This window comes from Dietzia natronolimnaea (genome assembly GCF_002289575.1).
GTDB lineage: Bacteria > Actinomycetota > Actinomycetes > Mycobacteriales > Mycobacteriaceae > Dietzia > Dietzia natronolimnaea_A.
On record NZ_NTGA01000015.1, the window covers coordinates 1 to 57,671 of the forward strand.

Sequence of the window (57,671 nt, forward strand, 5' to 3'; positions counted from 1 at the left end):
TGTTCATCCTGTGTACCTTTCGGCCGGAACCGGCGGCCGGGATGGTCCCCGACCGCCGGGCTGGGTTCAGACCTGGCTACTGGTGCTCTGCTGTGCGCTGATGTTGCGGCGAGCGGTGGTGGACGCCTGACGCAGAGCTTGCTCCACATTGCGCAGCTGCGGGACGAGGGTGGACTCCCATTCGCCCTGGAACTGCTGGGCATCCGATCCCTTCCAGTTCGCCGGGATGTTGCTCGAGACCACGCTGTTCATCTGCGAGATGAGGTTCTGAATGTTCTGCGCCTCGGCATCGAACCTGGTCGCCATCTGGCCGACGAGTTCCGGGTCGAGTCCGAGGAAGCCTCCGCTGGTCATGTTCTTCTCCTTCTGTAATCGGGCACATCCTGCCCGCTTGATAAAGAAACTATTGCCTCTGCCGGGAGGAGGGAATGGGTAGCGGTACCCATCCCCTCCGGTCATGCCATGGGCATCGCCACCTGCAATTTCATCGCCACCCCGTAGCGGATGTAGAAGCCGCGTCCCGGTGGGAACTCCGCTCTTCTGACCCTCCCGAGCGGCGTACCCAGGAGACCCTCGCCGTCGGAGTCGCCCGGCGCGAGCAACAGCCCCACCCGGGCGGACTTGAACGGCTGGGCGAGCTGGTAGGCCTGGTTCCACGTGGAACTCTCAGACTCGCCCACCACGAAGTGACCGCACGCGGCGGCCTCCTTGATCAGCGCCAGGAGGTCTGCCTCCGCTGGCGCCATGGCGAAGTCGGCCGTTCCGTGAACGAACACGGCCAGTCCCTGCACGTCGGTCCTCCCTGAGCGGATGTCATCGACGAGTCCGCGACACAGTTCGGCCACCGCGTCACCTCCCACCGCCGTCGCGTCCCATTGCTCCGCGGCGAGTTGTGGCACAGGCCGCATCGACAGCAGGATCCGGATCCGACCGGGTCGCTCCCTGTGCACGGCCTGCGCGATGGCCAGCACCGCCGATGTCCTCCCCGAACCGGGTGTCCCGGCCACCATCAACGTGCCCCGGGTATCGATACCCGTCGGGCCGAGGCTCGTGTCAGCCACGCCGATCGACGCCAGGAACACCGGGCTTCCGTCGCGATCGGCCTGCTCGACTGACGGTGGCAGGGCGTCGAGCAGGATCCTCTCCTCGAGCCGGCGGATATCTGGAGCGGACACGACACCGAGGCCACGCAGATGGTCGGCGAGCCGCTCGATCTCCCGGGCCTGGCTGGAGACGTTGGCCTCCCCTCCCAGGATCGCGAACTGCATCTCGTCTTCCCCGAGCACGGCCCGGCCCGGGGGCGAGGTCTGATCCAGCACGTCTCTGGGAACACCGAGGTTCAGGTACTCCTCCTCCGAGGCCAGGCGGAGTACGAACCGCTTCTGTACGGACGACCCGAGCGAGGTCGGCACGGAATTGCTCCGGTCACCGGTCACCACCACGTGGACACCCACTCCGCGTCCGTCGCCGGCGATCTGGGTGAAGATGGAGAACCACGGCGCGATCGTGGAGTGTTCGTAGGCGTCGCGGAACGCCCCGATGCCGTCCACCAGCACGATGATTCTCGCCTCCCGCGTGCCACCGGCGGTCGCGCGGTACTCCTCGATCGTCGAGGCGCGCGCCGCCGCATAGCGCTCCGCGCGCTCCTCGACCGTCGCGGCGAGCTCACGCATCAGGCGTGCGATCCGCTCCTCGTCATCACCGGAGATGACGGCCCCGACGGTCGGCAACGGCTCCACCATCCGTAGACCGGACGAACCGAAGTCGAGGCCGTAGATGTGCACGGGCGCCGCGGTCGCGGCCAGTGAGGCGGCTACAGCGACCTGGCGCAGCGCCGCCGACTTGCCGGATCCACCGGTCCCGTAGATCGCCACGTTGCCTTCGCGGCTCGGCTCGTAGAACACCCTGGGTTGCATCTGTTCGGCCGGCGCGTCGCGGATTCCCAACAGCAGTCGGCTGTCGCTGTGCCGCCAACGGATCGCCGCGGTGTTGTACGTCGCCCGCAACTCCGGCAGCCAGGGCCTGCGGGGTGAGGGGATCCCCGCGATCTGTGCAGCCCCGCACACACTCTTGACCACACGCGTAATATCCGTGGGCCCCTCGTCGACAGTCGACGTGTCGGCGTCGAGAGGCGCCTCCCAGGCGACCGGTGAGCCGAAGTGGAGTTCCTCCACCTCTACGGGGGGTGCAGTCTGGACATCGCTGGTATGCCCACCGGAATAGGCGGACTGGAAGGTCGTTAATCTGCCGGGGCCCGTCTTGGCCGCGGCGCGCCCCGGGATGTTGGGCGGGAAGTCCGCCGCATCGGGCACTCCGAGTACATCGGTCGAGTCGTCGGCGTCGGCCATCCGCAGCGCGATCCGCAGGTTGGTGTTGGCGCGGAGGTTGTCCTTGATCACGCCCGCCGGGCGCTGGGTGGCCAGAACGAGGTGGATGCCGAGGGACCGGCCACGTTGGGCGACGTCCACCACCCCGTCGACGAACTCGGGGATTTCCTGGACCAGCGCGGCGAACTCGTCGACGACGATGACCAGACTGGGCGGACAGTCCGGGTCCCCGGTCTTCTCCAGGGTGATCAGGTCCTTGGCTTTCTTCGCGTTGAGCAGGTGCTCGCGATGTCGGATCTCGGCCCGAAGCGACGTGAGAGCGCGTCGCACGAGATGCTGACTGAGGTCGGTGACCAGGCCGACGCAGTGCGGCAGGTCCACGCAGTCCGCGAACGCCGCCCCACCCTTGTAGTCGATGAAGAGAAACGTGACCCTCTTCGGGCTGTGGGCGGCGGCCATCCCGAGGACCCAGGACTGGAGGAACTCGGACTTGCCCGAACCCGTGGTGCCGCCGACCAGGGCGTGCGGGCCGTCTGCGCGCAGGTCGAGGGACATGGGCGTCACACCCGTCGACCCGACCAGCGCGCGCAGATCGCCCGCGCGGCGGCGCCGCCGACCGTCCGGCGCCCCGGCGTCCTCACCGCCGAGCGTTCCGTTCTCCCGCCAGCGCTCCAGAACCACCTCCGGATCGTCACCGAAGCGATGGCCCACCAGATCGAGCATGGCCACCGACTGCGGTACGTCAGAGGCGTCCTCCACCGAGACCCCGGCATCGACGACGGGGGCCAGCAGCAGCGCCGCGGCGGCCGCGGCCGGGGCGTCAAGGGTCTCGCACGTGACGGGACTCGACACCATGCCGTGACGTACGACGCCCGTCACCGCACCGTCGTGGCCCGCGCCCACCTCGACGAAGGTGCGGCAGACCGACGGCAGGTTCTCCACGCGAGTAGCGGACCAGATGACGTAGACACCGACGTCCGGCCCGGTCTCGGCCAATCGGATCAGCCGCGAACGATCGACCGGGGTGTCGTCATCGACCACCACGACCACCGCGGGCAGCGGCGGGACCCCGTGGTCCTCAGCGCGAGGGATCCCCTTCTCGACCTGCACCTCGCCTCGGGGTGCGCCGCGAAGCGGCAGCTCGGAATCCAACCGCGAGGCGACGAGGTCCTCCAATTCGGCCACCAGGACCCGCCCGCTTCCCTGGTTGTCCGCGAGATGGCCACCGGCCAGCGGGCTGTGAACGGAGCCGGCGTGCGGAAGCCACTCCACCCACTCCCATGTGGTTCGGGACACCGGCGAGGCGAACACGGTCACCACGAGTTCGGCCGGGGAGTGCAACGCCACCAACTGGAAGACCAGGCCACGGGCGATGCCCTCGACCGAACCACGGGGGCCCGCGGCCCCCACCGCTCCCGCCGAGCGGAGGTCGCCGACAACTGGCACCCCGCTGATGTCCTCGAAGGTCCTGGCGAAGTCGCGGGCACGTTGCAGGTATGAGGGGAGGGCTGTCGCGCTGAAGTCCGGATGGTCGACCGAGCAGGACGAGCGGGTCGACCCCACCCCCAACCGCACCGTGAGGAAGCCGGACGTCTCGGGCCTGCGGCTCCACAACATCGGGCCCAGGAGGTCGACCGTCCGGCGCAGATCCATCAGCGACGGTGTGCGCTCCAACCGGACCGCCCTCTCGCGCTCCTGGGCCTCCGTCAGCTCACCGGCCACCACTCGCAGGGTGGTGTCGAAGTCCTCCTTCTGTTGCCTGAGCTGCTTGGCGGCGCCCAATCGCTGGTCGAGGTACATGCCCAGCATCAGCAGCGGGCTCAAACCGATGAAGACGATCGAGAGCAGGTTGCGCGTGACGGCGTACAGCACCAGGCCCATGATCAATGGCGCCACCATCGCCACCACCGGAAACCGCATGGGGTTGGGGCGGGTCGGGGCGACGGGGGTACGGAAGGTCTCCGGTTCGAACCGGGGCTCGACACGCGGCGAACGGTTGAACTCGATGCTGGGACTCGACGGTTCGACAGTCCCTGCCAGTCGCGTACCCGCCACGCTGATCAGTGTGTCGCCCAGTCGAAGCAGGTCAGACGGGCCGACCAGGGTCTTGGTGACCCGCACCCCGCCGGCCTCGATGCCGTTGGCGGACCCTTCGTCCACGATCCCGATGGACTCCCCTACGACGATCCGCGCATGGCGCTTCGACACCAGGGGGTCAGAAAGGGTGACCTCGCACGTCGGCAGACGGCCGACGTGGCTGACCCCGGCCGGCAGCTCGAACTCGCGGCCTTTGTCCGGACCCGCCAGAACGCGCAGACGCGCGACCGCCGTACCGCGGTCACCGCCCATCGACGCCGCGGGGCGCTCCCGCGACAACCTGATGAGCGACCCCGACCGCAGCCCGGCCTCGATGAGATTGCGTTCCGGGTCCAGAACCGACGTCGTGCCCTGGGCGGTCCGACGCTCCACGCTCAGGGTGAGCCCGCTCGGCGCCTCGGCGCCGTCGTGCGCGGGATCCTGCCGGTACAGCGCCCGGGCCAGGTCTCCGACGAGCGCGGTCGCATCGACCGTCACCCCGAGATTGGTGGTACGCCCCTCAGGCCGGACATAGCTGAGCTTGAGATGCACGGATCACCCCTCCCGCCCGGCTGAGCGGGCGCTTTCCTCGTCCAACACGGGCAGATCGGCCACAGTGACCACTCCTGCCGCCACCGCGTACTCCACCAACCTGGCCCGCCGGTTCGAGGCCACGGCCCCCTCGATGCCGCGCAGGCCACGAACGCCGACGCGGGCGAACTTCTCACAGACGTTGTCCAACTTGCGGTTGAATTTGGTGACCGGCCATCCCAGGCGGGCGGCCGCGGCGGCGCTCGGGGGAACCGCACTGGAGCCTGTCCCCTCTCTCCGCAACACCGGTTCGGCCAACGCCACGATGAGCGCACGCTGGCTCGCGGTCAGCGGGGTCTCGCCGATGGTTGACTCCCCGCGCTCGTCGACGCGTTCGTAGCGCGAGGTGAAGGTCGGTTCCTCGGTCCGCAGCCCGATCTCGTATGTGGTCGGCCCGGCGGTGAACACGACCGTGGTGACGCCGAACACCAACGGGACCCGCGCACCGGGGGGCAGCCAGGCCTGCAGTCCGTCGGCCGCCGAGGAGATGGTGGCCGAGAGCCGTTCCCCCTGGTTGACCAGCCACCACAGGCCGGCGTCGTACACCAGCACGAGGAATCGTCGGTGCAGATAGGGGTTGTCGTCGACATCGAGATCCGCGTCCCGTCCGATCACGAACTCCGTGCCCGGCGGTGCCGAGATCGTCTCGCCACAGAACTCCACGTGGACGGAACTCATCCGGCACACACCTCCACCCCGTCGGCGCTCGTCCGCCCCGACTCGCGCACCAGTGAGATCTCGATGCACGTGCCCGGGCCCCCCGGGATCGTCACCGTCGTCTCGTCGGTCTGGGTGGGTGAGTCGACGCCACCCGTGCCGGTCCGGACCCACAGGTAACTGTCACCCGCCTGGGGGTCGGGGTTGCTCCACCGGAAGACTGCGTCCGACCCGATGATCTCGCCCGTGGCGTCGACCACCGCGGGCACTCGCTCCCGCGACGGCGGATCGGAGCGAGGGGCCTCCGCGGTCGCCTCCGCCGGGCGCGTGACCTCGTCGTCACCACCCACGGCCGCCCACACGACCAGCCCCACCAGTACCGCAGCCACCACCACGGCGGCGGCCACCACACCGCCACGCCGACCCCCACCGGTCGCCGTCGCGGCCTCCGGCGACGGGAACTGAGCGTGGGGTGGCCCGGACCGGTGCGCGGGAGCCGAGCCGGCGTCGCGGGCGACCGTGGACGAGGTGTGGTCACCCGAGCGAGGGATATACACCTGCCCGCCGGGGATGAACTTGCCACCGGACTCGGGTGAGCGCGGTTCGGACGCGAACTCGGGAGCGATGCTCTGCTCCCGTAGGACGGTTCCGTCCGCCGGTTCCGCAGATGCCTCGGGGGGGACCGTCGATGGTTCGGTCGGCGCGACGGGCCGAGGGGCACGCACCAGAAGCGGCGATTCGGGAAGCCTCAGAGACGCCTGGACGCGGCGCAGGGCGTTGCCGAACTCGAGGGCGGAACCGAAGCGGGCTGCCGGGTCCTTCGCCATCGCCACGGCAACTGTGTGTTCGAGCACCGCGGGCACGCCGGGCGCGTGCATCGGAGGCAGCGGTTCGTGCATGATCCGCTGCATCTGCGCGCCTGCGGAGCGGTCCTGGCCCGGGATCTCGAAGGGCGCCCGCCCTTCGAGTAGGGAGTACAGGGTGGCGGCCAGACTCCACACGTCCGATTCGCGACCTCCGGGCTCACCCTCCACGAACTCCGGGGGCGCCCAGGGCACCGACAGGCCGCCGATGCCGCTCTCGCCGCCGAGCGCGGCGGCGATCCCGAAGTCGGTGAGCATCGCCTTGCCGTAATCGGATACGAGGATGTTGGCGGGCTTGATGTCCCTGTGCAGTATCCCGGCGCGGTGCGCGGTCTCCACGGCGCCGCAGATCTCCACGATGATGTCGAGGGCCCGCGGCAGATCCAGCGGGGCGGTGCGGAAGCGGTCGCCCAGGTTGGGTTCCGAGCAGTACTCCATCACCAGATAGGGGCGGCCGTCGGGGGCGATGCCAGTGTTGTACACGGTGACGATCGAGGGGTGAGTGGAAAGCTGCCCCATGAGGCGGGCCTCGGACTCGAACTGGTCACGCACGCCCGGGCTCAGCGAGTCCGACAGCAGCACCTTGACCGCCACCTCCCGACTGGTCCGGCCGTCCTCGTAGAGGTAGACGTCGGCGAAACCGCCCGACCCCAGATGCCGGATGAAGACGTACCCGGACAGGCGTGGCTCCCTGGCCGGTGCGCGCCGGCTCACGGTAGGTCCTCGAACCGGATCTGCACGTCGTCCACTACGAGCACGTCACCCGACATGAGCATCCTCGGCTCGTCAGGCATGAGGCGGACCTCTTCGCCCGCGCCCCGGCGCAGGTAGGTGCCGTTGGTGCTACCCAGGTCGACCGCGTGCACCGACCACCCGTCGATGTCCACGCGGAGATGAGACCGCGAAATGGCCTTGTCCGGACTGGGAAGCACGATGAGCCGGGGCGCGGAGTCCGCGTCGACACCGTCGATCCGAGGTTCACGGCCGAAGACCAGCGCCCGGTCCAGATCGAAGAACATTCCGGTGGACAGACGGACCACCCCGAGTGAGGGCCGAGTGATGCGTGCGGCCGGACCGTCCAGCGGGGCCGAGCACACGCGGCAGGTGGACATCTGTGGTGGATTGGCGTGGTTCTGGGGGCACAGGCGGGCGGCCGTCGACCCGGGCTTCCTCGCGGAGACCTCCTCCGGGGACATCGTGTCCCCGCCGAGGTCGGGAGTCAGGGGCGCGGACGCGGTCGCGGTCCCAGGTCCCGGTGCGTGGGCAAGCACCGGCGTGTGGACCGGAGCGGCGTCAGCTGTTGGTGGGGCGGGCGTCGGGGTCCGGATCGGACCGGGTGCCTCGGGGGGTGCGGGTGCCGGGGGCCGGGGCTGGACCAATGGTCCCGGGTGGAGCACGCGGTCGTAGTCGATGCCGCCGCCGATCGTGTACTCCACGTCGTCGACCACGCCCTCCTCCCAGTCACCGTCCTCCCAGTCGTCCTCCGCCACGGGACGCGCCGGAACGGCGGGCGCCGCGGGTGCGGGCGCGGTGGGCGGAGCGGCGGGCGCCGCGGTCGCGGGGACCGGTGTGGGTGCGGGAGTCTGTTCGGGCTTCGGAGCGGGGATGTCGGTGATCTCGGGTAGAAGCGTCGCATCGGGCGAGGGTGCGACGACGGGGGCGACCGGAGCCTGAACCGGGGCCCGAACCGCCTGCGACGCGCGTTCCCCCTGCTCGCGGGGGGCTCCGCCCGGTTCCCAGCTCACCCGGTCGGCGAGCACCACTCCCTCGACGAGGGGCCAGGTCGGCTCGGCCGCGGCGGCATCGTGGACCAGCAGTTCGACCGTCGCGCCGGTGGAGAACCCCCATTCACCCAGCAGTGCGACGTCGGCGCCGTCCAGCCGGGTCTCCACACCGCCGTCGACGACGGTGCCCCGGGTTCGCCCGCTCAGGAGCACCCGCACCCCGGCGGGCCCGCGGTAGGCCAGTGCCAGATCGGGCAGCGCGTCGAGGTCCAGCACTCGGCCGCCGGCTGCCGCCGCCAGGACGGCCCGCGCGTCCCCCGCACGCGCGACCACGTCATGCAACCGGGCCACGTCGTCGTCGCCCCGGGACACCAACAGGACGCAGTCCGCGGTGACCACCACCACGGCCCCCCCGGGCAGGTAGCGGGCGGGCCGGGAGGTCGCGGCGCCGGGATGCGGTGTGCTGTGAGAGCTCATCGTCGGTACTCCTGGTCGGGTCGGGGCAGATCCTCGGTGACGTCACACTCCGCGGGCGGGGTCCCGGACACCGCCACCACCACCGCGCTGGCGTTGTCGCGCCCGCCCGCGCCCACGGCCATCGCGACCAGGGCCAGCGCGAGCGCACCGGGATCCGGGGTCCGGCGGACGAGGTCGGACACCGAGTGGTCGTCGAGTTCCCCGGTCACCCCGTCGGTGCACACCACCAGGACGTCGCCGGGGTGACGGGGCACCATCCACACGTCCGCACGCGGTTCCAGTCCGCTGCCCACCGCGCGGGTGATCACGTTGCGTTCGGGGTGGGTGCGAGCCTCGGCGGCGGTGATCTCGCCCGCGTCGATCAGCTCGCGTACCGCTGAATGGTCCACGGTGATCTGCTCGAGACGGCCGCTGCGCCACAGATAGGTGCGGGAGTCCCCGATGTTGACCACCAGCCAGTACGGAGCGTCACCACTACACGTGACGAGGGCCCCGGACAGGGTGGTGCCGGCCGGCCGCCGGTCCCCGGCCCCCAGATCGGCGATGGCGGTCGCCGCGGTGCGCACGACCTCCACGCAGTCCTGCACTGTCGCGTCGGTCCGACCGGCGAGCGCGGCCATCGCGGTCAGCACGGTGCGCGACGCGACGTCACCGCGGGAGTGCCCACCCATCCCGTCGGCCACCAGGAACACGGTCCGGTCGGCGAGCACCGCGTCCTCGTTCCGTTCACGACGCCGACCGGTGTCGGTAGCCCAGCCCCAGGTCAGATCCGCCGGCGCGCCTTCGACGACCGCCGTCCTCCCCACTCCCACGGACTCGGGCACCGGCCGGCCCCCTCCCGCCGCCCCGGTCACGGCTCCTCCACCACGAGGGTGTGACCGCCCAGGCGCAGGGTGGTGCCGAACGGGACGCCCATCGCCACCCCGGCCTCGAGCGGGTGGTCGACTCCACCGATCCGCGCCGAGGTGCCGTTGCTCGACCCCCGGTCCGCCACCGTGACCCCGCGATCGGACACGTCGATCCGCAGGTGGGTCTTGGACACGGTCCGGTCGGGGTCGTCGATCGCGAACAGGTGCTCGACCTCCTCGCCCGCGGCGCAGGCGGGATCCCGTCCGACCAGAGCGGATCTCGCAAGCGAGATGCTGCGGCCGGTGTCATCGACGAGCCGGGCCGCGATCCGCTCCGGCGCGGCGTCCACCACGACCACGGGCACGGACTCCGGGGAGGTCTCGCCGGCGGCGCGCTCGGCGGCGTCGATCACCGCGACCGGCCCCCGTTGCGGCGGCGTCTGGGACTCCGCGTCGACGCCGGGGGTCATGTCGAGGCCGTTGGGCAGCACACCGGGCCTGGTCCGTCGGCGTGGGATGTCGACGACGACGAGGCCGGCCACCTCACCCGTGTCGGTCTCCGGGTGGGGCGCGGGAGCCTTCGCGAGCGGGTCGGCGCCCCAGCGGGTGTCGATCACCCGGGTGTCCGCGGCGATGTCCTGCCAGGTACGGCGGCGACCGGTCGGGTCGCGGAAGGCGGACCAGATACTCGCACCGGCCGCGAGGAAGGCCCCCGTGGACATCAGATGTCTGCGGAGCATGGCCCGCACTCCCGGGGCATGCCCCGGCTCGCCGGACACCGTGCGGAGACCTAACAGGCCGGAGAACAATGAGCGGCCCGACCGTGCCCGCAGGACGGTGATGAGCACTGTGGTGAGCACACCGACTACCAGCATCAGCGGGGGCCACCACGAGCCGTCCAGGTTATAGACCCGCCAGAACGGGGTGAGGAGAAGCACCGCGCACAGCAGGGTGTCCAGACCTGTGGAGGCGACCCTACGGAGCATGGGCGCCGGGACCTCGGACTCGGACCTCGTCCGGGCCGGGGTACCGGCCCCAGGGGCCCGGTCGGCTCGCCCCGGCCGCAGTCCGGTTCGCGCCATGGCTGCGGCGGTGTCGAAGCGGCCGGGCGCGGGACCGTCCGAGGGCCGCTCGCCAGTGGGGACCCACTGCCCGGGCGGTCGCACGCGCGGTTGCGGCCCCGTGTGAGGCCGAGGCCGGCTCGCCTGCGGGGGCGCGGGGGGCGGACCGGACCGACGCGGCGGGGCGGGATGTGCAGGTGCACCCGGCCACCCCGGCGGCGGGCCCTGGGAACCCGGTGGTGGACCCTGCGCTCCCGCGGGCGCGACATGCCGGCCGGACGGTGGCCCCGGCCTCCCGGACTGTGGCGGCCGCGGCCGCCGCTCCAGGCCACATCGCACACAGCGCTGCGTGGACCTCGGATTGGGCTGGCCACACCGAGGGCACCTGATCGTGTCGGTGCTCACCGGATCCACTCCCTGTCGTGGGCGCGGCGGGGTCCTCGGATCCTGCCGATCACCCGGCCAAGCAGGCCGCGCCCACCGGAGCGGAGCGACCGGACACGGTCCTCGGAGATCAGGGACCGCAGGCTCACCCGAGAGCGCCACCAGGCGACGGCGGGGTGGGTGTCCCGGACCTCGGACCGCACGCGATCGATCTCCTCCCAGTAACCGGCGGCCTGCTCGTCCGCCAGGTCGCCGGGGGCGAAGGCGCCGGCGTCGGCACCTCCCGCCAGTGCGCGCACCGCCAGATCGGGATAGGCCTCGGCCACGCGGTCGGCCACCTCGCGTCTGGTGGCCCCGTCCCGCCGTGCCGCCCCCAGGTCCACGAAGGTGTCCACCAGGTCGTCCCATCCGCCCGCGACCCTCTCGCGAGGGTCCGCGGCGTCGCGACGGGACCGCGTCCGACGCATCTTGACCAGCACGATCGCGGCCGGCGCCAGGGCCAGCAGGAGGCCGAGCAGCAACGCCCGCCCAAGCAGGATCAGCACGTCCAGAAGGAACGCCCACAGCCAGGCCCACCGGTCCAGCTGTTCGTCGGCGCCGCCGGGTGAGCTCGCGGAGACGAGTTCCACCGTCTCCTGTGGGGGTGGGGGTGGCTGGATGCTCTTGGGCTGTGGGCTCGTCTTGGGTTCGGGCGCCAGCTGCTGCGGCACCTTGTCCCGCTCCGGGGTGGGGGCGAAGACCATCCACCCGACATCGGAGAACGGGATCTCCACCCACACCGACGCCATGTCGCCGGTGACCGAGATCTGCCCGTCGCCGTCGGGCGACGGGACGTCGAAGCCGACGACCACACGCGCGGGCAGACCCACGGACCGGGCCATGAGTGCCATCGCCACCGCGTACTGTTCCTCGTCGCCGATCATCTGCTCGGAATCCAGGAGGACGTCGATGCGATCGGCACTGTGTCCCGCCCGGCTGCGCACCTCACCGCTCTGGCCACTGCTGTAGAAGCCCGCCGAGCGCAAGTAGGACTCCAGGGCGCGGGCACGTCCGAGCGGGGTGGGCTCGTCACCCACCACCTCTGAGGCCCTTGCCGCCACCACCTCCGGGACGTTCTCCGCGGGCGGCAGGACGATGTCCGCGACGGGAGCATCTGCCACCTCACCGTCGGAGGGGTTGACCCCGGACCGGCCAGACACCTCGTAGGCCATCCCCGGTTCCAGGCCGGTGGTGGTGACCAGGGTCCCCGACGCCGGGTTCGCGTACAGGGTGGCCAGCGGCAGAGTCCGATCCCCGTCGCCTCCCGAGTCGGTGACCGGGGTGACCTGCTCGACCGTGGCGATCCCCGGTGTCCAGACGCCGGTGTGGTCGCCCACCGTCAGCGTGATCCTCTCCTCGGGACCGCGCGGCAGGTCGGCCCAGGCGCCGCCACGCGCGCGCGCACGCGACAGCCTCTCGTACACCCCGCTGTCGCCGGAACGGCCGCCCGCACTGCCGAACACCACGCCGTCGTACTTCTCGAGGGCGGCGAGCCTCACCTTGCCGTCAGCGGGCCGGTGATCCACGGTGAACAGCTCGGCACTGCGCAGGGGGCCGCGATAGTTGCGGTACCCGACCAGGGGGCTGACGAACTGCCGCACATCCAGTGGCGGCTCCACCCGGTCGCGCAGCAACGCGCGGTCCTGCGTGCCCACAGCGAGGGGGGCCACCGCCACCGCGGTCGCGGCCGCCACGGCCACCATGCCCACCCCGGCCAGTGCGCGCACCGGCCGTACGCGGCGCGTCACGGTCACCGCGGTGCCCGCACGTCCGGTCAGGCCGAACCGCGCGCGCACGGCCGACCACGCCAGAAGCACGACGAGCAGCGTGACACCGACAGCCGCCGGCATGACCACCTCGAACGACCCCAACCACACCGCGGCGCCGAGCCCGACCAGTGCGCACCCGGCCGCGGCTGCCGAGCGTCCGAAGCGGGCGGAGGCGAGCGTCGTGGCCAGTGCGCTGAGGACCACCGTGTAGTAGACGGCGTAGAGGGCGTGGGGGTCACCGTCGACCGGAGGTGTGGTGGTGAGCAGGTCCTTCCACGAGGTGACGACGCCGCGCGTGGCCCCGATCAGTGCGTCCGGGGAGGGGAGGAGGCCCACGGCCAGGGGCCCGACGACGACGGCGAGGAGGACGGTTCCCACCGGCAACCACAGCAGGGAGCTACGTCTCGCCCAGACCAGGCCGAGTCCCACGCCGACCAGCGACCCCACGACGGCGATTCGAGCCAGGGTCCCCGGCCCGGCAGTGGCGGCGAAACCCGCCGCCATGACCAGCGTCGCCAGCAGCGCGCCCACGCCGTCGATAGCGAGTCCTCGCATTTCGGAGACCTGCTCCGGGTGGCGCGGGGCCTTCCTGCGGGCTCTCTCCTCGCTCATCCGAGGGCTCCTCTCAGGGCCCGCGGCAGGTCGGCGAGGTTCTCCACGGACACCACCAGCAGGTCGCCCAGTCGACCGCGGTTGGGGGTCTCACCTGGTCGCACTCGCACTGCGATGCAACTCGTCCCCGGGGGGACCCGGTTGTGCGCCGACTTCAGTCGTGCCACGTCGACGGTGGAGCCCACCACCAGGACGGCCAGGGACACGCCCGGCGCCTCCATCGCGAGGTCCGCGGACAGCGCCACCACATCGCGTCGGGTGGATTCGGTCTCCACGCCGGCGAGCTGGTCGAGCAGCAGCCGCGGCGAACCGATGCGCAGGCCCCGGCTCTGCGTGAGCACGGTGAGGGACCGCGAATCGGTCAGGGCGGTGATACCGAGCGACCCGGCCACCGACACGGCGGTCTCGAACTCGTCCACGGTCGCGTAGTCACCTGCCGCAGTCGACAGCCCGATCCCGACATGCCAGCGGCGGGATTCCTCGTACTGCCGCACCATGAGGGTGCCGGTGCGGGCGGTCGACCGCCAGTGCACGGCCCGTCGGTCATCGCCGCGCACGTAGGTCCTCAGGGCGTGGAACGCCACGTCGTCGGCGGCCAGTTGATCGGAGGACACGCCGTCGAGGTCACGGAGTAGACCGGTGGTGACCCTGTCCAACGGGGCCGTACGCGGGTGCACGTACAGGGTCTCGCGCTCGCCCCACTCCCGCGTTCGGCGAAGGAGCCCCACCGGGTCTCCGCGCACCGTACGGGCCGGCCCCAACACGTGGACCGACCGCCGCTGGGTGGGGATCACGAGTATCTCCTCAATGCTCGCCCCTCCGGGCAGCCGCGGCACGTCGAACGCGGCGACGTTGCGCCCGACGGGCATCTCCACCACCGCACCCGCCAGCGATCGCCCGGTGGGATTGGAGACGATGATCCGCGCTCGAGCGGGATCACCCACCACCACGCGGTTCCCGGACAGGTCCACGGACACCTCGTGAGCTCCGCGGCCCAGCGTGAAGGGGACGGCCAACAGCAACAGGAGTAGCGCCGCCACTCCGAGAGCCATGAACTCGGTCCAGGACATGAGCAGTCCCCCGACGGTCCCGAGGATCGCGAACAGCGCGACCACCGCGCCACGACCGGTCACCGTCTCGTCGATGAACCGCCACGCCGCCACGACCACCGCGCGCGCCTGCCGCGACCGCTTCTGAACCCGGTCGCGGACGCCGATGGTCGCCGAGTCGTCTCCGGGTGGCGTGGTCGATGCCGCTGTCGTCCCTCCGGTCCGCGCCTCACCGCTCTGGGTCAGGGTCATGGTTCACCTCCTCGTAGTGTCGTTCTGTCTCGGTACCGCCGTCAGGCCCCGATCGGGGAGGAGGCGCGCTCCCTCGGGGCCGGAACCTCGCTCAGTGCCCGACCGAGTACCGCCTGTGGCGTGGTTCCCGTGAACTCGGCCTCGGGCTCGAGGACCAACCGGTGGGCCCACAGCGGCCCGATGAGGTCCTTGACGTCGTCGGGGACGAGATAGTGGCGGCCCTGCGAGGCGGCCCACACCCGTGCAGCGCGGACCATGGCGATGGCGCCGCGCACCGACACACCGACTCTCGTCTCCGGGGCGTCGCGGGTGGCCTCGGCCAGCCGTGCGATGTATTCGAGAACCGTGGGGGCGGCGTCGACGGTGGAGGCGATTCTCCCCATCGCCAGTACGTCGTCACCGGACATGACGTGCTCGATGTTCTCGGACCGGTCCCGGATCGCCGATCCGCCGAGGATGTCCATCGTGGAGGCGATGTCCGGGTAACCCATGGTGGTCTTGAGCAGGAACCTGTCGAGCTGCGCTTCGGGGAGCCGGTAGGTGCCGGCCTGCTCGATGGGGTTCTGCGTGGCGATCACCAGGAACGGGCTGCCCACGTCGTAGGCCGTCCCGTCGATCGTGACGCGAGATTCCTCCATGACCTCCAGCAGTGCCGACTGGGTCTTGGGCGAGGCTCGGTTGATCTCGTCCGCGAGCAGGATGTTGGAGAACACGGGGCCGGGATGGAACTCGAACCGACCCTTGGACTGCTCGTAGATTGTCACGCCGGTGACGTCTGACGGCAGGAGGTCAGGGGTGAACTGGATCCGGCTGTGCTTGACCGAGATCGCGGCCGCCAACGACCGTGCGAGCATCGTCTTGCCTGTGCCCGGGGCGTCCTCGAGCAGCACGTGACCCCCCGCGAGCATCGCGGTGGTGACCAACCGGATGGTGTCCGGCTTGCCGAGGATGGCGGTGCCGAGCGTGCGCACCAGTCTGTCGAAGGTCGAGGCGAAGCGCGTGGCCTCTTCCGGGGTGATGGTCATTCGCGTCTCTCTCCTCAGTGGTTTTCAGTAACCCGCCCGGACACCGTCACAGGACATCGCCGGCGCATCGGTGCTGAGCGGAAGATTCGACCCGACCGGTCTGCCGTCTGACATCTGGACGGTCGTGGTCGCGTTACCCGCACCGTCGACGCCCACCCGCCAGGACTGCGTCCCGGCTCCGCCCACCGTGATGGCGAAGCTGCACGTCACCGTCGAGTTCGGCCGGAAGCCCGACAGGTGCAGGCGATACCCGTGGTTCCATCCGCCGCCCGGGCTCCCGGTCTGGACGGCCCGCACCACCGGGTTGTACGGCTCCGCGCCGGTGGACGCCGACTGGGTGGCCTCACGGCACCCTCCCTCGGCCGCGCAGACGCGGATCCTCAGGGTGCCGGTGGCGCTGTATCCGATGTCGCGGCTGAACGAACCGGTGTTGGACACGCCACCGCCGTTGAACGTGACGTCCATCGAGGTGATCTGGCGGCCGTTGGCGTAGCTCTGCGCATTGGAATTCCACGAGAAGCTCACCGAGGTCCCCGAGGAGTTGGCGCTGATCGACGGTGTCCTGGGCGGGCCGAACGGCGAACCGGCGGCGGTGGCCGCGCTGGCCGGGCCGGCCCCGGCAGCGTTCTCGGCGGTCACGGTGAACGTGTAGTTGGTGCCGTTGGTCAGCCCGTTCACCGTGCACGGGGACGATGCGCAGGAGGCCGAGGCTCCCTGCGGTGAGTTCACGCGGTAGGAGGAGATGGCCGAACCGTTGTCCTGCGCCGGGCTGAAGCTCAGCCGGGCCGAGGCGTCGGCGAACGCCACCGAGACTCCGCCGACCTGGCCCGGTGTGCCGTACGCCACCAGCGGGGTGGACCGGGCGCCCTCGTCCGAGGCTCCCATGGCGTTGTGCGCCACGATGGAGAACGAGTACTCGGAACTGGTGTCGAGGCCGGTGAACTGGAGTGAGGTCGTGGCCGCCCCGAGACCCGCACGCGAGTCGACCCGGGATCCACCACGGTAGACGTGGACGTCGTAGGACCGGATCGCCGCACCGTTTCCGTCGGGCGCGGTCCACGACACGTCGATCACGCCTCCGTTCGCGGCGGATGCGACCCGCTGCGCCGAGGGGGCGGCCGGCGTGAGCGGCCTGCCGGCGGGGGCCGCGGCCACGGAGTAGGCGCTGAACTGGGAGGGGTCCGGGGCGTCATTGAGAGCCTGCACCCTCACCCTGTAGGAGACACCGTTCTCCAACCCCGAGATCGTGGTGGCGGTTCCGGTGACGCCGGTGATCCGCGAGCCGGACGGACCGGCTGGGGTGATCTCCAGCGTGTAGGAGCGGATCGGGGTGCCTTCGTTGGCCGGTGCGGCCCACACCACGTCGAGTTGCTTGTCACCCGGCGTCAGCGTCGGCGGCTGCGGGGTGTCGGGCTTGGCGTCCGGGGTCACCACCTCGGAGGGGGCCGACGGGTCCGATTGGCCGACCTCGTTGACGGCGAGCACCGTGAACCGGTAGTCCTGCCCGTTCCGCAACCCGGTGACAGTGCACGTCGTGGCGGCACAGGCCTGGCTGAACCCGCCGTCTCCGCGGACCACATAGTTCGTGATGGGCGAGCCGTTCGACGACGGAGCCGTCCATGACAGCACGGCGGTCGCGTTGCGGACCTCGACGACGGAGGGGGCCGAGGGGGCGTCCGGCCGGTCACGGACCTGGACGCGGATCCGGCCGGTCACCTCGCGGCGGGGGTCGCCCGTCGCATCGGCGATCCGGTATTCGGCGAGCAGCTCGCCGGTGAATCCCGCGGCGGGTGTCACGGTCACGACGTCGCCGCCTGAGGTGGCGGTACCGCTACCGCTGACGACCGCCACCGACAGCAGCCGAAGCGGTTCGTCGAACGGGTTGACGTCGTTGGCCAGCACGTCCACTCGCGAGGCCCGCCCGGCGGCGCCGTCCGTCACCACGTCGTCGTTCGCCACTGCCAGTGGTCGGTTCGAGCTGGTCACCCTGAGGCTGACCGCGCCCGTCACCTGATGCCCCTCGCCGTCATCGACCACGATCTCCAGGGCCGCCGCGCCCCCTGCCTCGGCGCGCGGCGAGGCCTCCACCACCAGCGCGGTGCCGTCCAAGCGTGCGGACACCTCGGGTACCGGGGACGCCCCCACCTGGAAGGACAGGTCGTCTCCGTCCGGGTCCTCGGCCAGGCCGCCGAGCTCGAGTCGAGAGGTCTCACCGGGAGCCACGGTCACCTCCATACCGGTGAAGGTGGGCGGTTGGTTGGACGACGGCTCCACCGTGATGGGGATCGTCAGCGTGGCCCGGCGCCCCTCGGGGTCGTCGGGACCGGCCCCGTCCGTCACCTCGAAGCTGATGAACGTCTCACCGAAGTAGTCCGACGGGGAGGCGAAACGCAGGGTGGTGGCGTCGACGACTAGCGGGGAGCCATCGGACTTGGGCGCGGTCACGGACCGGTCATCGGAGATGCGCGGTGACGTGCCGGGACGGGTCAACACGTACTGATCCAGGGCGATGTCCACCGTCTGTCCTCCTCGGGTCTCGATCCGAGAGCCGGGGCGGAGGACCGGAGCGACCGAGGACCGCCCAGGAACGTGAACGAAGGCACCACCGGACAGGCCGTCGGCGTCGGTGATCCGGTAGAAGATCGTGCGATCCTCGTCGAGCACCGGGACGCGCAACGTGCCGTCGCCGTTCACACCGACGTCATCCGCGTCCACCGTCACGCCGAGCTGGCGGATCGAGCCGTCGGGATCCTCGTCATTCGCCAGGATCGGGACGGTCACGTCGTCCTGGCCCACGATCTCCTCCGGACGCACCACGTCATCGCGGCCGACCGGCACCTTGAGGGGGGCGTCCGGGTCCACAGTCACGCGGACCTCGCCGACGGCCGAGGCGCCGCGGGCGTCGGCGACCGTGTACAGCAACGAATACGCGCCCGGCTCGTGCGGGGCCAGCATCTCGACCCGGTTTCCATCGGACTCACCGCGCAGGACCTCGGCGTTGAGGAGCCCGTCGGAGAGCACTGTCAACTCGTCGCCGTCGGGGTCGGTGTCGTTGAGCAGCACCGCCGCGGTCAGGGCACGGTCGGGCCGCACCCACAACCGGTCGGGGATCGCCGCCGGCGGGTGGTTGACCTCGTTGGCCGGGGCGACTCCCACCGTGACCTGGCCGATCGCCACGGCGCCCATCGCGTCCACCACCCGATAGGTGAACGAATCGTCGCCCACCCCGTCCTCGGTGGCGACGTACTCGATGACGTTGCCGTCTATTCCTGACACGCGTCCGCGTGTGGGAGCCGCGACCACTGAGTCGAGCCGGACCGAGTCCCCGTCCGGGTCGATACCGTCCAGTGGCACCGCGATCCGGGCGGTCGCGCCGGCCAGCACCCGTGCGGTCACCGGCTTGGGTCGGGGCGCCTGGTTGGAGTCCTCGTCGCGGGCGAGGACGTGGATGGTCACCTGCGCTGCGGTGGCCTGTCCGCGCGAGTCCAGCACCTCGTAGATCGCGTAGGCGGTGGTGGGCTCCGGACCCGCCTGGAACCTCAGGGTGTCACCCGCCAGGAACAGGACCCCCGCCGACGGGTCCGGCTCCTGGACCAGTTCCGGCGCCAGGGACAACGTGTCGCCGTCGGGGTGGCTGTCATTGGCCAACACCGGGATCGTCACGTGGTCCCCGGCACGGACCGTCACCTCGTCGTCCTCCGCGACCGGCGGCAAGGGCTTGGCGGGCGGCTTGACCGGAACGACCTGCACATGTCCCTCGGCGGTGGCCCGCCCGTTCGACACCGTGTAGCGGACCTGCGTCGGCTCGGTCAGGCCACCGGAGTCGGACACCCGCAGCACCCGGTTGTCCACCACGCCCACGGTCACCCCGGAGCCGTCCGGCACCTCGACGGCGCTGACCACCAGCACACCACCCGCCGGGTCGGAGTCGTTGGCCAGGACGTCGACCAACGTCTCGCTCCCGGCCGGCAGCAGCGCAATGTCGTCCGCGGTGACCGGAGGGTCACCATCGTCGGACGGGTCGTCCACGTCCACTCGGATCGTCGAGGTGGCCGTCCCCGGCCCGTTCGCCGCCAGGTAGTCCAGGTGATAGGTGCCCGCCCGGGACGCGATGAAGGAGATGGTCCCCTCCACGGGATCGTCGGTCACCTCCGCGTCTGCGACACGCTCCACCTTCGCCAGGCGCAGACCTTCCCCGGTCGGATCGATGTCGTTGGCCAGCGGGGTCAGTTCGATCGCCCGGCCGACAAGGGCCCGGGCGTGGTCCGGATTGGCGATCGGGGTGGCCGACTCCACCGGATCCACGCGGATCGGCAGATCGGTGGTCGACTCCGCCCGTCCGTCCGAGACGGTCACCGAGACCCGCTTGTCCTCGCCGCCCTGTCCCCCGTCCCGGAAGGTCAGGCGGCCGTTCGGCAACAAGGTGGCGGTGTCACCGGGGGCCTCGGTGTCCGCCTTCACGGCGTAGACGTCGTCCCCGTCCGGGTCGGTCCACCCCGCCAGCGCGTTGAGGTCCACGCTTCGCCCCCGGGCCACCCGGACCGGGTCCGCCACACGGGCTTCCGGGGCGCCGTTCTCCGCGTCCGGCCGCACCGTGACCTCGACGTTCGCCTCCGCCTCGCCGCCCCGGCCATCGGTGATCCTGTAGCGAAAGCCCAGCACCCCTGCGGTGTCCGGGGGGACGTCGATCTGGAGGGCCAGTCCGCCGTCGGTCTGCCGCACCTCCGCCCCGGCCGGCTGCGGGCCCGCAAGTTCGGCGACGAGCGTGTCGCCGTCCGGGTCGGTGTCGTTGTCCATGACCGCGAGCCTGGTCCCCCGGCCCGCACGGACTCCGAAGAAATCGTCCTGTGCGATCGGTGGCGTGTTCTCCTGGGTACGGTCGCGGAGGGCCTCATCCCTCTTGCGACGGCTCTCCTCGTCGTCGTCGGCGTTCTCGTCGTCCGGGGGGATCACATCCTCCCAGTTCTCCACGGTCCGCACGTTCTTGTCCGCCACGAACACGTCGCCGTCATAGGCGTCGTTGAGCACCACCGCGGTGCGGTTCACGCGGAAGACCGGCGGCCGGTCCATCCGTTCCGGAAGCTCTGCGCCGAGGTCGTCGAGTCGCCCGTCGCACTCGCGCACGTACTCGCGGCGGTCTCCAGCCCACGCGGCGTGCGTGCACCCGGCGACCACGGCGGGCGCGGACGGCGGCCCCGATCCCGAGCCCTCGGCCACCGCCGTGGTCTCGCCCCCGCCGAGTGGCACCGAGAGCAGGGCGGTCTCGGTGGCGACGCGGACCGCGCTCGCCGCGGGGCCGGGGAGCTGGATCCGGGCCGTGTCCGTGGCGTTGTCGACGGACTGGCTCCAGCCGTCGCCGATCACCGTCCCCGAGCGTGGGTCGAACAGGAGCGCCGCGGGACCGACGGTGGTGAGCTGCACAGACGCCGGGGAATGCTCACCGGGGACGTCGTACTCTGTGCGATCGCCGTTCGGATACAGCGTGTAGACGGCGCGATCAGAGGTGCTTTACACTTGTACAGAGCCATCAGTCCCTACGACTACCCGGGAGTCGCGGCCGGCCTCGGCGACCACCTCTCCACCCTCACCGATCCCCGAGGGGGAATCCACGGACGCCAGCCGGACTGCACCGGCCTCGTCCACCGAGGCGAGTGTCTCCGCACCCAGTGAGACCTGAGTGGACACCGGAACCTGGGTCTTGTCACCCAACTCCAGCGCGGCGGTGTCCACTCTGCTCAGGGTGGAGTCGGACTCCGAGCGGACAAACACGACGCCGCCGCTCTGGAGCACATCGAAGCGCTGGGAGCCGGACCTCACCGAACCGTCCAACTCCCCGATCGTGTGGTTGACGCGTCCTGCCAGGCCCCGGTCAGAGTTGACCACCCAGACCGAATCGTCGTGGAGGCGGACGTCGGCGGTGGGCCGTCCGTCGTGCCGTACGGCCAGCGTGACCAGGGTGGCTACGAGGAGGACGACGACGAGGAGAACCGTCATCCGGACGGGCCGGAAATGCCCTCGAAGCCCGGTGACATCCACTCGGCACCTTCCTAGCCCTGCGTTGACTGCGTGTCCTCGTCGCAGCTCGCGGGCGACTTCAGTGCGGACGTTAGTCGTGACCTGCGGTGATGTCTGTCGTGCAAACGCACGACTTCGCGGCGCCCGCCGCGGAACCGAGGCACGGGGGGCACGTCGCGTCCGGTGTCGTATGTTCGCCTGAATCGTTCTGGGAAGCCTCGATCGCGGGTCTCGGCTCGCGGACAATGTGCCCGACGGGCATGACCCGCACCCCATCGCGAAAGGACCACCATGGACGACAACACCTCATTCGGCAGCGCCGAGCTTGTCGGTTCGCTCACCGACCTCACCGATCCCACCTCTGACCTGGCCAAGATGCTGGACCTCGGTTCCGCATTCGTGAGAGTCACCGAAATCCTCGCCCGCTTCCTCCCCATGTGAGGTCGAGGAGGGCGACTGCGGACAACGAGGACGACGGCCCAGCCCCCGAAGGGCCGGGCCGTCGTCCTTACCCGGGGTCGTTGTCGCCGCCCGCGAGTGTCCGCACTGTTCCCTCGTGCGGCTCAGTTGCCATCAGCGCCCGTCGTCGTCCTCACGCCCTCGAGGGCATCCAGCAGGTCGCTGGTCGCGTTGCCGAGATCTCGCAAGTCCTGCGCGACATCGCGCGGAGGATCCGCCGGTGCGGGCGGAGGCGGCGGGGGCGGTGGTGGTGGTGGTGGCGGCGGCGGCGGTGCGGGCGGTTCCGGGGCCGGCGCCCTCGGAGGAGGCGGAACCGACCTCTCTGAGCCGGGTCGCGACTGCCGGGGGGCGACGTACGTCGGTGCCGAACGCGCGCTGCTGCGGGGGGCGGCTGCCAGAGCCCCGCGGTCACCGCCCGTCGACGCCTGTGAGACGCAGGTGGGCCCGTAGAAGTCAGAAATCAGTCTCGCCGGCATCTCGGAACGAGTCCGACTGTCCGGGCACCCGCCCGACGGCGATCCCACCGTCACCCAGACACCGTTCGTCTTTCTCAGCACTATGCCGTCCCCGCTGCCGGACGGATCCACGACGACCGCCCAGTCCCCGTAACAGTTGCGGACGTCCGGTGAGGAGACCGAGATGTCCGCCGCGATAGCGGCGGCGTCGCAGTCAGATGATGCGGGACGAACCGTGGGGGAGACAGACGTGGACGTGGGGGCGACCGGTGGAGTGCTCCACTGCCCCGAAGACTCTGTGGCGGCCTCGACGATCTCGGCATCGGCCGGGCTGTCTCCGCTGAACAGCAGCCAGGCCCCTCCACCGACCACCGCCACCCCGAGGACCGCCGCCGTGACGCCCAGCGCGATCGGGAGCGCCTTGGACCGACGAGGCGGTTCCGTCGGTGACCACCAGTCCCCCGCCTGCCCGGCGTCGTACCCTGGTCCGGGTCCGTACCACTGATCGGCTCCGTATGCCTGAGCCGGTCCGTGTGCCTGCGCGGACCCGTGTGCCTGGAGTCCCTGATGCCAGGCCTCGGCTCCCGCATCCTGACCCACCCAGGTGTCCGACGAGTCGGTGTGGGGAGTGATCGTTGCGGGATCCTCCGTCGATTCCCACTCGTCCCAGGAACCGCCGCCCCACTCCCCGCTACCAGTCATGGCGTTCCCTGTTCTCTGAACCATGTGCAGTCTTGTGTTCGGATCGTATGCGAGCCCGGTCGGTGCGGTCTGTCGTGCAATCGCAGGACAGACATCAGGCGTAGGGGCTTCTACCGTCGCGACGTGCCTACACAACGCCGACTCTTCATCTCCCTGGTCGCAGCCCCGGCTGTCCTCTGTGCGCTGGCCGCATGCGGCAACGACTCCGCAACCCCGACGGCTGACGGCGGTGATGCGAGTCCTGTCGTCGCGACCCCGACCACCACGACGTCGACGTCGACGTCGACGTCCGCCGCCAGCACGTCATCCACCACCCCGACCAGCGAGACCACGACGAGCAGAGCCTCCGGCGAGATCGACTCGATCCAATTGCGGCTCGACTCCAGCGACGAAGTCTCGCCCGGAGTGCTCCAGGGCTATTACCCGGTCTTCGCCGACATCGAATGGATGGCGATCAGCGCAGGCGCCGCCTACGACGGCGAACGATGTGCGGCCGTGATCACCTTGACCGGCCCCGGGGGGCATATCCTGCAGACCGACCGCCAGTCGACCTGCTCCGGCACCACCCAAATCGAACCGCAGAAGATCAGGGACGACACGGGCACGTATGTCGTGACCGCCCGAGTGGCTCCCTGGGAGGACGCTCAGAACCCCACCGAAGGGACCCTTGAATTCGACGTCATAGCGTCGGGCACCTGACCTCTTCCCTTCCCCGCAGCATGGCGCATCTTCACTTCTGCGAGACACGGCGGTCCTCAGCCAGAATGGTCGGTGTGGAACGGGAGGCGATCTGATGAGGAACGGCGTGGTCGTCGACATCGGCGGCAGCGGGACGCGGATCGGTGCCGTGGTCGACGGCCGTGTGGTGGGGGTGCACGGGGCCGAGGTGGCCACCGCCGAAGACCTGGCCGGCGTCATCCGCGCCGTCGATCCCTCCCCCAGCGGCGTCGGCGTCTCGGTCAGTGGCCACGTCGACGCCGACCGCGGGGTCATCGAGGCCTCCCGCGCCGCCGCCTGGGCCGAGGGACCGATGCGCTCCCAACTGGTCGCCCTCCTGGACACCCCGGTGTCCGTGATTGGCCACGGCGATGCCCACGCCCTGGCCCTGACACAACTGCCCGGCGTCGAGTTCGGCGGCATCGCCATCTCGCTGGGGACCACGCTGTCCTTCGGCGCGCTCAACCGCCACGGTGCGCTCATACATCCGTGCGGACACACCGGTTGGGACCTCGGCCACTGGCGCCTGGTAGTGGACGGCGGCACCACCGAGGCGTGGTGGGGCCTGGGCGGGCACGGGCTCTACGACCTCGAGCGGGAACACGGCGACGGCGCCGCCGAGATCTACGCCCATCGAGTGGGGTCCTTCGTGGTGGACGCCGTCCAGCTGTTCCGGCCCCGCACGGTATTGCTCACCGGCGGGATCGTGGTGGGCCTGGGTGAGGCGCTGCACGGGCCGGTCGCCGAGCAGCTGCATACGCTGCCGCACACGATTCCGGCGCCGCGGGTCGTCTTCTCCCCCTCGCGGGACACCGCACTGTTCGGAGCTGCGGTGGCCGCGGGATTGGCGATGCCGGCGGTGCGGTGATCACCCGCACAGCTACCCGATCAGCCCCCTCAGGTCCTCGGCGGTGAGTGCGGCGGAGAAGTGTTCTCCGCTGTCCAGCACGGAGGCAAAGAGCTCGGCCTAGCGGGACAGGCCGCACGTCGTCCATTCGTAGGACAGACAACTCTCGCTCACGGTCCATAGGCTCGTGGACCCGGCCGAGATGAGAGTGGGGAATGGCGGCTCCACGCTGTGCCCTACGAGAACTCGACCGGGTCGAGCGGTCGGTCCGGACAGTGGACGCCACCACCGTGGAGTTCCCGCGCGCCGCCGCTCCGGTCGTTCTCGGATGACAGGAAGGTAAGAGAGTCATGACCTACCGCAATCCGATCGAACGTCGGCGGAACAGGTTTGCCGGCGCCGGTTCAGCCGCCGCGACGTCCCCGATGACGGTCTCGTCCACCTACGTGCGGGCACAGCGGGTGGCTCCGCGTTCTGCCGACCTGGTCGCCTCGGTTGCCCAGCTCGATGTGCACACCGATGCACAGCTGAGGCTCGAGATCATGGGGTGGATCCAGCAGGCTTACGACGATCGCGCCGGCGGCCCGCTTCTCGGACTATTCTCCAGGTGCTACCTGGGGCCACCGTATGTCGACCACGTCCTCGACACCTCGGGGCGAATTCTTCAGCATTTCGCCCCGTCCGAGCCCGTACCGACCGGTTTCGAGCCGGCCCGACCTCTGGTCCGTTCCGGCGCCTATGCCTACATCGAGGTCTATCTCGACGGTCAGGTCATCCCAGTCCGGGAGGACGGCACCAGCGGCATCTGACCCCGATCACCCCGGAAGAACAGCCATATTTACCGACGAAAGGCACGGCCATGGCGGAAACCATCCGCATCGACATGTCCCCGGTTCTCCGCAGAATCGACTCGCTCGAGAACAGAATGGACACCTCGATCTCCGATCTCCAGACCGGAGTCGGACAGATCCAGACCGACCTCTCCACGACGAGTGCAGAGCTCCGCGAGCTCAAGGCCGCATTTGATGAGTACGTGATGGCGGCCCAGCGGACCGCCAATGTACAGCGCTCCGAAACCAAGGTCGGTGCACTCAAAGCCGAACTCGATCGCCAGTTCGGCCACTATTCCGTGGTCCGCCGCTCTTCCATCGGTCTTCTTCAGGCCTTCGATATCGGCAACGTCACCAACGAGATCGCCTCAGCGGTCTCCGAGGAGTTGATGATCGAGAGCCCCCGGTATTGGCTAGCACCCGCGCTGGTCGCGCTTGCCGCATGGAGCCGCGATGACAAGGAGATCGCCGACAAGTCGGTCGACGCCGCGTTCAACCGCAGCCCCGAGAAGACCAGCTTGTTCTTCGCTCTGGTTCTGCGTCGCCAAGACCGTGAAGACGCCTCCATCAAATGGCTCCGCCACTATTTCAGCGCTCTCGACCCGACCGCGCTCACCCGAGAATTCGCGGTCATCCTCGAGGCCGCATCGCAGGACGGATTCGGTCCTGCGGGTGCCGCCATGTGCCTCGAGATGCTCACGCGCTGGAATTCGGAGCTCCGTTCACGACCCGATGTCGTGGACGCCCAGATTCAGAAGTGGGTTGAGGAGATCGGCGTGCACCGTGGGCGGGTCGACGTCAACCACTACTCGGCTCTCGCGTTCGTCAGCCCTCAGTGGCCGGCAGTCCAGGCTCAGCTGGAGTCCGCCGCCGCGATCCCAGCAATGATCGATGACTACACCAGGGTTCGTGACTTCGACGCACCTCGCTCCACGATCATCGAGGACCTCCTCGATGATCTACTCGAACAACTCGTGACCGAGTACGACGACGAGGAACTCCCCCTCCGGCGCGAGGTCGCCTTCCACGAAGCCGTCATCGACGAGAGCGGCGACCTGCAACGAGCCGACAAGCGAGCCGCCGTCCAGTTGGAGGCACTCGAGGAAACCATCGACGCCGTCTCGCTGCAGACCATGTCCGCGATCAGTCCGGACGCGCTCGGGGTCAGCCAGCGCACCCAGCGGGTCGCCGTGGGCGCCGGCCAGGAGGACTTCCGCTCCGCCACCGGCCGATTCACAATGGACTACCGGTCTCGAGCCGTCACCTCTGTACCGCTCCACCTCGGACCCAAGCATTCCTCATACGCCGAGAACCTGGGATTCGTGGGCTGGGACGGGGACAGCTCGGAGCCCGAGGAGTCGGCGGTCAGGCGTCTGGACACCGCATGGGACACGACAGTCCAGACCCGCATCGACGAACTCGCTCTGACCAACTCCGCGTACATCGTGCCGTCGCTCATCGCAGCCGGTGTCGTCGTCGTGGTCTCGGTGATCTCGATCCTCGCCGGATTGTTCGCCCTCGTTATCGGGGCAGCGACCGTGTACTTCCTTGTCGAGCAGAAGAGAAAGCGGGCTGACGCCGCGATCGCCGAAGTCGAGGCCGCCAGGGACAAAGCCAAGCAGAATTCTCGCGACCTACTCCGTAGGGCGACGGCCGAGTTCGTCGACGCGACACTCGTCTATGAGGAGCTGGACAGCGCAGAGCCAGACCTGCTCCGGCTTATCAACACCTGGCCGACCGCCGCGAACTCGAATCACGCTGTCACGGCCTGATCGTCCCCACTCCCAGCAGACACGGAGAACGACCATGTCCACAGACGGAATCACGCCAGAGATCCAGCGCGGCGCCCGGAACCGATTTCTGCCGCCGCCAACCGCCAGCGAGGACCAGGTGACCGTGACCCGGCGAGCCCTTCTCGGAGAGCGCCGGAACTCCGGCAAACCCACCCTGACCAGGCATCACCACGTCGCCGGGAATCTGCCTGCGTGGGAGCCGCTCCCGCCCAACATGCAACTCGTCCACCGCTCCTGATGCCCGGCACCTCTCGCGGGTGGCCGGAGATGCCGCCATCGACCGTGTACGAACGATGGGTGAGGGGGCTGCGTTCGTGGGCGACCGATCCATCCGTCCGGCTCGAGGATCTTCCTCCGCTGTCGGAGGACACCTATGATCCGGCAACCTATGCCAGGCTTGTCTCCCATCTGGAGAAGGCCGTGAACCGGCTGATGGAGGATTGGCAAGACCTGCTCTCCCGTGCACTCGCCCGCGCGACGGACGAGCATGAACTCGGTCGCGAGTTGGTCAACCTCCGGGCTCCGCTCGCGCGTCGGGCCGCCCTCTCACGGCTTCCCAACCTGCCCGAGCAGATGCGCTCCGCTCTGCGAAACGACACCCAGCGCGCGATCTCAGACATCCAGACTCAACTCGAGGAAGCGCTCGCCGACCCCGGGCGAGGTGCCCGGATCGACCGAACTGCCGCCGATCGCCTCGTCGCGGTCGCCAGGGCAACTCCGCTGACGGATGCGTTGAACGTGGTCGACCCGAGTGAGAGGCCCCAGGTCGCGCCGACTGTCGCGTCCCCCGGAAACCACAGCCTGCCGACACCGCTGGCCGCTCCGGGCCCCGGCTCTCCGCTGATCGCTAGGAGGCCCCGATGGTCGCACCGGGTCGTCAACCGCCCGACTCCCGAACCCGATGGAGGACCGCATGCCTGATCTCGCCCGGACCCACGAGGTACTGCGACGCTACCTCAACGCGCGAGTCCCACTGATCGTTGTGCGTTCCATCGAACCCGGACGGGTCCTGGACTCGATTTCCGCGCTCGCCGGAGAACTCAGAACCATGGCGTTCTTCGAGCATTCACGCACTGAGGGCCTGGTCGAGATGACGAGTCGCCAGTCCGTGGCCGAGGACTTCTCGCTTCCGGGTGCTCTCGAGCACGCGCGATCAACGTTCAAGGCGAGGACCAACGCCAACTTCGTCTTTCCCGACGTCGAGGACATCGAGGACGAGTCGAGCACATCCCGACACATGGCCGAGATGGTCCGCCTCGCGGAGACCAGACAAGGTTCTATCGTCCTGGTGGCGGCCAAGCCCGTGTGGTCCGGTCTTCGGCGCCTGGGGATGAGTGTCACGCTCGACCTCCCCACGGTGGACGAGATGTTCGACACCTTGAACGGCATGATCGACGATCACCGGGGGGTGGTGGCAACCAGCTGGCAGCACGACGATGTCCGGCGCGCCGCAGAAACGCTCGTCGGCATCACTGAGGGTGAGGCGATCAACATCCTCGCGACCCTGCTGACCAAGGGGTCATTGGTGCCGGATGACGTGGCGGAACTGAGTCAGTTCAAAGAGTCCATCTTCGGCGAACTCGCCGGACTCGAGAGGGTGAGACTCCGGGACGGTTACGTGATCGGCGGACTCCGCAACCTCCGCTCGTGGCTGGCACGCAAGGAGTACGCCATGAAGGCCGACCTTTCAGACTCCCACCTCCGACCCCCCAAGGGCGTGCTGTTGGTCGGCGTCCCCGGTTGCGGAAAGTCTCTGTCCGCCAAGGCGATCGCCGCCCAGTGGCATCTCCCCCTGTACCGACTCGACATGGCTGGGATCCTCGGAATGTACGTCGGACAGTCCGAGAGCCGGCTCAGAGAAGCGTTGGACACCGCAGACCGCGTCGCTCCGTGTGTGCTGTGGATCGACGAGATCGAAAAGGCCCTCGCCACCGGAGGCGGCGATGCCGGGACGTCCCGACGACTCATCGGCCAGTTTCTCTTCTGGCTTCAGGAGTCGACCTCGAAGGTCTTCGTCGTCGCCACGGCCAACGACGTCTCCTCGCTTCCCCCGGAGCTGCTCCGAAAGGGCCGATTCGACGAGATGTTTTTTGTCGACCTCCCGGATGCGCAGGACCGTGAGGAGATTCTCCGTCTGTACTTCTCCACCTACCTGGGCGCCGAGATCGCCCCGGCGCTGTGCGGAGACCTGGTGGATTCCACCGAGGGCTTCGCCGCCTCGGACATCGACGCGGTGATCCACGACGTGGCGTGGGCGATGCGGGAGTCGGGTAGGCAGGCGATTCCCGGAGACGACGAGCTGCGCGAGTTCTTCTCCAACGTCGTTCCCTACTCCGTCACCAATGCCGAAGACCTCGCGGCGATCCGGAACTGGGGGCGGACCCGCGCGGTGCCGGCAGGAACCCCCTCGTCCGACGGCATACCTCTGGCATCCGGTGACCGCCGCCGGGTAGTCGTCCTCTGATCCATTCCACATCGGGGGCGTTCGGTCGCGCCACCGGTCTCACCCCGAGGCCGGTGCTCGCCCGCACCGCCTATTCGATCAACCCCCGCAGGTCCTCGGCGGTGAGCGCGGCCGAGAAGTGCTCTCCGCTGTCCAGCACGGAGGCGAAGAGCTCGGCCTTGCGGCGCTGGAGCTCGACGACCCGTTCCTCGATGGTGTCGCGCGCGACCATCCGGTACACCAGCACGGGCCGGGTCTGACCGATGCGGTGAGCCCGGTCCACGGCCTGCGCCTCGGTGGCCGGGTTCCACCACGGGTCCAGCAGGAAGACGTAGTCGGCGCCCACGAGGTTCAGGCCCACTCCCCCGGCCTTGAGGCTCAGGCAGAACACCTGCGCGCCGCCCTCGGTGAACTCGCCGACGGCACCGGCCCGGTCGGTGGTGCTGCCGTCGAGGTGAGCGACGGTGATCCCCTCGGCCTGCAGCCTGTCGACCACCGTGTCGAGGTAGCTGGTGAACTGGCTGAACACCAATGCCCGGTGCCCCTCGGCCACGATCTCGCGCAGCGATGCGACGAGCTCGTCGGTCTTGGCGGAGGGGATTGAGGAGTGTTCCGGGTCCACCAACGAGGGGTCCAGGCACAGCCGACGCAGGACGGTCAGCCCGGCGAGGATGCTGATGCGGTTGGAGTCGAAGTCGTCGAGCAGCGCCAGCAGCGAAGCCCGCTGCCGGGCGAGCTCGCGTTCGTAGACCCTCCGGTGCGCTGCCGTGAGCTCGACCTCCAGCACCGCGTCGGTGCGGGGTGGCAACTCGCCGGCCACCAGCTCCTTGCGGCGCCGCAGGAGGAACGGCCGCAGTCGGCGGCGCAGGCGACGCAGTGCCTCCGCGTCCCCGTCCTTCTCGATGGGGGTCCTGTACAGCGCGCGGAACTCCGCGGCGTCGGGCAGGACTCCGCGGCAGGACAGGGCCGCGATCGCCCACAGCTCGGTGAGGTTGTTCTCCATGGGGGTGCCGGTGACGGCCAGCAGGAAGTCCGCGCGCAAGCCCGCGAGCGCGGCGAACAGCTTGGACGAGGGGTTTTTGGCCTGCTGGGCCTCGTCCAGGATCACCCCGGCCCACTCGATCCCCGCGTACGCCTCGGCATCGAGCCGCAGGACCGTCGCGGAGGTCACGACGATTTCATGCGCGGCCGCGTCCTCGGCCACGGTGGTGGGCGACTTGTTTTCGGTGGCGGAGCGTCGGGCCACGCGCAGCGAGGGCACGAACCTGCGGGCCTCGGCCTCCCAGTTGGGCACTACGGACGAGGGTGCCACCACGAGAAACGGCCCCGGGGAGCCGGCGACCGTCTCGGCGACCGTCCCGGCGCCGGTGGCGGGGCGGTCCTTGTGACCCTCGTGCGCGTGGGCGATCAGCGCGAGCGCCTGGACCGTCTTGCCGAGCCCCATGTCGTCGGCCAGGATCCCGCCGATCCGGTGCCGCCACAGCATGGCCAGCCAGTCCAGTCCCTGTTGCTGATACGGCCTGAGCTCGGCCTTCAGCGCGGCGGGAACCGGAACCGGCTGGGGGCTGTCCGAGGCGAGCTCGAGCAGTGCCTGCGCCCGGCCCGTGGGCGGCGCGAGGTCGTCGGCCAGCTCGGCCAGGTCCGACCAGAGCCCGGCCTGGCCGAGCCCGATCCGGATGTCACCCGCCCCGTCGGCCCCGCCGGCACGGGCGGAGGACGCCGCGAGCGCCTCGTCGAGCAGGGTGCGCAGTTCCCCGAAGCGCTCGAGGTCGACCGGGACCAACACGCCATCGTCGGTGACGAACTCCGGTTGCCCGCTCACCACCGCCCGGAACACCGTGGCGAACGGCACCGGTCGCCCCTCGACGGTCACGCCCACCGACAGCCCCAGCCAGTCGATCCCGGACCGGTCGTCCTCGGCAGCCACCCGGATCCGTGGCCCCTCGGCGGCCCGGCGGATCTCCGGGACCCCCTCGCGCACGGTCACCCGCACGCCGTCGAGGGCGCGTAGGGCCACCACCCCGTCCGCCAGCAGCACCGCCGCGTCGTGCCCGGCGATCCGCAGGCGTCCGGGAGCGACGACCCATCCCCACCCGGCGTCCTCGGCTCTCCCTGCGAGATCCAGCGACTCGCGGTCCGCCAGGGCCGGCCCCGCGTCCCCCAGGTCCACGGGAGTCAGCGGACGACGTCGCGTCGTCTCCGTGCCGTCGCTCATCCGCAACACCTCGAGCCGGGACCACTCCGCGAGGAGGTCCGGCCCGTCCGCGGAACCGGGTCCGGTGTAGCGGCGGATGACGAAGTCGAACTCGACTCGGTCGAGCTCGGGCAACTCCAGGCGACCGGCGCGGTCGACGACGGGAAACGCATCGGCCAGACCGGGGAGGAAGTCGCCGCAGAACTCGGCCACGGACTGATCCGGGATGGCCAGCTCGCGCCATCGCCGCAGATCGCGGGCCACCCCGTGGTCGAGCCGCCCGACGGGGCACAGCTCCAGCACCCTGTCGCGGACCACCGCGACGAGGTCACCGCGGTCACCCACGAGCGCGCCGGGCAGGGGTCGGTCGATCGCCTCACCGTCGGGCGTCGTCCGGTCGCCATCGGCCGTCACCGGGTCGTCGTCGGTCATCATCGGGTCGTCGTCGGCGGGCCGTATCTCCGCCGCGGCGGTGACCACCACCTCCCGGCCGTCGGGTGACCAGGCCGTGAGCCCCACCCGCCGGCGTGGCCCGGGCCGGACATCGTGCAGTCCGTCGCCGGGGACGATCTCCACCTCCGCCTCGGCAGCGGTGGCGATGAGCGGCCACAGCGCGGGCACCTCGGCGTCGCACAGGTCCAACCAGACCCGGGCCTGACGACGACTACGAGCCAAGGCGTCCACGGCGCGGAACCAGCTGGTCTGGGCGGCGCTCATATCCGCTGTCCACCCGTAGCGCAGCCGATCCCATTCGACGCCCGCCGATTTCCACCGGCCGCCCCGGCCGGGCACGACGATGCGCGCTCGGAGCCGGTTGCCCAAACCGGGCCGCAGCCCGCCGGTCCAGCCGTCGTCCACGGTCTCATCCGCCACCACCGACAACTGCAGGCCGTAGACCTCCGACTCGCGCGGCGGGGACTGCACCACCATCTCGTGCATCATCTCCTCGACCCGCTGCCGCCACTCGGGCACCGGGTCGCTGACGCCCGCCACGCCACCGTCCCGGGCGCCGTGGTCGCCACCGCCCGCCCCGACGAACAGCATGAGCGCCGCGGCGTGCTTACACCGCATAGCCACCGGGCAGGTGCAGGTGCTGAGCTTCGGACGGGACCAGCCGTCCTGATCGGGCTTCCCCAAAGCGACCTCGGTCCGGTACCGACGCCCCCCACTTCCCGCGACCAGGGCCGACAGGGTCCGCGAACCGGGGTTGTATCCCACGTCGCCGATGGCGTCCGCGTTGACGTACGGCCGCGACCGAGCCAGCGCCGCGGACCCCACGAACCGCTCGACCTCGGACTCGGGGACCCTCACGCTCGACCGCACGCACCCAGGGTAGGGCCGACCCACGACATCGGGGCGGGCGACGTAGGCCACACCATTGACGCGATCCCCACGGAGGCATAATATGAAACCAAATGGTTTCATATCACACGCACGAGGTGGATCTCAGTGACGACGACGTGGATCGGTTGTTCCGGGCGCTGGCAGACGCCACGCGCCGGGACATCGTCCGTCGCACACTCACCGACGAGTACTCCATCTCCGATCTCGCCCATCACTACGACATGTCGTTCGCGGCGGTCCGCAAGCACGTCAACGTCCTCGAGGAGGCCGGGCTCGTGACCGACGACCGCCACGGCCGGGAGCGCCGCATCCGTGGCAATCCCGAGGCGATTCGCCGTGCCCAGAGCCTGCTGGACGGCTTCGAACGCCTCTGGCGGGCGCGCATCGCCAGACTCGACGCCCTACTCGCCGAGGACTGACCCCGAATCCGATCCTGACCCTCACCGCCACACCCAGACCGCACGCCGGGAGCACCACCGCGAGAGAAGAGGCCGACCATGCCAGTGACATCCGTGGACAAGAACCTCGAGGAGTTGACGCTGACCGTCGTCGCCGACTTCCCGGTGACAGTCCGTCGACTCTGGGACGCGTACGCGGACCCGCGCCAGCTGGAGAGATTCTGGGGCCCGCCCCAGTGGCCTGCCACCTTCACCCGTCACGACTTCTGCCCCGGCGGCCGGTCCGAGTACTACATGACGGGGCCCGACGACACCCGCAGTGGCGGCTACTGGGAGTTCCTGACCGTGGTTGAGGGGGTCTCGTTCGAGGTGCTGGACGGCTTCGCCGACGCGGGCGGCGCGCCCGATCCGGAGATGCCGACCATGCGCGCGGTGTTCTCCTTCGAGGAGATGGCCGGCGGCGCACGCCTGACCACCACCACTTACTTCGCCAGCCTCGACCAGCTCGAGCAACTCATCAGCATGGGCATGGAGGAGGGCACCCGCTCCGCCATGGCCCAGATCGACGACGTCCTGGCCGATCTGCGCACCTTCGCCGCCGACCGAGCGGCCATCGCACAGCTCCTGGGTGACACGCAGGTCCGGATCAGCCGTGTCCTGCGCGGGACGCCCCGGCAGATCTGGGAGGCACACCACGACCCGGAGCTGCTCAACCGGTGGTTCCACGGCCCCGACGGCTGGGCCCTGGTCGGCTGCCGGGTCGCCTCCGCGCCCGGCGAGACCACCCGCTTCGAATGGGCCCCCGACGACGGCGTCGAGGGCGAGGCGTTCGCCCTCGTCGGCGAACTCATCGAGACCGATCCGCCGCATCGGGAGGTCTTCACCGAGACGATGGAGGGGGTCGAGGGCCCGCCCACGCACAACGAGCAGACCCTCACCCCGGTCCAGGGCGGGACGCTGTTGACGCTCGTCATCACCTACGCCAGCGCCGAGCTCCGCGACCTCATCCTCGGCACCGGAATGGTCGACGGGATGGAGGCCGGCTACCGGCGGCTCGAGACGGAGCTGCTGGCCGCCGGGTGAACCGCGACCGGATGCCCCCCAGGACACATCACCACCCGAGCACGCCACCCCCACAGGACGTCACCACTCCACACTGAAAGGACCGCCATGCGCACACTCATCATCACCGCCTTCATGTCCCTCGACGGGGTCATGGAGGCGCCCGGCGGGGAAGAGGGGTACCGCAACGCCGGGTGGACCTTCCGGGACGTCCCCTTCGACGAGGCCGCCTACGAGATCAAGGGACGCGAGCAGGACGAGGCCACCGCGCTCCTGCTCGGGCGCCGCAGCTACGAGGCGTTCGCGCCGGTCTGGCCGAGCATGACCGAGGACTTCGCCCGGTACAACGAGCTGCCCAAGTACGTGGTGTCGTCCACCCTCACCGACGAGGATCTCGCCGACGACTGGGGGCCGACGTCCATCCTGCGCTCGGTCGAGGAGGTGGCCGGGCTCAAGGAGAGCGACGGTGGCCCGATCATCGTCCACGGCAGCGCGACGCTCGGCCACGCCCTGTCCGAGGCGGGCCTGGTCGACCGCTACCACCTGCTGGTCTTCCCGCTTCTGCTCGGCGCGGGCAAGCGGCTCTTCGGCACGGCCGATGTCGACGCCATACCCCTGGACCTCATCGAGCACGAGGCCTACGGGAACGGCGTCCAGAAGATGGTCTTCGACGTCGCCCGGAAGGCGGGCGACTGACGACCGAGGCGGGAGGAGCCGGTCAGCCGAGTATCCGGGTGAGTGCCAGCATGCCCTCGTCCTCGGTCGGCAGGGTGACGCGGATGAGGGCCCTGAGGGTGGCCGTCAGGCGTGAGGCGAGTTCGTCGATCGTCTCGTCCTGATCTCCCCCGTCGAGCCAGGCGAGCGTCTGCACCTCGATGCACGTCAACCAGGAGCGGACGGTCAACCTGGCCAGGCGGGTCGGTTCGCCGATTCCGACGCGGCGGTAGATCTCCTGCTCAGCCCGCAGGAAGACCATGGAGACCACGGAATCGTCCGTGCCCGGGAGACGTGAGTTCCGGAGGAGCGCACGGGCGGGCAACCTCACCTCCTGACATGTGTAGAGGAAGTCGTGGAGAACCCGGACGAGTTCGGCGTCCTGATCGTCGGTGGTCTCGAGCCGGAGGCGGTCGACGAAATCCTGGGCGACGAGGTCCACAACGGACTGGAAGACCTCGTCCACCGACGAGTAGTGGCGGTAGAACAGCGCCCGGGACACACCCGCCCGGTTGACGATGTCCGCGACGGTGACCTTCTCGGAGATCGTCGCGGCGAACAGGGCGGACGCCGCTGAGGTGATCTGGCGCATCCGATCTCGGGGCGGCAGTCGTCGACGCTGCCCGGGGGGGCCGTCGGCTCCGCGGCCGGACGTGGCCGCCCCCGTGTCGTCCCTCTGCCCACTCACGAGCACCACCCTAGTGGGGCGGGGTCGGCCGACCACTACAGGTCCACGGTGAGACCGACGCCCTCCGCGCGGTCCGTGCACAGCAGCATCTCCCGCGCCCCCGGCCGGCCGGGCCCGCCCGCGCGCCCGCGTCGCTCGACGGCGCGTTCGCACACCTGCACGCGGCAGGTACCGCAGAACCCCTGCCGGCAGGAGTACGGGGTGTCGGGAACGGCGTCCAGGACCACGTCGAGCGCACTGCGGTCGGCCGGGACCTTAAGCGTGAGTCCCGCGCGCGCCAGGGTCACGTCGAACTCCCGCCCGGAGATCACCGGTGGTGGGGCGAAACGCTCGTAGTGCAGTGGCGCACGGACCGGGCCCCGTGCCGTCCGGACCAGGTCGAGGAGCGGGGTGGGGCCGCAGCAGTAGACGGCGGTGTCCGCGTCCGCCCACCCCAGAACCTCTCCGACCGACGGGTACCGCTCACGCTCCTCGTCGACGAGGAGCGTGAGCCGACTCCCCGCGAGGGCGACCAGCTCATCGAGGAACGGCATCGACGCACGGGTCCGTCCGGCATAGACCAGGTGCCAGTCCAGCCCACGGGTCGCGCACTCGCGCGCCATGGTGACGATCGGCGTGATCCCGATCCCACCGGCGACGAGCAGCACCCGCGGCTCGCCGCAGAACGGGAACGCCGTCCGCGGCCCCTGCGTGTGCAGCACGTCCCCCTCGCGCACCCGCTCATGGATCTCCGTGGAGGCGGCACCGAGGCGCCGGACCGCCACCATGAGGCTGCGTGGGTCGGTGCCGCACAGCGAATACTGTCGGCGCAGTCCCGACGGAAGGGTCAGGTCCAGGTGTGCCCCCGGCGACCAGGACGGGGTGGGCGTCCCGTCCGCCGGTTCGAGAACCAGCCCGACCACGTCGTCGGCGAGGCCCGGCGTGTCGACGACCCGCATCGGGCGCACCCGGTCGACCTGCCGGACCCGGTCGGTCGACCACCCCTCGGACCGCCCGGGCAGGAACGCCACCGACGCGATCGCGCCGAGCAGCCGGTACCCGAGGATCCCCTGACCGTCCGCCTTCAGTTCCCTCGGGATGGCCGCCATGTCAGTGCCCTGCCCGCGCGGCCGGCGAGGTGGCCAGATAGCGGATCGCGGGCTCCACCGATCCCTGCTGGTTCGGATGGTATCCCCGCCGCAGGTAGGGCACGATCTCGCGGAGCAGCAGGGCGGGGCTGGGCAGCAGGCCGCGTCGGGCCGCCGCCGCCCAGTCCCGCCACCGGGCCCTGCGGTCGACCTCGGGGTCGACGGCCATGAGGAATCGGACGCCCCGGACCCACAACCAGAACAGCGCGGGGGTGACGAGGAGGTAGGCGCGCACTCTACGTATATATGAGCTGTCCAGGTGGGTGAGCAGGTCGAAGCACACCGCGCGGTGCTCCACCTCCTCGGCACCGTGCCACCGGAGCAGGTCGAGCATCGTGGGGTCGGCCCCCGCCCGGTCGAGCGCCGGGGAGTCGAGGACCCAGTCACCGAGGACGGCCGTGTAGTGCTCGATCGCGGCGATGAGTGCGATGCGCTCCACCAGCCAGTTCTCGGCGCGACGGCCGCGCAGGTCCCGGCCTCCGAGCAGGATCCGGAACGCCCAGTCCACCTGCCTGGTGTAGGCGGCGACGTCGACACCGGCGGCGGCGAAATGACCGAGCACGCCACCGTGGGCCTGCGAGTGCATGGCCTCCTGGCCGATGAACCCCAGGACGTCCTCTCGGACCCGATCGTCCCTGATCATCGGCAGTGCCTCCTGGAGAACCCGCACGAACCAGTCCTCACCGGCGGGCAGCAACAGGTGCATCACGTTGAACGTGTGCGTGATGACCGGATCGCCGGGGATCCAGTGCCACGGCAGATCCGACCAGTCGAACTCGACCTCTCGGGCGACCAGCACGAGTTGTTCCTCGTCGTGCTGAGGACGCCCGCCCTGCGTTCCGGTGGTGGTGGCCATGGGGGTTCCTTTCCGGTTCCGTGCGGTGGGGACGGTGGGGTTCAGCTCGGGGTGAGGTCGGCGCGCGCCAGAGCGCGCAGCACCCCGGGCGCCAGTCCGTGGAGCCGCATCCCCATCCGGGACTCGGCGGTCACCGCGACGACGGCGCTGTTGCCGTCGGCGGCGCGCACGATCGCACGGGCGACCTTCTCCGGGCTGTAGTTGCGCCGGGCGTACTGCCCGGACGCGGCGCGGCGGGTCCTCTCCTGGGAGTCCTCGTCCATGCCGACGTAGCGGGTGGAGCGGCTGATGCCGGTGTTGACGAAGCCGGGACACACCACGGTGACGCCGATCCCGTGGCGCGCCAGGTCGGCACGCAGGGACTCGCTCAGGGCCAGCACGGCCGCCTTGGTGGTGCCGTAGGCGGGCAGGATGCGTGAGGGCAGGAATGCCGCCGCCGAGGAGAGGTTGACGAGCTGACCGCCGGTCCCGCGGTCGCGCATCATCTCGCCGAAGACCCGGCAGCCGTGTATGACACCCCACAGGTTGACGTCGATCACCGCCTGCCAGTCCTGGGGGGTGGTCTCGAGGAAACCACCGCCCATCCCGATGCCCGCGTTGTTGATCACGACGTCCGGGACGCCGTGGCGCTCCCGCAGGTCCTCGGCGAACTCCTGCCACGCGTCGGCATCGGTCACGTCGAGCAGGTACGGCACACCGGTGCCCCCCACGAGGCCGACCTGGCGGGCCGTACGCTCGGCGCCGTCGAGGTCGCGGTCGGCGATGACCACGGTGGCCCCGCGCGATCCGTACTCGACGGCCGTGGCGCGGCCGATCCCGCTTCCCGCGCCGGTGATGACGACGAGCTCTGCGCGCCGCCCGTCGACGTCCCGCGCGTTCTCCGACCCCCCGGATCCGCTGACAGACCGTATGTGCTCGTCGACCAGTGCGGCGATCACCGCGGGCCGGTCACGCACCACCCAGTGCCCACCGACGACGGGACGCACGTGGACGTCGTCCGCACCGAGCCGTGCGCACTCCTGCAGGGCGGGCGTGACGAACACGTCCCGGATCGGGGTGAGGACCTGCACCGGCACCGTGGTGCGTCGCCGGCGGGGGCGTAAGAGGTGGCGGCGCATGTTCGCGCGATACATCTCGAGGCCGTTGACCAGATCGCGCTCCGACCTCGCGGTGTCGTCGGGGGGGACCTCGGAGTCGCCTCGACCGATCGCGGCGATCCGGCGCCCGAGCCCGTCCCCCACACCGCTGCGCCAGAGAGCCTCGGGCAACCACGGGAGGTGGAACCACCCGATGTAGGCGGAGGACAGGGACTGCGTGAGCATCGGGGCGGTGAGCTCGCGACCCTCACCGGTGATCCACAGGCCGACCAGGTCGAGGCACGGACCCGAGATCGACGTGAAGCTCGCGGCGCGCGAGGCCGCACCGCTCCCGGTGACGGCGTGCCAGGTCTGGATCGACCCCCAGTCGTGCCCGAGCAGGTGCACCGGTCGGTCCGGGGACACCGAGTCGATGACGGCGTCCAGATCCGCGGCGAGCTGGTCGTTTGAGTAGCCGGCGCGGGAGGTGGGTGCCTCGGAGTCCCCGGCGCCGCGGACGTCGTAGCTGACGACCCGGTAGCGGTCGGAGAGTTCGTGGGTGATGCCGTCCCAGACGCTGCGGTTGTCGGGATAACCGTGGACGCAGACGAGGGTCGGGGCATCGACCGGGCCGGTGACGGCGACCGCGAGAGAGAGCCCGTCGGTGGTCGCCACGGTCCGCAGCTGTGTATCGGCGCCCTGTGAATCGGCGGCCTGTGTATCGGCCCCGCTCATGCCGCGACCTCCGAGCTGGGCGTGGTCTCGGGGGTACCGAGGGCCTGGCCCAGCCCGCAGGCCAGGCCCTGCCGGCGCCACCTGCGCACGTGCGGGGTCTCGTCATCGAGCCACACGGCCGACCCGTCCGGGCGCACCACCAGCGCCTCCTCGAACTTGACCCCGACGTCGCGGAAGCCGATGTGCGGTTCCACCGCCCACAGTCCGGGCTCCGGGCGATGGTCGGAGATCTTCCCGGACGCCCACAGCGGCGAGCGATTGTGGGCACGCTCGACCATGAGGTCGCCGACGAGTGTGCGCGCGGCACGGCTGCCGAAGCCGAACGCGATGAAGCGGGGGATGCGCGACTCGATGTCGCCGATCTGATGGGCGATGACGCGCCCCGGGTAGACCCGGTGTCGGTTGTCATAGCCCTGGCGGCGTATGAGCTCGTCGACCTCGAGATAGACGTCGCGCAGCGTCGCGCCCTCGGTGATGAGACGTGGGATGAGGTCCCGATAGGCGGCCAGGTCGGTCATCAACTCGTCGTGGATCGGGTTCTCGCCGAGGACGCGCGCGTAACCGATGTCCCCCACGGCGCGGTCCAGCACCGGCGCGACGTCGAGGATGTAGGGCATCCCCTGCTCCAACCGTCGGCGAGTCGGGAAGAAGTGCAGCGGCGTGGCGAACCCGCGGAAGGCGGTCCGGTCGCCGAACCACGCGAACGGGGTGTGGAACCACTCCCGCACGCCCCGGTCGGAGAGCCACTCGTGCAGGCGGGCGGCCACCTCTCGTTCGGTGACCCCCTCGTCGAGGGTCGCCGCCACGCTCTCGACGCAGTCGTAGGACAGTCGCTGCACGGTGCGGTATCGCCGGAGGAACGTGGCATCCGTCACATCACTATGAGACATGGCGTCCATCATAGACACCGTGTCTCATTCAGCAAGGGCGCTGCCGCAGACGACCCGGCCCGTCCGGGCCGGGGGGCTACCTACTCACGATTCTCTAGCGCCGTGACCCGCGGGTCCGGATCGGTGGTGGCGGCCTTGGCCGCGAACACCCGCTCGACGGCCAGGACGATCACCACCACCACGACGCCGGCGACCACCGCGGCCAGGACGACCGGCCAGTCGGAGCCCGGCGCGAGGACGTCGGCCTCCTCGCTCTGCCAGGGCCACAGGGCCCGCAGGGAACCGAGCATCAGGCCGGCCATGGCGATGAGGGTGGGCTTGCGGAAGTCCTCCAGCAGGCGATCGAGGACCTTGACGAACAGCGAGATCCCGACCAGTGCCCCCAGCGCGAACACCCCGAGGTAGGCGAAGTTCCGGTCGTCCACCGCGCCGAGGGTCGGAGCGTAGAGCCCCATCGCCAGCAGCAGGTACGAGCCCGACACCCCGGGCAGGACCAGCGCGCAGATCGCCACCGCCGCGGCCACGAACACCAGCAGGTAGGACGGGTCGCTGATCGTCCCGCTCGGCAGTCCGGACAGCACGAACGCCAGGGCCGCACCACCGACGAAAACCAGTCCCAGCACCCAGTTCCGTCCACCCGGGGTGGCGCGTGCCATCCCGAGGGGCACCGCGATACTCGCCGCGACCATGCCGAGGAACAGTCCGCGGGCGATCTCCGGACTGCCCTCGACGAAGCCCTTGAGGACCCCGGCCAAGGTGAACACCATCGCGAGCATGCCGACGGCGAGCGGCAACAACAGCCACCAGTCCACGTGGCGGAAGGCCGCCGCCGTCCGCTCCCGACGGTCCGGACCGAGGACCGCCGACCTCATCCCGTCCACCACGTGCGCGCCGGAGTCCAACAACCGCGGATACACGCCGGTCACCAGGGCGACGGTGCCGCCCGAGACCCCGGGGACGAGCTCGGCCATGCCGATCAACCCGCCCCGGAGTCCGTTCCCGACCACCCCGAGCGGTCCGGGTCGGGCGGGAAGGGGCGACCGCGGGTCCAGATCCGCGTCCGCGACGGGGTCGTGATGAACGGACTCGGCTGCGGCGCCGGTGGGCGTCCCTCCCGGTTCCGGAGTGGACGCAGGCCGTGATGACTCGACTGACATCCCCCCAGTTTCCCCGACGACCCGCCCGGAAGCCCAGTCACCACCCCGTCCACCGGCCGTCTCTGTGATCAACCCGTCACCTCGCGGGCGTCTAGACTCGGCCGGACCGAGGTGGCGAACCGGTGTGAGAGTCCGTGTGAGAAGCAACGGTGACGAAGGGAGCGCGTCATGCCGATGCACTACCCACCACTGTCCGACGGCACCTACCGCTACGGCGATCCACCGCGACCCCTGCCCTCCCCCGTCCCGGGGCCGGATCCCGCCGAGCAGGCCCCGCACCACCACGCCGGCCACGGGAACCCCGGGAACGAGGAGCGCGGGTACGAGGATCCCGGTCCCGGTCCGCACGGGCCGCCCGGGCAGCACCCGCCGCACGGGCCTGGGGACGGTCCCGACGGTGACCGCACGAGCGGCAGGACGGCGGCCGCGGTGATCATCGGGGTGGCGGCCCTCGTCGTCGTCGTCATCCTGGGGTTGGCGCTCACGGGCCCCGGCTCCGGCTCCCGCAGCGGGCCCACCGGTATGCCGCGTGGACCGTTGCCGCCCCAGGCCTGGCAGGCCCCCGAGCGCGCACCGGGCGAGCTGTTCGACGTCGAGGGGAGTTTCACCGTGATGTCCTCTCCCGGCGAGCCGGTCTCGGGCGACGGATCGGGGTGCGACCTGCCGCTCACCCTCTCGGACATCGGCGAGGGCACGCGGATCACGCTGTCCCAGGGGGTCTCGACGCTGCTCGGCAGCACCATGCTCGCCTACGAGGGAGGTGACCTCTCCTCCTGCACGTTCACCTTCGACTTCGGCGAGGTCCCCTCGGGGGCGCCCTTCTACCTGATCGAGATCCCCGGACGCGGACAGCTCACCTACACCGAGGACGAGTTGCGCGCCGGCGTGGACATCACCCTCGGGCGGTGAGACGTCCGGGCCCGCCGCGTCGGCTCGGCGGAACCCCATCGCCCGTCACCCCGCCGACCTGGCGACCCGTTGACCCGGTGACCCGGTGTCCCGTTGACCGCGCGAACCGCGCTCCGTACACTCCCCGATACCAACCGGACACTTGTCCAGAAGATGTCGCCCTCGGGAGCCGCCGTGAACCGCCCGTCCGTCCTCGCCCGCGCCGCCGGCGCCCTCGCGCTCGCGGCGGCCACCGCCCTGGGAGGAGTGGTCGCCACGCCGACCGTCTCCGCCGCCACGGCCGACTCCCCCTACGTGAACCCGGCCCCGGGTCTGAAGAACGTCCTGTGGGTGGGCAACAACTGGGAGGGCACCGCGGACGCCGTGCAGCCGGACGGCGACTTCCACCGCATCGCACGGATCAACATCATCCCCGACCGCAACGAGCGCCTCACGGAGATCTACCGCGACCCGGCCCGCCTCGCCCTGTACCTCGGCATCCGCCAGATGGTCGGCGAGGGCCACGACCAATACGTCGACGACATGTACTCGACCAAGGACGGCCGGAACCTCATCGTGTCGCGGCCCAGCTTCGCCGACGTGGTCTCGATCGACATCGTGACGGGCGAGATCGCGTGGCGGTTCCCCGTCCAGGGGTTCCGTTCCGACCACATGGCGGTGAGCCCCGACGGATCGCAGGTCGCGGTGAGTGCGTCGACCGCCAAGTTGGTCCACGTCCTCGACACCGCCACCGGCCGGGAGATCGGCAGCTTCCCCTCGGGCGACAACGCGCACGAGAACGCCTACATCAAGGGCGGCACCCAGATCGTCAACGAGTCCATCGGCAACGTCTGGACGCCGCTCGACCAGCCGTGGGCCGACGCCACCAAGGGCGAGCGGGTGCTGCAGTTCGTCGACGCCGAGACGCTGCAGATCATCAGGCGCGTCGACCTGCGCGCCCGGCTCGCCGAGGCCGGCCGACCCGAGCTGAGCATCGGGGTGCGTCCGATGACCTTCTCCCCCGACTACCGCTTCATGTACTTCCAGGTGTCGTTCTTCCACGGGTTCATCGAGTACGACATCAAGGCGGACACGATCACGCGAATCGTGGACCTGCCCGTCACCCCCGCCGGCGACGTGCCCCGCGAGGCCCACCTGTTGGACTCCGGACACCACGGGATCTCCATGAACCCCCAGGGCACCCAGATCTGCGTCGCGGGCACGATGAGCGACTACGCCACCGTCGTCGACCGGGAGACCCTGCAGCACGGTCCGTTGGTCTCGACCGGTCTCAAGTCCTACTGGGTGACGACCGACCTCACCGGGGAGCACTGCTTCGTGTCCTGGGCCAAGAGCAACACGGTGAGCGTGCTGTCCTTCGAGACCGGCGAGGAGGTGGCCCGGATCCCCGTCGGGTACCACCCCCAGCGCATGAGGATCGGCGTGGCGCCGCAGAACTGGAACGGCAACCCGGTCCCGCTCCCCGCACCCGGGAACCCGCTTCCCGTGTTCTCCTGACCGCCGGGGCCGGCGCCGGCCGCTATCCTGGGGCACCGGCGGACACCGACGGCAGGGAGGAGGCGCGGGGGTGGTCAGAATCCCAGGGGAGAACGCCGACGACGCCCTCTCCCGAACCACAGACGACTTCTCCCGACCCTCGGACGTCGAGCGCCTCGTGTCGGACATCGACCTGTCGCCGTACCTCGACCGCGCCGACGACCCGGTCGAGGCACCGCTCCCCGACCCCGTCCCGGTGTCGACGGCCACCCCTCCGCTCCTGGCGCTGCGCGACCTCGTCACCGACCCGCGGTTCACCGACCTGTTCGCCCGCGCCCTGCGGGAGGCGGACCCGGATTTCCGCGAACTGTTCCCCCGCGACGCCTCGGGGGTGCTCGGCGAGTTCGTGCGCGCCATGTCCTGGGCGCTCGAGACAGTCGAGAACGCCCGCGGGGATGAGGCCGAGGTCGCCCAGGTGGTGGAGTTCGCCCGCCACCTCGGCGCCGACCACCGCAAACTCGAACTCTCCACCCGCCACCACCAGCGCTTCGGCGAGGCCCTCACCAGCACTCTCCGCCACCTGGCGGGCCCCGGTTGGGACGACCGGCTGTCCACCACGTTGGGCACGGTGTACCGGGTGCTGACGACCGCGCTCCGGGAGGGCGCGGCGGCCGGGCACGGGCCGGCGAGGGTCGGCGCCACCGTCGTGGAGGTTCTCCGGCCGACCCGCGACGTCGTGGTGGTCCGGTTGATCTCCGACGTGATGGTGGACTACCACCCCGGCCAGCACCTCAGCGTCCTGACCCCGTACACCCCGGGCGTGTGGCGCCGGTTCAGTCCGGCGATGCCGGCGAATCCGGCGGGCCAGATCGAGTTCCACGTCCGCGACGTCCCCGGCGGCGCCCTCAGCGGGTCCCTGGTCCGGGGTGTCGGGGTGGGCGACCGGTGGGTGCTGGCGCGGCCGCTCGGGCTGCTCGAGGTGGACCGCACCGAACCCGTCCGGGACGTGCTGATGATCGCCGGCGGCACCGGGATCGCCCCGCTGCGCTGCCTGCTGATGGACATGATGCGTCACGGTGCCAACCCGCGCGTGCACCTGTTCTACGGCGCGCGTCATCCGGGCGACCTCTACGACCTGCCCACCCTCGTCGACCTGGCCGCCACCGCACCGTGGCTCACCATTCAACCGGTCTCCGAGGAGGACACCGACCCGTGGTGGGCCGGCGCGCGGCAGGAACTGCCCCGCACCCTGCACCGCCGACAGACCGGGACACTGGTGGACGTGGTGACCGGCTGGGGGTCGTGGGCGGACCGGCAGGTGCTGCTGGCCGGGTCACCTGAGATGCTCCGCGCCACCGTCCGCGGGATGGTCGCGGTCGGCACCCCACGGGAGAACATCAGCTTCGACCGGCCCTGACCCGACGGGCGCTCCCGGGCGGGCCGGGTCAGGCCTCCTCTGCATCCCCGACGGCGCGGCCGTCGTCGGCGTCCGCGGGAGTGCTCCCCCCCGCGGCGTCGTCACCCGCGGCCGCGCCTTCGCCGACCCCGCCGCCTCCCGGCCCCGCTGGCGTTGCGGTGCCTTGGGTCGGGGCGATGGGCGGAGTCGGGCTCGCCGGGGTGGTCGGGCTGGGCGTGGTCGCCGGCGTGGTCGGACTGGTCGGGCTTGTCGGGCTGGTGGTGGGCGCCGCGCAGGGCTGGAACACGCGCCGGAACCGGTCCGGTACACCCAGTTGCTCCAATTGCTCGCGGCACACGTCGGACGACGGCTCCGCCAGGAAGACCCAGGAGTCCTCACGCCACGAGAGCAGCTCGAGATCGCCGTCCCGGCCACTGATCAGCAGAAACCGCCCGTCGCACTCACGCACGGTTGTTCCGTCGCCCAGCTCCCCGGCCACGAACTCGGGGGAACAACGCTCGGCGACCCCGGGCGGGCCGGTCGTGGTGGGCGTGGTGGGACGAGGGGTGGTGCGGGACGTCGAGGTCGTGGTCTCGGTGGTGGTCGTGGGTGTGGCCACAGGTTCGCGGTCGCCGCCCCCCGCCGTGACCAGCCACACGATCAACCCCGCGACCAGTGCCACCGCGAGCAGGATCGCCACGACGATCCACGGGGTCTGACCGCCGCCGGGTCCGTCGCCGTCCCAGCCGTCGCCACCGTTGCCGGCGTCGCCCGGGGGCGGGACATCCCCGGGCGGAGGCACGTGGGGTTGTGACGGCAGGTCACCGGCCGGGTGAGCGCCGGCCGGGTAAGCACTGGTCGGGTAGGCGCTGGTCGGGTAGGCGCCGGTCGCCCCCGCTGCGGCGGACCCGTCGGGGTACTGCGACCACGCGGTCCCGGTGCCCTCGCCCTCGATCGGCGGGAGATTCTCGGTCGGCGGATCGACCGAGCGGGTCGGTTCGGTGGGCGGGTCCGCGGGCACGTTCGGTTCGGTGGGAGGGTCCACCTCGCCGCCGCCACCCTCACCGCCGTCGCGCGGCCCGGTCACCGCACGACCTCCGCGGCCGACTCCTCCGCGACCGACTCCTCGGGGGCCGATTCCTCGGCGGCCGACTCCTCGGTGATCCTGCCGTTCGCGAGGACGGGGATCTTCTCCCGGATGACGGCCACCTCGTCGTCGTTGATCTCGAACACCACCAGTTCCGCTCCGGGGCCCGCCTCCTCGCGCACGGTCCCGTCCGGCCCCACGAGCACGGAGTGCCCGACGCCGGTCGGGGCGCCGCGCCTGACCTCCACTCCCTCCGCCTCGGGGTCGGCCTGACCCACGGCGACCAGGAACGTGGTGGCGTCGAGCGCGCGGGCGCGGGCCAGTAGCCGCCACTGGTCCACCTTCCCGGGGCCCGGTCCCCACGACGCGGCGCAGATCGTCACGCGCGCCCCCTCGGCGGCGAGTGCCCGGTACTGGCCGGGGAAGCGGATGTCGTAGCAGACGCTCAGGCCGATCCCCACGCCGTCGACGGTCACCACGCGGGTGCTGTCGCCGGGTTCGACCGTGTCGGACTCGGCGAACCCGAACGCGTCGAACAGGTGGATCTTGTCGTAACCCAGGTGGAGGTCGCGGTCGGGGCCGCCCGCGGCGTCGCCCCCGGCCGGTCCGGTCACCAGGAGTGTGTTGCGGACCCGGCCGCCCTGGCCGGGCGTGAACATCCCGACGACGACGACGACCCCGTACTCGCGGGCGATCGCGGCGACCTCGCTCGCCCAGGGGCCCTCGAGGGGCTCCGCGACCTCGTCGAGCCGGCCCGCCCCGAAGGCCCGCATCGTGGCCTCGGGCAGCACCACGATCCGGGCCCCCCGGGTCGCGGCCTCCGCCGCGGATTCGCGGACCATGCGGAGATTGTCCGAGGGGTCGCGACCGGACAGGATCTGGGCTGCAGCGATGCGCACGGCGCTCCTCCTGGGGCTCTCGGGGTCGGGCGGGCTGGCGGCCGGGTGCTCGCCCCCGACGCTACCCGCGCCGCAGCGCTCGGGCGGCCTGCGGTGCGGACCTCCGCACCGCGCGGGCACCCCGCTCCCACAGCGCCCACACGAGCAGCCCCACGACCACCGACGCCGCGAAGGACAGCCACACGTGGCCGGCGTCGCGGATCGGCGGGTAGACGAGGAAGTGGGTGAGGTAGATGAACAGCGAGGCCGCGGCGAGCGGGGTGAGCACCCGGACGACCGGGCGCGGCAGCCGGACCGACGGGATCCAGATCAACGCGAGCAGACCGAGCACGATGACGACCTCGCGCCCCGTGTCACCGAACCACCCCGGAACGCACAGCACGGCGACGGCCGAGCATGCGAGGCGCAGCCACAGCGCGCGGGAGGGAGAGACCGTGCGGGTAGGAGAGTCCGTGCGGCCGGGGGCGGCGCAGCGGGCGATCGCCCAGCCCAGGCCGAAGAGCCACAGCACGGCCGGCGCCGAGTACCAGACCTGCGGGCCGCCGCCGAGGTCGATCAGCCCGAACCGCACGGTGAGCCCGGCGGCGATGAACGCGGCCGGGAGCGCGAGCGGCCACCGGCGGTCGAGACGACTCACCGAAGGGACGGCCATGAGGGCGGCCACGAGCAGGAGCCCGTAGACCACCGCCTCGATGAACCACATCTGCCACGGGTTCCACCAGCGGTCCTCCCACCACGAGCGGGGCCCGAACAGGTTGGTGGCCAACAACGGCGAATACCAGTGGTAACGGCTGGTCAACGGGGTGACGATCAGGAGCCACAGCATCGCGGGCACCGCGATGCGGCCGGCGGTGCGCAGGACCCCGACGGCGCGGTCGCGGGCGCCAGTGGCGTGGAGGCGGAACCTGGCCAGCGAGTACCCCGCCAGCGCCACCAGGACGTGGGCGCCGCCGATGATCGCGATGGCCCGCGTGTGGGACCCGACGATCGCGAGGATGAACAGCGCGCGCAGGACGATCGACGTGTCCACCCGCGCCCACGCGCGCCACGGCGCCCACCACCGGGCGGGCGCGGGAACGCAGACGCGGGCCAGCTCGTCGAGCTCTCCGCCCGGACGCAGGTGCCAGTCGCGGGGCAGACCCGGCACCCGGTCCTCGAGTCGCGTGGACAGCACGACGTAGGTCAGCGAGTCCCCGCCGAGGTCGACGAAGGTCGCGTCGGGGTCGATCCCGCCGGGGTCCAGCCCGAGGGCGTGCGCGATGAGTTCACCGGGAGTCCCGTGCTCGTCTGCGGGGGCGGTGCGCCCCCTGCCGGCGACGAGCTCGCGCAGAGCCGGTTGGTCGATCTTCCCCGCCGGGGTCCGCGGCGGCTCGTCCACCACCAGGACCTCGATCGCGGAGGCGGGCAACCCCGAGGAGGCGGCAGCCACCGAGACCGCGTCCTGCGCGGGCGTGTCCTGCCGGGTCACCACCACAAGTCGATCGGGTTCGCCGACACACCAGGCGTCCAGGCCGCGGTCGGCCAGAGCGGCCTCGACCCGCCCGAGGTCGATCCGGTGGCCGAAGATCTTGGCCTCGCGCCCCATGCGGCCGACGATCTCCACCAGGGCGTCCGGGGCGATCCGCGCGAGGTCCCCGGTCCGTAGCTCCGTCAACTCGGGACCGCGGGACAGGTCGGCCGACTCGCGGGCGTAGCCCATCATCACGTTGGGGCCGGTGTAGACCAGTTCTCCGGGGGCATCGGGATCGGTACCGTGCGGCCGGTCCACGCGGAAGGCACCACCGGGGATCGCGACGCCGATCGCCCCGGCGCGGCTGCGGGCGAGCTGCGGGGGGAGGTAGCCCATTCGGGCGGTGGCCTCGGTCTGGCCGTACATCACCACGAGCTCGGCGCCCCTGGCCTCGAGCCGCTCGGCGAGGGTGCGCACCTTCTCCGGTGCCAGTCGACCGCCGGCCTGGGTGAGGTAGCGCAGGCGGGTGAGGTGGTCCAGCCGGTCCAGACCCACCCGCTCGAGCAACTCGACGGTGTGGGGGACGGCGGCGAAGGTCGTCACGCCGTGGGCGCCCGCCCGTTCCCAGAACTCGTGGCTCGCCACGGAGTCCTCGTTGAGCACCACCGAGGCGCCCGCGAGCAGGTGGCTGTGGATCACCGACAGCCCGTAACAGTAGTGCGGCGGGAGGGTGGTGATGGCGCGGTCGGCGGGCACGATGCGGAGGTACTCGGCGATCGCCGCGGCATTCGACAGCACGGCCCGGCGCGACTGCCGGACGAGTTTGGGCGACCCGGTGGACCCCGAGGTGCTGAGCAGCAGAGCCAGGTCCGGGTGCAGGTCGTGCCGCGGCGGGGTGTGGTGCGCGGAGGCCGGGATCGCCTGTCCCGCGCCCGCGAGGACGTCCGGGGTCCACGACTCGACGAGAGCCCGCGTGGCCGCGCTCTCCGGTGGCAGGAGCAGGACGGCATGACCCGCCTCGTGCGCGGCGAGATAGTCGATGAGGAAGTCGGTGGTGTTGCCCCCGATCAGGCCGATCATCCGACGTCCCGTGGCGACCGACGGGTACTCGGCCGCCCGGGCGCAGACCCGGAGGGCGAGATCGGTGTAGGTGAGGGTGGTCTCGTCGCTGATCACGGCCACCGCGCGGCCTCGGGCGGCGAGAGGTCCCGCGAGTCCACCCACCCGCCCGGTGTGGCCTACCTGCTCGATCGTCACCGGACCACTGTAAGAGGTAAGCCTATCCTAGGACAATTCGTTCATCATCCACAGGATCGCGACGTCAGTGGTCCCCGCGCTGGTGGCGAGGGCGCCAGACCACGACCGAGGTCGAGCGCGGCACGTGCACCAACTCACCGCCGACGCGCCCCCGGGCCGAGCCGGAGCGGAGCTCCGCGAGTTCGTCGGCCAGCTCGCGGACCCGGGACTGGAGGGCGTCGACCTCGTTGGTGAGTTCGATGATGCGTTTGATGCCGGCGAGGTTGACGCCCTCGTCCTGGCTGAGCCGCTGGACCTCGCGCAGCATCGCCACGTCGCGCAGGGAGTAGCGCCGACCGCCACCGCTGGTGCGTTCGGGCGTGACGATGCCCAGCCGGTCGTAGGTGCGCAGGGTCTGGGCGTGCAGGCCCGACAGCTCGGCGGCCACGGAGATCACCAGGACGCTGTCGTCGGGAGCCAGGTCTCCCACGTCCCGCCGGGGGCTCATGCCGACCCGGCCCAGCCAGACCGCGGATCGAAGCCGGCCGCCCGCAACGCCTCGTCATAGGCGGCGAGCTCGGCCTCGGCCATCCCGGCGGGCGGGGTGGCCACCCGGAGGGTGACCTTGAGGTCACCGGTCCCGGACTTGCGTGCGATTCCTCGCCCGCGGACCCGCAGGATCTGCCCGTCGCGGGACCCGGCCGGGACCTTGACCGTCACCCGTCCGGTGAGCGTGGGCACCGACACCTGGGCGCCCCGGACGAGCTCGGGATAGGAGACCGGTAGCTCCACGAGCAGGTCCGCGCCGTCGCGATCGAACACGGGGTCCTTCGACACGGTGACAGTGACGTACAGGTCGCCCGACGGGGCGCCGCGGAAGCCAGCCTCGCCCTGGCCGGAGAGCCGGATGCGTTGTCCGTCCTGGACCCCGGCGGGCACCTTGACGTTGATCGTACGGGCACGGTCGGTGACGCCGCTGCCCGCACAGTCCGGGCACGGGTCGTCGATCTTGGATCCGGTGCCGCCGCAGTCCGTGCAGGGTTCGGCGAAACCGAACGCGCCCTGTGAGCGCTGGGTGACCCCGGCCCCGTGACAGGTGCTGCACACCTTGGGGCTGGTCCCCGGTCGCGCGCCGCTGCCGTGACAGGTCAGGCAGGGCGAGGCGGACGAGAGCCTGATCTGCACGGTCTCGCCCAACGCCGCCTCGCGGAACGACAGGGTGAGAGAGGTCTCGACGTCCTGCCCGCCCTGCGGCCGCTGGGCCCGGCCGCGACCCGCGCCGGGGGCGCCGCCGCCGCGGCCCTGGGTGAACAGCCCGCCGAAGAGGTCGGAGAATCCCCCGGATCCCCCGGCGCCGCCGGCCCCGGCCGCACCTCCGAAGAGGTCGCCGATGTCGAAGTCGCCGCCGCTCGTGGTGAACCTGCCGCCCCCCGGGGGTGCGAAGCCACCGAACCCTCCGGAGGAGACCTGCGCCCGGAACTCGTCGTACTCCTTACGTTTGGCGGGGTCACCGATGACGCTGTTGGCCTCGCCGACCCGCTTGAACTTCTCCTCGGCCGCCGCATTCCCCGGGTTCTTGTCCGGGTGGTTGTCGCTCGCGAGCTTGCGGTACGCCTTGCGGATCTCGTCCGCCGTGGCGTTCTTGGAGACGCCCAGCTCGGCGTAGTAGTCCTTCTCGACCCATTCGCGCTGACTCACCAGACGCCTCCTTCCTCGATCGGGTCCTACGATTCTCGAACACTCATTTTCCCACCCCGGCCGCCGGTGTGCAGGTGACCACACACCGGCGGTGGGGCGGAACAGGTCAGCGGACGGTGACCATCGCCGAGCGCAGTGTCCGCTCGCCGTGGCGGTAGCCCTTGCGCAGGATCGTGCCCAACACGGGCTCGGAACCCTCCGACTCGTCCTGGACGGCCTCGTGCACCGACGGATCGAACGGGTCGCCCTCCTCGCCGAAGGGCTCGACCCCCTGGGAGGCCAGGACGGAGTGGATCCTGTCGGCGAAGGCCTTGAGCGGCCCCTCCTCCAGGTCTCCGTGCGCCCGTGCCCGCTCCAGGTCGTCGACGATCGTCAGCAGTTCGGTGAGAACCGACCCCTTGGCCGTGTCGATGATGGCCTGGCGGTCCCGCTCGACGCGGCGGCGGTAATTGGCGAACTCCGCCGACACGCGCTGCAGGTCCGCCGTCCGCTCGTCGAGCTGGGCCTGCAGCGCGGCCGAGGGGTCCTCCGACGACGGCTCACCGGCGCCACCGTCGGTGGCGCCATCGGCGGACGGGGCGGGATCGTCCTCGACGATCTCCCCTTCCACCGCCTCCGAGGGTGCGGCGCCGGACTCCTCGTCCACCGCCCGGGCGGCGGCCACGTCCTCGGCGTCACCACCGGCCCAGGCGGCCTTGTCCGTCTCCGGACCGTCAGCGTGTGGCGTGGTCACTGGAACTCACCCCTGACTGTCTCGTCATCTTCTGCCGCGGCCTCGACCTCATCGGGAGCCACGTCGGCCGCGCCTTCGGCCACGATCTCGGCCTCGGGGGCGACGGGGGCGTCCTGGACGTACTTCTCGTCCACGGCCTCCTCGTCGGTGGCTTCCGGGTCGCCGGGATCGGGTACTCCGGTCACCTCCGTCACTTGTCGCCCTCCTTCGGCTCGTCCTCGTCCACGACCTCTGCGTCGACGACGTCGTCGTCAGCCGAGCCCGTGGAACCGGGGTCTCCGGCCTCGGCGCCCTCGGCCGCGGCGGCCTCGTAGATGGCCTGGCCGACGGCCTGGGCCTCGGTGTTGACCTTCTCCACGGCGGCCTTGATGGCGTCGACGTCCGAACCCTCGAGGGCGGACTTGGCCTCGTCGATCGCGGCCTGGAGGGACTCCTTCTTGTCCGCAGGGACCTTGTCCTCGTTCTCCGAGACGAACTTCTCCGTCTGGTAGATGGTGGACTCGGCCTGGTTGCGGGCGTCGGCCTCCTCGCGGCGCTTGTGGTCCTCCTCCGCGTGGGCCTCGGCGTCCTTGATCATCTGGTCGATCTCCTCCTTGGACAGGCCCGAGCCGTCCTGGATGATGATCGTGTTCTCCTTGCCGGTGCCCTTGTCCTTGGCCGTCACGTGAACGATGCCGTTGGCGTCGATGTCGAAGGTGACCTCGATCTGCGGCACCCCGCGCGGCGCGGGGGCGATACCGGCGAGCTCGAACGAGCCGAGCAGCTTGTTCTGAGCCGCCATCTCGCGCTCACCCTGGAACACCTGGATCTGCACCGACGGCTGGTTGTCGTCCGCCGTGGTGAAGGTCTCGGACCGCTTGGTGGGGATCGTGGTGTTGCGCTCGATGAGCTTGGTCATCACGCCACCCTTGGTCTCGATGCCCAGCGACAGCGGGGTCACGTCGAGCAGGAGCACGTCCTTGACCTCGCCGCGGAGCACGCCGGCCTGCAGCGCGGCACCGACGGCCACGACCTCGTCCGGGTTGACGCCCTTGTTGGGCTCCTTGCCCCCGGTGAGCTCCTTGACCAGGTCGGTCACGGCCGGCATACGGGTCGAACCGCCGACCAGGACCACGTGGTCGATCGACGAGATCGAGATCCCGGCGTCCTTGATGACGGCCTGGAACGGCTGACGGCAGCGGTCGAGCAGGTCCTGGGTGATCTTCTGGAACTCCGAGCGCGTCAGCGTCTCGTCGAGGAAGAGCGGGTTCTTCTCCGCGTCGACCGTGATGTAGGGCAGGTTGATCGAGGTGGACTGTCCGCTGGACAGCTCGATCTTCGCCTTCTCGGCGGCCTCACGCAGGCGCTGGAGCGCCATCTTGTCCTTGGTGAGGTCGATGCCGTTCTGGGCCTTGAACTTGTCGACCAGCCAGTCGACGATCCGCTGGTCCCAGTCGTCGCCGCCGAGGTGGTTGTCGCCGGAGGTCGCACGGACCTCGACGACGCCGTCGCCGATGTCGAGCAGGGAGACGTCGAAGGTGCCGCCACCGAGGTCGAAGACCAGGATGGTCTGCTCCTTGTCGCCCTTGTCCAGTCCGTAGGCCAGCGCGGCCGCGGTGGGCTCGTTGACGATGCGCAGGACGTTGAGGCCGGCGATCTGGCCGGCGTCCTTGGTGGCCTGTCGCTGGGCGTCGTTGAAGTACGCGGGCACGGTGATGACCGCGTCCGTCACGTCCTCACCCAGGTAGGACTCGGCGTCGCGCTTGAGCTTCTGCAGCGTGCGCGCGCTGATCTCCTGCGGGGTGTAGTTCTTGTCGTCGATCGAGGCCGACTTCCAGTCCGTGCCGATGTGGCGCTTGACCGAGCGGATGGTGCGGTCGACGTTGGTGACCGCCTGGTTCTTCGCGGGCTGGCCCACGAGGACCTCGCCGTTCTTGGCGAACGCCACGACCGACGGGGTCGTGCGCGACCCCTCGGCGTTGGCGATCACGTTGGCCTCGCCGCCCTCGAGGACGGCGACGCAGGAATTGGTGGTGCCGAGGTCGATGCCGACTGCACGTCCCATGATGTTCTCCTTCTCTCCGCGTACTCGACCGCGGACGGGGGTGGACCGAAATACCGTTGTTAAGCAGACCCGGCTCAAGACTCGGATCAGTGACACCACACTGCCTGTCGGAGCGGATGCCGTCAACCTAAGTTGAGTCTGGCTCGCTGAGGTTTGACGCCTCGTACAACTACCGACCGGGCGGATCGATTCCCATTATGACTCAGATCACGCCAAAAACTGCGCCCACCCGACTCAAGCTGCCGTGAAGCCCCTCCATGCGCCTGCCCGCCCGCACGCCCCGCACGCCCGCACGCCCCGCACGCCCGCACGCATCCTCAACGACAAGAGCGTTCCGCACACCTGCCTCTCGGGCGATGCGTGCGGAACGGTCTTCCCGACGGGGGAATGGACGGGTGCTAGATGACGCCCTGCGCGAGCATCGCGTCCGCGACCCGGCGGAAGCCGGCGATGTTCGCCCCGGCGGCCAGGTCACCGGGCATCCCGTACTCCTCGGCGGTGGCGGCCGTGGTGGCGTGGATGTTGGTCATGATGCGGTCGAGTTCCGAATCGACGCGCTCGAAATCCCACTGCAGTCGGCCCGCGTTCTGTCGCATCTCGAGTCCACTGGTTGCGACACCGCCTGCGTTCGCGGCCTTGGCGGGGCCGAACAGGATGCCCTTGTCGTGGATCACCTCGACGGCCTCTTCGGTGCAGGGCATGTTGGCGCCCTCGGCCACGAGCCGGCACCCGTTCGCGGCCAGTGTCCGCGCGGCGTCGCCGTCGAGTTCGTTCTGGGTCGCGCAGGGGAGAGCGATGTCGCACGTCACCTCCCATACCGGGCGCCCCTCGACGAACTCGCAGTCGCCCCGCTCCTGCGCATAGACCGAGAGCCTCTCCCGCCGGACGTCCTTGACGTCGGCGAGCAGGTCCAGGTCGAGGCCCTTCTCGTCGACCACGTAGCCGGAGCTGTCCGAACAGGCCACGACCGTGGCTCCCAGCTGCGTGGCCTTCCTCGCCGCGTACTGGGCGACGTTGCCGGAACCGGACACGACCACCCGCGCCCCGTCGAGCCCGAAGTCGGTCTCGCGCAGCATCTCGCGGACGTAGTAGACGAGCCCGTACCCGGTGGCCTCGGTCCTGGCCCAGGACCCCCCGTAGACGACCGACTTGCCGGTGATCACTCCCGCCTCGTTCCGGCCGGTCACCTTGCGGTATTGGCCGTACAGGTAGCCGATCTCGCGGGCGCCCACGCCGATGTCCCCGGCCGGGACGTCCAGATCCGCCCCGATGTGATGGGCGAGTTCGGCCATGAACGACTGACAGAAACGCATGACCTCGCCGTCACTCCGGCCGTGGGGGTCGAAGTCCGAGCCGCCCTTGCCGCCGCCCAGCCCCAGGCCGGTGAGGGCGTTCTTGAAGACCTGCTCGAACCCGAGGAACTTCAGGGTGTCCTCGTCGACGGACCGGTGGAACCGCAGGCCACCCTTGTACGGCCCCAGGTCCGAACTGAACTGGACCCGGAAACCGCGCTGGACCCGGATCGCTCCCGAGTCGTCCACCCACGGCACGCGGAAGGACACCACGCGTTCGGGCTCGACGATCCGCGTGAGGATCCCTCCCTCGACGTACTCCGGATGCTGCCGGACCACGGGGGCGAGGGACTCGAGCACCTCGTGCACGGCCTGCCGGAAGAGTTTCTGCCCGGGGTTTCGGGCCACCACGGACTCGAGCGCGTCGTGCAGTGCGGCGTCGGCGTCGGCGTCGGACATGGGACCTCCGGTGTAGGGGCTGCGGTTCGGGATGCGGTTCGGGATGCGGTTCGGGATGCGGTGTAGGGGATGCGGCCTGAGGGGCACGCGGCGTGGGCCACCCGCCTCGGGCGCACACCCGGTGCCGAACCCCGAGTAGGCCCGTGCCACGGCTGGAACGGCGTCGCCGCCGAGCCGCAGCCTAACCGCTGACCGAACTGGTCACCGAGTCAGGTCACGCCGGGAACGCGCGCTGTACTGCCCGGGCCGAAACTGCCCGCCGACGCCACCGCGGTCCTACGATCGACGTTCACCGGCCCGGCCGGCCCCACCCCGCCCCCAGAAGAACAGTGGCCCCCATGCGACACCACCCCCGCCGCCGATCGACGCTCGGCGCCATGCTCGCCGTGCTCGTGATCGCGACCCCGGTCGCCGCCCAGGCACAGCCCCTCGACCAGACACAGCCACGCGACGGGGTCCCGGCAGTGGACGACTCGCGCGCCCAGAGTGTAATTGGTCACGAGACCCTCGAGGACGCACTCGCGGAGGTCGGCGCCACCCCGGCGGCATTCCGGTCCCAATCCGTCCTGGCCGACCGCCTGGCCGACGCCTCGGACGACTACACCGCCCGGTTCCCCGAGGCCTTCGCGGGCGTGCAGATCGTCGGAGCGACCGGTCAGGTGGCGGTGGTCCGGGACTCCGAGCGCTCGGAGATGTTGATCGCGGACGCGCGGTCCCGGGGGTTCTCGGTGTCCTC

General features: G+C 70.5%; 43 protein-coding genes (1 of these 43 running past the window's edge). 15 read left to right on the forward strand and 28 right to left on the reverse strand.

Going from position 1 to position 57,671, the window contains the following annotated elements; all coding sequences use genetic code 11:
• Window positions 1-66: 66 nt before the first annotated feature.
• The 12 genes from CEY15_RS08365 to CEY15_RS08420 all read right to left on the reverse strand — a co-directional run bounded on the left by CEY15_RS08365 (window position 67) and on the right by CEY15_RS08420 (window position 21,748).
• Window positions 67-354, reverse strand: a complete 288-nt coding sequence (locus CEY15_RS08365; RefSeq protein WP_176475053.1) for a WXG100 family type VII secretion target — start codon at window positions 352-354, stop codon at window positions 67-69.
• A 101-nt stretch (window positions 355-455) separates the two neighbouring features.
• Entirely contained in the window at window positions 456-4,955 is a 4,500-nt protein-coding gene (locus CEY15_RS08370; protein ID WP_095718045.1) for an FtsK/SpoIIIE domain-containing protein, read from the reverse strand.
• A 3-nt stretch (window positions 4,956-4,958) separates the two neighbouring features.
• Window positions 4,959-5,672, reverse strand: a complete 714-nt coding sequence (locus tag CEY15_RS08375; RefSeq protein ID WP_095718046.1) for a hypothetical protein — start codon at window positions 5,670-5,672, stop codon at window positions 4,959-4,961.
• The gene (locus CEY15_RS08380) at window positions 5,669-7,228 is read right to left on the reverse strand and encodes a serine/threonine-protein kinase (protein ID WP_095718047.1); all 1,560 of its coding nucleotides are present in this window, start codon (window positions 7,226-7,228) and stop codon (window positions 5,669-5,671) included. The genes CEY15_RS08375 and CEY15_RS08380 overlap by 4 nt, the downstream gene beginning before the upstream one ends.
• Entirely contained in the window at window positions 7,225-8,715 is a 1,491-nt protein-coding gene (locus CEY15_RS08385) for an FHA domain-containing protein (protein WP_095718048.1), read from the reverse strand. Before CEY15_RS08385 ends, CEY15_RS08380 begins: the two co-directional genes overlap by 4 nt.
• Window positions 8,712-9,569, reverse strand: coding sequence for a PP2C family protein-serine/threonine phosphatase (locus tag CEY15_RS08390; protein WP_095718049.1), 858 nt, complete (start codon window positions 9,567-9,569; stop codon window positions 8,712-8,714). The genes CEY15_RS08385 and CEY15_RS08390 overlap by 4 nt, the downstream gene beginning before the upstream one ends.
• Window positions 9,566-10,549, reverse strand: a complete 984-nt coding sequence (locus CEY15_RS08395; protein ID WP_176475054.1) for an RDD family protein — start codon at window positions 10,547-10,549, stop codon at window positions 9,566-9,568. The genes CEY15_RS08390 and CEY15_RS08395 overlap by 4 nt, the downstream gene beginning before the upstream one ends.
• A gap of 476 nt (window positions 10,550-11,025) precedes the next feature.
• Entirely contained in the window at window positions 11,026-13,428 is a 2,403-nt protein-coding gene (locus CEY15_RS08400; protein WP_095718051.1) for a transglutaminase-like domain-containing protein, read from the reverse strand.
• The gene (locus tag CEY15_RS08405; RefSeq protein WP_095718052.1) at window positions 13,425-14,729 is read right to left on the reverse strand and encodes a DUF58 domain-containing protein; all 1,305 of its coding nucleotides are present in this window, start codon (window positions 14,727-14,729) and stop codon (window positions 13,425-13,427) included. The genes CEY15_RS08400 and CEY15_RS08405 overlap by 4 nt, the downstream gene beginning before the upstream one ends.
• Window positions 14,730-14,770: 41 nt before the next feature.
• Complete coding sequence (locus tag CEY15_RS08410; protein WP_095718053.1) at window positions 14,771-15,754, reverse strand: AAA family ATPase; 984 nt, start codon at window positions 15,752-15,754, stop codon at window positions 14,771-14,773.
• A 24-nt stretch (window positions 15,755-15,778) separates the two neighbouring features.
• The gene (locus CEY15_RS08415) at window positions 15,779-21,175 is read right to left on the reverse strand and encodes an Ig-like domain-containing protein (RefSeq protein WP_095718054.1); all 5,397 of its coding nucleotides are present in this window, start codon (window positions 21,173-21,175) and stop codon (window positions 15,779-15,781) included.
• Between the two features lie 87 nt (window positions 21,176-21,262).
• Entirely contained in the window at window positions 21,263-21,748 is a 486-nt protein-coding gene (locus tag CEY15_RS08420; RefSeq protein WP_095718055.1) for a hypothetical protein, read from the reverse strand.
• A 312-nt stretch (window positions 21,749-22,060) separates the two neighbouring features.
• On the opposite strand from CEY15_RS08420, the gene CEY15_RS18460 reads away from it, so the two are divergent.
• From CEY15_RS18460 to CEY15_RS08455, 8 genes are all read left to right on the forward strand, one after another.
• Complete coding sequence (locus CEY15_RS18460; protein WP_176475055.1) at window positions 22,061-22,210, forward strand: hypothetical protein; 150 nt, start codon at window positions 22,061-22,063, stop codon at window positions 22,208-22,210.
• 1,298 nt (window positions 22,211-23,508) lie between these two features.
• Window positions 23,509-24,084: a hypothetical protein gene (locus CEY15_RS08430; RefSeq protein WP_095718056.1), complete on the forward strand. Its 576-nt coding sequence runs from the start codon at window positions 23,509-23,511 to the stop codon at window positions 24,082-24,084.
• Between the two features lie 94 nt (window positions 24,085-24,178).
• Window positions 24,179-24,970 (forward strand): ROK family protein, encoded by a 792-nt coding sequence (locus CEY15_RS08435; protein WP_095718057.1) that lies wholly within the window; start codon window positions 24,179-24,181, stop codon window positions 24,968-24,970.
• 329 nt (window positions 24,971-25,299) lie between these two features.
• Window positions 25,300-25,758: a hypothetical protein gene (locus CEY15_RS08440; protein WP_095718058.1), complete on the forward strand. Its 459-nt coding sequence runs from the start codon at window positions 25,300-25,302 to the stop codon at window positions 25,756-25,758.
• 50 nt (window positions 25,759-25,808) lie between these two features.
• A complete protein-coding gene (locus CEY15_RS08445; protein ID WP_095718059.1) occupies window positions 25,809-27,551 on the forward strand; it encodes a hypothetical protein in 1,743 nt (580 codons plus the stop codon).
• A gap of 34 nt (window positions 27,552-27,585) precedes the next feature.
• On the forward strand, window positions 27,586-27,810 hold the full coding sequence (locus tag CEY15_RS18125; protein ID WP_141244229.1) for a hypothetical protein: 225 nt from the start codon (window positions 27,586-27,588) through the stop codon (window positions 27,808-27,810).
• A gap of 59 nt (window positions 27,811-27,869) precedes the next feature.
• On the forward strand, window positions 27,870-28,493 hold the full coding sequence (locus CEY15_RS08450) for a hypothetical protein (RefSeq protein WP_141244230.1): 624 nt from the start codon (window positions 27,870-27,872) through the stop codon (window positions 28,491-28,493).
• Window positions 28,486-30,036 (forward strand): AAA family ATPase, encoded by a 1,551-nt coding sequence (locus CEY15_RS08455; protein ID WP_095718061.1) that lies wholly within the window; start codon window positions 28,486-28,488, stop codon window positions 30,034-30,036. The genes CEY15_RS08450 and CEY15_RS08455 overlap by 8 nt, the downstream gene beginning before the upstream one ends.
• A gap of 70 nt (window positions 30,037-30,106) precedes the next feature.
• On the opposite strand, the gene CEY15_RS08460 is transcribed toward CEY15_RS08455, so the two are convergent.
• Complete coding sequence (locus CEY15_RS08460; RefSeq protein WP_245847418.1) at window positions 30,107-33,532, reverse strand: DEAD/DEAH box helicase; 3,426 nt, start codon at window positions 33,530-33,532, stop codon at window positions 30,107-30,109.
• A 92-nt stretch (window positions 33,533-33,624) separates the two neighbouring features.
• On the opposite strand from CEY15_RS08460, the gene CEY15_RS08465 reads away from it, so the two are divergent.
• From CEY15_RS08465 to CEY15_RS08475, 3 genes are all read left to right on the forward strand, one after another.
• Window positions 33,625-33,972: an ArsR/SmtB family transcription factor gene (locus tag CEY15_RS08465; RefSeq protein ID WP_095718063.1), complete on the forward strand. Its 348-nt coding sequence runs from the start codon at window positions 33,625-33,627 to the stop codon at window positions 33,970-33,972.
• Between the two features lie 78 nt (window positions 33,973-34,050).
• The gene (locus tag CEY15_RS08470) at window positions 34,051-35,034 is read left to right on the forward strand and encodes an SRPBCC family protein (RefSeq protein WP_176475056.1); all 984 of its coding nucleotides are present in this window, start codon (window positions 34,051-34,053) and stop codon (window positions 35,032-35,034) included.
• Between the two features lie 87 nt (window positions 35,035-35,121).
• Window positions 35,122-35,709 carry a dihydrofolate reductase family protein gene (locus CEY15_RS08475; RefSeq protein WP_017838432.1) on the forward strand — a complete coding sequence of 196 codons (588 nt, stop codon included), beginning with the start codon at window positions 35,122-35,124 and terminating at the stop codon, window positions 35,707-35,709.
• 22 nt (window positions 35,710-35,731) lie between these two features.
• Here the strand turns inward: CEY15_RS08475 and CEY15_RS08480 are convergent, their stop codons facing one another.
• The 6 genes from CEY15_RS08480 to CEY15_RS08505 all read right to left on the reverse strand — a co-directional run bounded on the left by CEY15_RS08480 (window position 35,732) and on the right by CEY15_RS08505 (window position 42,256).
• Window positions 35,732-36,415, reverse strand: a complete 684-nt coding sequence (locus CEY15_RS08480; protein WP_141244231.1) for a TetR/AcrR family transcriptional regulator — start codon at window positions 36,413-36,415, stop codon at window positions 35,732-35,734.
• Between the two features lie 35 nt (window positions 36,416-36,450).
• Window positions 36,451-37,503: a PDR/VanB family oxidoreductase gene (locus CEY15_RS08485; RefSeq protein WP_217987090.1), complete on the reverse strand. Its 1,053-nt coding sequence runs from the start codon at window positions 37,501-37,503 to the stop codon at window positions 36,451-36,453.
• A 1-nt stretch (window position 37,504) separates the two neighbouring features.
• The gene (locus CEY15_RS08490; RefSeq protein ID WP_017838429.1) at window positions 37,505-38,398 is read right to left on the reverse strand and encodes a metal-dependent hydrolase; all 894 of its coding nucleotides are present in this window, start codon (window positions 38,396-38,398) and stop codon (window positions 37,505-37,507) included.
• 41 nt (window positions 38,399-38,439) lie between these two features.
• The gene (locus tag CEY15_RS08495) at window positions 38,440-40,209 is read right to left on the reverse strand and encodes an SDR family oxidoreductase (RefSeq protein ID WP_176475057.1); all 1,770 of its coding nucleotides are present in this window, start codon (window positions 40,207-40,209) and stop codon (window positions 38,440-38,442) included.
• Window positions 40,206-41,099, reverse strand: coding sequence for a M24 family metallopeptidase (locus CEY15_RS08500; RefSeq protein WP_031265320.1), 894 nt, complete (start codon window positions 41,097-41,099; stop codon window positions 40,206-40,208). The genes CEY15_RS08495 and CEY15_RS08500 overlap by 4 nt, the downstream gene beginning before the upstream one ends.
• Window positions 41,100-41,179: 80 nt before the next feature.
• Window positions 41,180-42,256 (reverse strand): DUF368 domain-containing protein, encoded by a 1,077-nt coding sequence (locus CEY15_RS08505; RefSeq protein WP_042330300.1) that lies wholly within the window; start codon window positions 42,254-42,256, stop codon window positions 41,180-41,182.
• Between the two features lie 168 nt (window positions 42,257-42,424).
• On the opposite strand from CEY15_RS08505, the gene CEY15_RS08510 reads away from it, so the two are divergent.
• The 3 genes from CEY15_RS08510 (at window position 42,425) to CEY15_RS08520 (ending at window position 46,058) form a co-directional block, all read left to right on the forward strand.
• Window positions 42,425-43,165 (forward strand): hypothetical protein, encoded by a 741-nt coding sequence (locus CEY15_RS08510; protein WP_031265317.1) that lies wholly within the window; start codon window positions 42,425-42,427, stop codon window positions 43,163-43,165.
• Between the two features lie 174 nt (window positions 43,166-43,339).
• Window positions 43,340-44,662 (forward strand): YncE family protein, encoded by a 1,323-nt coding sequence (locus CEY15_RS08515; protein ID WP_245847420.1) that lies wholly within the window; start codon window positions 43,340-43,342, stop codon window positions 44,660-44,662.
• Window positions 44,663-44,732: 70 nt separating this feature from the next.
• Window positions 44,733-46,058 carry an FAD-binding oxidoreductase gene (locus CEY15_RS08520; protein ID WP_095718065.1) on the forward strand — a complete coding sequence of 442 codons (1,326 nt, stop codon included), beginning with the start codon at window positions 44,733-44,735 and terminating at the stop codon, window positions 46,056-46,058.
• 28 nt (window positions 46,059-46,086) lie between these two features.
• Here the strand turns inward: CEY15_RS08520 and CEY15_RS08525 are convergent, their stop codons facing one another.
• The 9 genes from CEY15_RS08525 to gdhA form a co-directional block, all read right to left on the reverse strand.
• Window positions 46,087-47,124: a hypothetical protein gene (locus CEY15_RS08525; protein ID WP_095718066.1), complete on the reverse strand. Its 1,038-nt coding sequence runs from the start codon at window positions 47,122-47,124 to the stop codon at window positions 46,087-46,089.
• Entirely contained in the window at window positions 47,121-48,023 is a 903-nt protein-coding gene (locus tag CEY15_RS08530; protein WP_095718067.1) for a carbon-nitrogen hydrolase family protein, read from the reverse strand. Before CEY15_RS08530 ends, CEY15_RS08525 begins: the two co-directional genes overlap by 4 nt.
• Window positions 48,024-48,084: 61 nt before the next feature.
• Window positions 48,085-50,730, reverse strand: coding sequence for an AMP-binding protein (locus CEY15_RS08535; RefSeq protein WP_095718068.1), 2,646 nt, complete (start codon window positions 50,728-50,730; stop codon window positions 48,085-48,087).
• A 64-nt stretch (window positions 50,731-50,794) separates the two neighbouring features.
• The gene (locus CEY15_RS08540; protein ID WP_095718069.1) at window positions 50,795-51,217 is read right to left on the reverse strand and encodes a heat shock protein transcriptional repressor HspR; all 423 of its coding nucleotides are present in this window, start codon (window positions 51,215-51,217) and stop codon (window positions 50,795-50,797) included.
• Window positions 51,214-52,407, reverse strand: a complete 1,194-nt coding sequence (gene dnaJ / locus CEY15_RS08545; protein WP_095718070.1) for a molecular chaperone DnaJ — start codon at window positions 52,405-52,407, stop codon at window positions 51,214-51,216. The genes CEY15_RS08540 and dnaJ overlap by 4 nt, the downstream gene beginning before the upstream one ends.
• 106 nt (window positions 52,408-52,513) lie before the next feature.
• Window positions 52,514-53,140, reverse strand: coding sequence for a nucleotide exchange factor GrpE (grpE, locus tag CEY15_RS08550; protein ID WP_095718071.1), 627 nt, complete (start codon window positions 53,138-53,140; stop codon window positions 52,514-52,516).
• Complete coding sequence (locus tag CEY15_RS08555; RefSeq protein ID WP_017838418.1) at window positions 53,137-53,334, reverse strand: hypothetical protein; 198 nt, start codon at window positions 53,332-53,334, stop codon at window positions 53,137-53,139. The genes grpE and CEY15_RS08555 overlap by 4 nt, the downstream gene beginning before the upstream one ends.
• On the reverse strand, window positions 53,331-55,184 hold the full coding sequence (dnaK, locus tag CEY15_RS08560; RefSeq protein WP_017838417.1) for a molecular chaperone DnaK: 1,854 nt from the start codon (window positions 55,182-55,184) through the stop codon (window positions 53,331-53,333). The genes CEY15_RS08555 and dnaK overlap by 4 nt, the downstream gene beginning before the upstream one ends.
• Before the next feature lie 398 nt (window positions 55,185-55,582).
• Window positions 55,583-56,935 carry an NADP-specific glutamate dehydrogenase gene (gdhA, locus tag CEY15_RS08565; RefSeq protein ID WP_095718072.1) on the reverse strand — a complete coding sequence of 451 codons (1,353 nt, stop codon included), beginning with the start codon at window positions 56,933-56,935 and terminating at the stop codon, window positions 55,583-55,585.
• A 338-nt stretch (window positions 56,936-57,273) separates the two neighbouring features.
• On the opposite strand from gdhA, the gene CEY15_RS08570 reads away from it, so the two are divergent.
• Window positions 57,274-57,671 carry the 5' portion of a S1 family peptidase gene (locus CEY15_RS08570; RefSeq protein WP_245847423.1) on the forward strand. Its footprint extends 979 nt past the window's final position, so 398 of the gene's 1,377 nt are visible here — the first part of the coding sequence; it begins with the start codon at window positions 57,274-57,276; the stop codon falls past the right edge of the window.

Excerpts from the sequence above, each read along its gene's own strand:
- CEY15_RS08365 (WP_176475053.1), bottom strand. The coding sequence starts at position 354 with ATGACCAGCGGAGGCTTCCTCGGACTCGACCCGGAACTCGTCGGCCAG.
- CEY15_RS08375 (WP_095718046.1), bottom strand. The coding sequence starts at position 5,672 with ATGAGTTCCGTCCACGTGGAGTTCTGTGGCGAGACGATCTCGGCACCG.
- CEY15_RS08385 (WP_095718048.1), bottom strand. The coding sequence starts at position 8,715 with ATGAGCTCTCACAGCACACCGCATCCCGGCGCCGCGACCTCCCGGCCC.
- CEY15_RS08395 (WP_176475054.1), bottom strand. The coding sequence starts at position 10,549 with ATGCTCCGTAGGGTCGCCTCCACAGGTCTGGACACCCTGCTGTGCGCG.
- CEY15_RS08400 (WP_095718051.1), bottom strand. The coding sequence starts at position 13,428 with ATGAGCGAGGAGAGAGCCCGCAGGAAGGCCCCGCGCCACCCGGAGCAG.
- CEY15_RS08405 (WP_095718052.1), bottom strand. The coding sequence starts at position 14,729 with ATGACCCTGACCCAGAGCGGTGAGGCGCGGACCGGAGGGACGACAGCG.
- CEY15_RS08410 (WP_095718053.1), bottom strand. The coding sequence starts at position 15,754 with ATGACCATCACCCCGGAAGAGGCCACGCGCTTCGCCTCGACCTTCGAC.
- CEY15_RS08420 (WP_095718055.1), bottom strand. The coding sequence starts at position 21,748 with ATGACGGTTCTCCTCGTCGTCGTCCTCCTCGTAGCCACCCTGGTCACG.
- CEY15_RS18460 (WP_176475055.1), top strand. The coding sequence starts at position 22,061 with ATGGACGACAACACCTCATTCGGCAGCGCCGAGCTTGTCGGTTCGCTC.
- CEY15_RS08435 (WP_095718057.1), top strand. The coding sequence starts at position 24,179 with ATGAGGAACGGCGTGGTCGTCGACATCGGCGGCAGCGGGACGCGGATC.
- CEY15_RS08440 (WP_095718058.1), top strand. The coding sequence starts at position 25,300 with ATGACCTACCGCAATCCGATCGAACGTCGGCGGAACAGGTTTGCCGGC.
- CEY15_RS08445 (WP_095718059.1), top strand. The coding sequence starts at position 25,809 with ATGGCGGAAACCATCCGCATCGACATGTCCCCGGTTCTCCGCAGAATC.
- CEY15_RS18125 (WP_141244229.1), top strand. The coding sequence starts at position 27,586 with ATGTCCACAGACGGAATCACGCCAGAGATCCAGCGCGGCGCCCGGAAC.
- CEY15_RS08455 (WP_095718061.1), top strand. The coding sequence starts at position 28,486 with ATGCCTGATCTCGCCCGGACCCACGAGGTACTGCGACGCTACCTCAAC.
- CEY15_RS08465 (WP_095718063.1), top strand. The coding sequence starts at position 33,625 with ATGGTTTCATATCACACGCACGAGGTGGATCTCAGTGACGACGACGTG.
- CEY15_RS08470 (WP_176475056.1), top strand. The coding sequence starts at position 34,051 with ATGCCAGTGACATCCGTGGACAAGAACCTCGAGGAGTTGACGCTGACC.
- CEY15_RS08475 (WP_017838432.1), top strand. The coding sequence starts at position 35,122 with ATGCGCACACTCATCATCACCGCCTTCATGTCCCTCGACGGGGTCATG.
- CEY15_RS08485 (WP_217987090.1), bottom strand. The coding sequence starts at position 37,503 with ATGGCGGCCATCCCGAGGGAACTGAAGGCGGACGGTCAGGGGATCCTC.
- CEY15_RS08490 (WP_017838429.1), bottom strand. The coding sequence starts at position 38,398 with ATGGCCACCACCACCGGAACGCAGGGCGGGCGTCCTCAGCACGACGAG.
- CEY15_RS08495 (WP_176475057.1), bottom strand. The coding sequence starts at position 40,209 with ATGAGCGGGGCCGATACACAGGCCGCCGATTCACAGGGCGCCGATACA.
- CEY15_RS08500 (WP_031265320.1), bottom strand. The coding sequence starts at position 41,099 with ATGTCTCATAGTGATGTGACGGATGCCACGTTCCTCCGGCGATACCGC.
- CEY15_RS08505 (WP_042330300.1), bottom strand. The coding sequence starts at position 42,256 with ATGTCAGTCGAGTCATCACGGCCTGCGTCCACTCCGGAACCGGGAGGG.
- CEY15_RS08510 (WP_031265317.1), top strand. The coding sequence starts at position 42,425 with ATGCCGATGCACTACCCACCACTGTCCGACGGCACCTACCGCTACGGC.
- CEY15_RS08540 (WP_095718069.1), bottom strand. The coding sequence starts at position 51,217 with ATGAGCCCCCGGCGGGACGTGGGAGACCTGGCTCCCGACGACAGCGTC.
- dnaK (WP_017838417.1), bottom strand. The coding sequence starts at position 55,184 with ATGGGACGTGCAGTCGGCATCGACCTCGGCACCACCAATTCCTGCGTC.
- gdhA (WP_095718072.1), bottom strand. The coding sequence starts at position 56,935 with ATGTCCGACGCCGACGCCGACGCCGCACTGCACGACGCGCTCGAGTCC.